This is a genomic window from Oceanisphaera arctica (genome assembly GCF_002936955.1).
In the GTDB taxonomy this organism is placed as follows: Bacteria; Pseudomonadota; Gammaproteobacteria; order Enterobacterales; family Aeromonadaceae; genus Oceanimonas; species Oceanimonas arctica.
Genome location: NZ_MPZM01000013.1, coordinates 1 through 57671, shown reverse-complemented (window position 1 = coordinate 57671; position 57671 = coordinate 1). Strand labels below are relative to the sequence as shown.

General features: G+C 57.8%; 50 protein-coding genes, 1 pseudogene and 2 riboswitches (1 of these 53 running past the window's edge). Of the genes and pseudogenes, 26 read left to right on the top strand and 25 right to left on the bottom strand.

The genetic code is table 11. The features are described 5' to 3' along the window. On the top strand, nt 1-76 hold the 3' end of the coding sequence (purT, locus tag UN63_RS08075; RefSeq protein WP_373294577.1) for a formate-dependent phosphoribosylglycinamide formyltransferase. 1100 nt of this gene lie to the left of the window's left edge; the window shows 76 of its 1176 coding nt (coding positions 1101-1176); its start codon lies off the left edge, out of view; its stop codon occupies nt 74-76. Nucleotides 77-182: 106 nt separating this feature from the next. Here purT and UN63_RS08070 read toward each other — a convergent pair whose 3' ends face one another. The 6 genes from UN63_RS08070 to UN63_RS08045 all read right to left on the bottom strand — a co-directional run bounded on the left by UN63_RS08070 (nt 183) and on the right by UN63_RS08045 (nt 11949). Further along, nucleotides 183-2369, bottom strand: coding sequence for a putative bifunctional diguanylate cyclase/phosphodiesterase (locus UN63_RS08070; protein WP_104486266.1), 2187 nt, complete (start codon nt 2367-2369; stop codon nt 183-185). A 78-nt stretch (nt 2370-2447) separates the two neighbouring features. Then, on the bottom strand, nt 2448-3020 hold the full coding sequence (locus UN63_RS08065) for a chemotaxis protein CheB (protein ID WP_104486265.1): 573 nt from the start codon (nt 3018-3020) through the stop codon (nt 2448-2450). Beyond that, nucleotides 3017-5209, bottom strand: a complete 2193-nt coding sequence (locus tag UN63_RS08060; RefSeq protein WP_104486264.1) for a putative bifunctional diguanylate cyclase/phosphodiesterase — start codon at nt 5207-5209, stop codon at nt 3017-3019. The genes UN63_RS08065 and UN63_RS08060 overlap by 4 nt, the downstream gene beginning before the upstream one ends. Beyond that, nucleotides 5209-7287, bottom strand: a complete 2079-nt coding sequence (locus tag UN63_RS08055; RefSeq protein WP_104486263.1) for a response regulator — start codon at nt 7285-7287, stop codon at nt 5209-5211. The genes UN63_RS08060 and UN63_RS08055 overlap by 1 nt, the downstream gene beginning before the upstream one ends. Further along, nucleotides 7277-8131, bottom strand: a complete 855-nt coding sequence (locus tag UN63_RS08050; protein WP_104486262.1) for a CheR family methyltransferase — start codon at nt 8129-8131, stop codon at nt 7277-7279. Before UN63_RS08050 ends, UN63_RS08055 begins: the two co-directional genes overlap by 11 nt. Beyond that, entirely contained in the window at nt 8128-11949 is a 3822-nt protein-coding gene (locus UN63_RS08045; RefSeq protein WP_181068208.1) for a response regulator, read from the bottom strand. The genes UN63_RS08050 and UN63_RS08045 overlap by 4 nt, the downstream gene beginning before the upstream one ends. Nucleotides 11950-12083: 134 nt before the next feature. Continuing rightward, nucleotides 12084-12168: riboswitch (cyclic di-GMP riboswitch) on the bottom strand. 206 nt (nt 12169-12374) lie between these two features. On the opposite strand from UN63_RS08045, the pseudogene UN63_RS17290 reads away from it, so the two are divergent. Next, nucleotides 12375-12581, top strand: a pseudogene (locus UN63_RS17290) (IS1595 family transposase); the annotation flags it as partial. 34 nt (nt 12582-12615) lie between these two features. Here the strand turns inward: UN63_RS17290 and UN63_RS08040 are convergent. The 16 genes from UN63_RS08040 to UN63_RS07965 form a co-directional block, all read right to left on the bottom strand. Then, complete coding sequence (locus tag UN63_RS08040) at nt 12616-13557, bottom strand: Flp family type IVb pilin (RefSeq protein ID WP_104486260.1); 942 nt, start codon at nt 13555-13557, stop codon at nt 12616-12618. 189 nt (nt 13558-13746) lie between these two features. Beyond that, the gene (gene fis, locus UN63_RS08035; protein WP_104486259.1) at nt 13747-14046 is read right to left on the bottom strand and encodes a DNA-binding transcriptional regulator Fis; all 300 of its coding nucleotides are present in this window, start codon (nt 14044-14046) and stop codon (nt 13747-13749) included. A 26-nt stretch (nt 14047-14072) separates the two neighbouring features. Beyond that, nucleotides 14073-15038, bottom strand: coding sequence for a tRNA dihydrouridine synthase DusB (gene dusB, locus UN63_RS08030; protein ID WP_104486258.1), 966 nt, complete (start codon nt 15036-15038; stop codon nt 14073-14075). Between the two features lie 363 nt (nt 15039-15401). After that, on the bottom strand, nt 15402-16277 hold the full coding sequence (gene prmA / locus UN63_RS08025; protein WP_104486257.1) for a 50S ribosomal protein L11 methyltransferase: 876 nt from the start codon (nt 16275-16277) through the stop codon (nt 15402-15404). A gap of 518 nt (nt 16278-16795) precedes the next feature. After that, nucleotides 16796-18250, bottom strand: coding sequence for a sodium/pantothenate symporter (panF, locus tag UN63_RS08020; protein ID WP_104486256.1), 1455 nt, complete (start codon nt 18248-18250; stop codon nt 16796-16798). Further along, nucleotides 18247-18522 (bottom strand): YhdT family protein, encoded by a 276-nt coding sequence (locus UN63_RS08015; RefSeq protein WP_104486255.1) that lies wholly within the window; start codon nt 18520-18522, stop codon nt 18247-18249. The genes panF and UN63_RS08015 overlap by 4 nt, the downstream gene beginning before the upstream one ends. A gap of 119 nt (nt 18523-18641) precedes the next feature. Then, a complete protein-coding gene (locus UN63_RS08010) occupies nt 18642-19007 on the bottom strand; it encodes a RidA family protein (protein WP_104486254.1) in 366 nt (121 codons plus the stop codon). A 113-nt stretch (nt 19008-19120) separates the two neighbouring features. Next, entirely contained in the window at nt 19121-20461 is a 1341-nt protein-coding gene (gene accC, locus UN63_RS08005; protein WP_104486253.1) for an acetyl-CoA carboxylase biotin carboxylase subunit, read from the bottom strand. A 9-nt stretch (nt 20462-20470) separates the two neighbouring features. Then, nucleotides 20471-20932, bottom strand: a complete 462-nt coding sequence (accB, locus tag UN63_RS08000; RefSeq protein WP_104486252.1) for an acetyl-CoA carboxylase biotin carboxyl carrier protein — start codon at nt 20930-20932, stop codon at nt 20471-20473. A gap of 36 nt (nt 20933-20968) precedes the next feature. Beyond that, a complete protein-coding gene (gene aroQ, locus UN63_RS07995; protein WP_104486251.1) occupies nt 20969-21418 on the bottom strand; it encodes a type II 3-dehydroquinate dehydratase in 450 nt (149 codons plus the stop codon). 378 nt (nt 21419-21796) lie between these two features. Continuing rightward, the gene (gene acs, locus UN63_RS07990; protein WP_104486250.1) at nt 21797-23746 is read right to left on the bottom strand and encodes an acetate--CoA ligase; all 1950 of its coding nucleotides are present in this window, start codon (nt 23744-23746) and stop codon (nt 21797-21799) included. A 178-nt stretch (nt 23747-23924) separates the two neighbouring features. Next, on the bottom strand, nt 23925-24359 hold the full coding sequence (locus UN63_RS07985; RefSeq protein ID WP_244905169.1) for a YqaA family protein: 435 nt from the start codon (nt 24357-24359) through the stop codon (nt 23925-23927). A 4-nt stretch (nt 24360-24363) separates the two neighbouring features. Then, nucleotides 24364-25053 (bottom strand): gamma-glutamyl-gamma-aminobutyrate hydrolase family protein, encoded by a 690-nt coding sequence (locus UN63_RS07980; RefSeq protein WP_104486248.1) that lies wholly within the window; start codon nt 25051-25053, stop codon nt 24364-24366. After that, entirely contained in the window at nt 25041-26009 is a 969-nt protein-coding gene (locus UN63_RS07975; RefSeq protein ID WP_104486247.1) for an amidoligase family protein, read from the bottom strand. Before UN63_RS07975 ends, UN63_RS07980 begins: the two co-directional genes overlap by 13 nt. Nucleotides 26010-26041: 32 nt before the next feature. Further along, nucleotides 26042-26395, bottom strand: coding sequence for a DUF2956 domain-containing protein (locus UN63_RS07970; RefSeq protein WP_104486246.1), 354 nt, complete (start codon nt 26393-26395; stop codon nt 26042-26044). Continuing rightward, complete coding sequence (locus tag UN63_RS07965; protein ID WP_104486245.1) at nt 26395-27015, bottom strand: molecular chaperone TorD family protein; 621 nt, start codon at nt 27013-27015, stop codon at nt 26395-26397. Before UN63_RS07965 ends, UN63_RS07970 begins: the two co-directional genes overlap by 1 nt. A 273-nt stretch (nt 27016-27288) precedes the next feature. On the opposite strand from UN63_RS07965, the gene glyA reads away from it, so the two are divergent. From glyA to UN63_RS07900, 13 genes are all read left to right on the top strand, one after another. Continuing rightward, on the top strand, nt 27289-28542 hold the full coding sequence (gene glyA, locus UN63_RS07960; protein WP_104486244.1) for a serine hydroxymethyltransferase: 1254 nt from the start codon (nt 27289-27291) through the stop codon (nt 28540-28542). A gap of 213 nt (nt 28543-28755) precedes the next feature. Then, nucleotides 28756-29205: a transcriptional regulator NrdR gene (nrdR, locus tag UN63_RS07955; RefSeq protein WP_104486243.1), complete on the top strand. Its 450-nt coding sequence runs from the start codon at nt 28756-28758 to the stop codon at nt 29203-29205. Then, nucleotides 29206-30321 (top strand): bifunctional diaminohydroxyphosphoribosylaminopyrimidine deaminase/5-amino-6-(5-phosphoribosylamino)uracil reductase RibD, encoded by a 1116-nt coding sequence (gene ribD / locus UN63_RS07950; protein WP_104486242.1) that lies wholly within the window; start codon nt 29206-29208, stop codon nt 30319-30321. It abuts the gene before it with no gap. Next, a complete protein-coding gene (locus tag UN63_RS07945; RefSeq protein ID WP_104486241.1) occupies nt 30321-30974 on the top strand; it encodes a riboflavin synthase in 654 nt (217 codons plus the stop codon). Before ribD ends, UN63_RS07945 begins: the two co-directional genes overlap by 1 nt. A gap of 30 nt (nt 30975-31004) precedes the next feature. Further along, nucleotides 31005-32114: a bifunctional 3,4-dihydroxy-2-butanone-4-phosphate synthase/GTP cyclohydrolase II gene (ribBA, locus tag UN63_RS07940; RefSeq protein ID WP_104486240.1), complete on the top strand. Its 1110-nt coding sequence runs from the start codon at nt 31005-31007 to the stop codon at nt 32112-32114. Between the two features lie 224 nt (nt 32115-32338). Next, entirely contained in the window at nt 32339-34342 is a 2004-nt protein-coding gene (gene siaA, locus UN63_RS07935) for a biofilm regulation protein phosphatase SiaA (protein WP_104486239.1), read from the top strand. A 10-nt stretch (nt 34343-34352) separates the two neighbouring features. Beyond that, nucleotides 34353-34895 (top strand): biofilm regulation protein kinase SiaB, encoded by a 543-nt coding sequence (gene siaB / locus UN63_RS07930; RefSeq protein ID WP_104486238.1) that lies wholly within the window; start codon nt 34353-34355, stop codon nt 34893-34895. 20 nt (nt 34896-34915) lie between these two features. After that, on the top strand, nt 34916-35293 hold the full coding sequence (siaC, locus tag UN63_RS07925) for a biofilm regulation phosphoprotein SiaC (RefSeq protein WP_104486291.1): 378 nt from the start codon (nt 34916-34918) through the stop codon (nt 35291-35293). Further along, nucleotides 35286-36068, top strand: a complete 783-nt coding sequence (gene siaD / locus UN63_RS07920) for a biofilm regulation diguanylate cyclase SiaD (RefSeq protein ID WP_104486237.1) — start codon at nt 35286-35288, stop codon at nt 36066-36068. Before siaC ends, siaD begins: the two co-directional genes overlap by 8 nt. 58 nt (nt 36069-36126) lie before the next feature. Next, nucleotides 36127-36684: a HutD/Ves family protein gene (locus tag UN63_RS07915; RefSeq protein WP_104486236.1), complete on the top strand. Its 558-nt coding sequence runs from the start codon at nt 36127-36129 to the stop codon at nt 36682-36684. 1 nt (nt 36685) lies between these two features. Further along, on the top strand, nt 36686-37354 hold the full coding sequence (locus tag UN63_RS07910) for an alpha/beta hydrolase (RefSeq protein ID WP_104486235.1): 669 nt from the start codon (nt 36686-36688) through the stop codon (nt 37352-37354). A gap of 54 nt (nt 37355-37408) precedes the next feature. Beyond that, a complete protein-coding gene (locus tag UN63_RS07905) occupies nt 37409-37756 on the top strand; it encodes a HopJ type III effector protein (RefSeq protein WP_104486234.1) in 348 nt (115 codons plus the stop codon). Between the two features lie 44 nt (nt 37757-37800). Then, nucleotides 37801-38715 carry a DUF808 domain-containing protein gene (locus tag UN63_RS07900; RefSeq protein WP_104486233.1) on the top strand — a complete coding sequence of 305 codons (915 nt, stop codon included), beginning with the start codon at nt 37801-37803 and terminating at the stop codon, nt 38713-38715. Nucleotides 38716-39290: 575 nt separating this feature from the next. Here the strand turns inward: UN63_RS07900 and UN63_RS07895 are convergent. Together UN63_RS07895 and UN63_RS07890 are read right to left on the bottom strand one after the other, a co-directional pair. Continuing rightward, the gene (locus UN63_RS07895) at nt 39291-40193 is read right to left on the bottom strand and encodes a DMT family transporter (RefSeq protein ID WP_104486232.1); all 903 of its coding nucleotides are present in this window, start codon (nt 40191-40193) and stop codon (nt 39291-39293) included. Nucleotides 40194-40380: 187 nt separating this feature from the next. Then, nucleotides 40381-43452, bottom strand: a complete 3072-nt coding sequence (locus tag UN63_RS07890) for an EAL domain-containing protein (RefSeq protein ID WP_104486231.1) — start codon at nt 43450-43452, stop codon at nt 40381-40383. A 10-nt stretch (nt 43453-43462) separates the two neighbouring features. Beyond that, a riboswitch (cyclic di-GMP riboswitch) is annotated at nt 43463-43549 on the bottom strand. Nucleotides 43550-43859: 310 nt separating this feature from the next. On the opposite strand from UN63_RS07890, the gene UN63_RS07885 reads away from it, so the two are divergent. The 5 genes from UN63_RS07885 to UN63_RS07865 all read left to right on the top strand — a co-directional run bounded on the left by UN63_RS07885 (nt 43860) and on the right by UN63_RS07865 (nt 47334). Further along, nucleotides 43860-44840, top strand: coding sequence for a mechanosensitive ion channel family protein (locus UN63_RS07885; RefSeq protein WP_104486230.1), 981 nt, complete (start codon nt 43860-43862; stop codon nt 44838-44840). Between the two features lie 109 nt (nt 44841-44949). Then, nucleotides 44950-45417, top strand: coding sequence for a 6,7-dimethyl-8-ribityllumazine synthase (ribH, locus tag UN63_RS07880; RefSeq protein ID WP_071471517.1), 468 nt, complete (start codon nt 44950-44952; stop codon nt 45415-45417). 13 nt (nt 45418-45430) lie between these two features. After that, nucleotides 45431-45841, top strand: a complete 411-nt coding sequence (gene nusB / locus UN63_RS07875; RefSeq protein WP_104486229.1) for a transcription antitermination factor NusB — start codon at nt 45431-45433, stop codon at nt 45839-45841. A 47-nt stretch (nt 45842-45888) separates the two neighbouring features. Continuing rightward, the gene (gene thiL / locus UN63_RS07870) at nt 45889-46854 is read left to right on the top strand and encodes a thiamine-phosphate kinase (RefSeq protein ID WP_104486228.1); all 966 of its coding nucleotides are present in this window, start codon (nt 45889-45891) and stop codon (nt 46852-46854) included. Continuing rightward, nucleotides 46855-47334, top strand: a complete 480-nt coding sequence (locus UN63_RS07865; RefSeq protein ID WP_104486227.1) for a phosphatidylglycerophosphatase A family protein — start codon at nt 46855-46857, stop codon at nt 47332-47334. It abuts the gene before it with no gap. Nucleotides 47335-47653: 319 nt separating this feature from the next. On the opposite strand, the gene UN63_RS17075 is transcribed toward UN63_RS07865, so the two are convergent. Next, a complete protein-coding gene (locus tag UN63_RS17075) occupies nt 47654-47827 on the bottom strand; it encodes a hypothetical protein (protein WP_181068207.1) in 174 nt (57 codons plus the stop codon). Nucleotides 47828-48238: 411 nt separating this feature from the next. On the opposite strand from UN63_RS17075, the gene UN63_RS07860 reads away from it, so the two are divergent. From UN63_RS07860 to fusA, 6 genes are all read left to right on the top strand, one after another. Then, nucleotides 48239-49978, top strand: coding sequence for a dipeptide ABC transporter ATP-binding protein (locus UN63_RS07860; RefSeq protein ID WP_104486290.1), 1740 nt, complete (start codon nt 48239-48241; stop codon nt 49976-49978). A gap of 20 nt (nt 49979-49998) precedes the next feature. Continuing rightward, on the top strand, nt 49999-51552 hold the full coding sequence (locus UN63_RS07855; RefSeq protein ID WP_104486226.1) for an ABC transporter substrate-binding protein: 1554 nt from the start codon (nt 49999-50001) through the stop codon (nt 51550-51552). Nucleotides 51553-51628: 76 nt separating this feature from the next. After that, entirely contained in the window at nt 51629-52603 is a 975-nt protein-coding gene (locus UN63_RS07850; protein ID WP_104486225.1) for an ABC transporter permease, read from the top strand. A 5-nt stretch (nt 52604-52608) separates the two neighbouring features. Further along, complete coding sequence (locus UN63_RS07845) at nt 52609-53544, top strand: ABC transporter permease (protein ID WP_219821093.1); 936 nt, start codon at nt 52609-52611, stop codon at nt 53542-53544. Nucleotides 53545-53716: 172 nt separating this feature from the next. Next, entirely contained in the window at nt 53717-54991 is a 1275-nt protein-coding gene (locus UN63_RS07840) for a hypothetical protein (protein ID WP_229793532.1), read from the top strand. 428 nt (nt 54992-55419) lie between these two features. Continuing rightward, nucleotides 55420-57513, top strand: coding sequence for an elongation factor G (gene fusA / locus UN63_RS07835; RefSeq protein WP_104486222.1), 2094 nt, complete (start codon nt 55420-55422; stop codon nt 57511-57513). Nucleotides 57514-57671 lie beyond the last annotated feature (158 nt).

The window sequence follows — 57671 nt, the reverse complement described above, 5'->3', positions numbered from 1 at the left end:
GGCCCTGGCCGACAGCATCGACGCGGCCAAAGCCAAGGCCAGCCACAGCGCCGCTCAGGTCAAGGTCGAGTTCTAAGTCTCATCCTTCAAGGCGCTCACTCCCAGTGGGCGCCTCTGTTCTCTTCAGGTTGCAACGGCCCGATACCGCCAGGACCAGCAGCGAGCAAACAACGGTAATCCGGTTACTTCGAGGCCCGATCTTTTGTCAAGTCACAGATGAGCGGTGTGACCGGCGGTTCCAGGCCCGGCAAACAGCCGTGTCTGGCTGTGCGCAGCAGCGCTTCAATCTGCTCGGCCGACTTGGGTTTACTGATGAAGTAGCCCTGAATGGAATGGCAATGCAGCTTGCGCAGGAAGGTCAGCTGAGCCTCGGTTTCCACCCCCTCGGCCACCACCCTCAGGTTGAGGTTTTTCGACAGCGTTACTATGGCCTGCAGTATGGCTTCGTGACTGGGATCACCGCCAATGTCGTTGACGAATGAACGATCGATTTTCAACACATCCAGTGGCAGTATTTTCAGATAACTGAGCGATGAATAGCCGGTGCCGAAATCATCCAGCGAGACCTGAATACCCAGTTGATTAATGGTACGCAACACGCTGACAGCCACTTCGGGATCTTTCATCACGGCGCTCTCGGTGATTTCCAGCTCCAGTTGTGACGGCTTGAGCCCGGTTTCCTTGAGTATGCTGTCCAGGGTACTCAGCAGCGATTTGTTCTCCAGCTGTCGTACCGACAGGTTGACCGACATGGAGACCTCTTCGGCCAGCAGACCGGACTGGTGCCAATGGTGGAGCTGGTGACAGGCCTGGCGCAGCACCCACTCACCGATGGGCACAATCAGCCCGGTTTCTTCGGCAATGGCGATAAATTGCCCCGGTAACACCAGCGGCTGTCCTTCCGGCTGCCAACGCAGCAGAGCCTCCAGACCGATAATCCGGCCACTGGCGATATCGACCTGGGGCTGATAGGTCAGGAAAAATTCATTCCGATCCAGCGCATGGCGCAGCCGGTTTTCCAGATCCAGGGTCTGGGTGACCTTGTGTTGCATCTCACTGGTGAAAAACTGGAAATTGTTGCGCCCACAAGCCTTGGCCTGGTACATGGCCATGTCGGCACATTTCAGTAATGCATGGGCGTTATCGGCGGAGTTCGGATAGAGGGCAATACCGATACTGGTGCCGATAAAGACCTCGTGCCCCTTGATCATGAAGGGCTCGGCCAGGACATCAATCAGTTTCTGGGCCACGACCGCCGGTCCTCGGGAGTGGTCGACCTCTTCCAGAATGACCGTAAATTCGTCGCCTCCCAGGCGGCTGATGGTGTCCCCATCCCGGATGCGGGATTGCAGCCGCTGGGCAGCCAGTTTCAGCAGTTGATCCCCGGCTTCATGGCCCAGGGTATCGTTTACCTGTTTGAAGCGATCCAGATCCAGGAACAGCAGGGCGAGGGTGTGCTGGTGACGATCGGTACGGGAGAGCGCCTGATGCAGCAGCTTGAGGAACATGTCCCGGTTGGCCAGGCCGGTCAGCGGATCATACTGAGCCAGATAGGCCAGCTGTTGCTCGCTCTGCTTGCGCTCGCTGATATCCTGAAACACCAGCACCATGCCCGGACAATCGGAGCCCTGATCATTGATTGGGTTGGCGGTGAACTCGACCGGAAAGCGATCGCCGTCCCGTCGGCTGAACCATTGCTGATCATCCTGAATACTGCGCCTGGCCAGGCAGGCCAGGTGAAGCTCACTGTTCTCGAAGGGCAATATGGCTTCTTCCACCCCCCTAATTGCCGAAAACTGGATGCCAAGCAACTCATCATGCTGATAGCCGAGCAGTCGCCTGGCCGCCGGATTGGCGAAGGTGACTCGCCCCTGTATGTCCAGACTGAGGATCCCCTCGGCCGTGGATTTCAGTAACAGTTCCTGATGACCGCGCAATTGTTTCAACTCCAGCAGACTGTGCTCCAGGAGTGTCTTGTGCTTGGACAGTTCGAGGAAGAAGCGCACCTTGCTCAGCAGGATCTGGGGCTGCACCGGTTTGAACAGGTAATCGACGGCACCCACGTCATAGCCCTTGAATTCAAAGGCTTCTTCCTTGTCGGCTGCCGTCACGAAAATGATGGGGATATGCTGGCTGTTCTTGTGGCCTCGGACCAACTCTGCTGTTTCGAAGCCATCCATTTCCGGCATCATCACATCCAGCAGGATCAGGGCGAACTGATGGCGTAACAGCAGGGAGAGGGCTTCCATGCCCGATAGCGCGTAATGAACCTCTGCATCCACTTCTTCCAGAATCCGGGTCATGGAGCGGATGTTTTCCATTCGGTCATCGACGACCAGAATGGCAGGGCGCTGTGTTTCATTCCGCATGGCGAAACTCTCTTGTCAGGGTTGTCTCAAGCCGGCGTGATGCCGAGGCCGTCATTGGGGAGAACATATTGAACATGATTATTCCGGTGCAAGTTGTGACAGCAGGCGGGCAATATCCTGCAGGCCAAGTATCTGATCTGCCTGTGTTGTCTTTAATGCCGCCCTGGGCATAAAGTCGGCCATGGCGGTATCCGGATCCTGGACTATTGCCAGTCCGCCAGCCGCTTTCAGGCGGGCCAGTCCGGTACTGCCATCGGAATTGGCGCCGGTCAGGATAATACCGGCGAGCCGGTCGGCATAGACATCGGCGGCACTCTCGAACAGTACATCAATCGAAGGGCGGGAATAGCTGACCCTGGCATCGACCGACAGGCTGAAGTGCCCCTGCTGTTCCAGCAACAGATGGTATCCGGCAGGGGCCAGATAAACATGACCGCCCTGCAGCGGTTGTTTGTCTTCGGCCTCTGTCACCGGCAGGGCACAGTGCTGGCCGAGGTAGCGGTCCAGATGACCAACAACACCTTCCAGTCGGTGCAGTACGACGATGACCGGCAGGGCAAAATCGGCCGGCAGTTGCCCGAGCAGAATCGGCAAGGCCTGTATGGCCCCGGCCGAACCACCGATGACCACGGCATCACAGGGGCGGTTCATTTATTTGTCAGCTGGCTTTGCAGCAGCCTGGTCATCATAGGGCTGCCGAGCGGGGGATGGATAAAGAAGCCCTGAACACAGTCACAGCCATGATCCTGCAGGAATGCCGCCTGCTCCCGGGTTTCAACCCCTTCGGCTATCAGGTCAAAGCCCAGGGTATGGGCCATGCTGATAATGGTTTTGACCACGGCGTCATTCTTGGCATCCTGTCCTATCTTGTTGACGAAGGGCTGGGCCAGCTTCAGGCTGTCGATCGGCAGACAATGGATTTGATTGAAGGAGGAGTAGCCGGTACCGAAGTCGTCCAGCGCGATGTGCACGCCCAACGCCCTTAGTTGCTCAAGCCTTTGGGTAATGGCCCCCTGCTCGTCCCTCAGGGCGTTTTCGGTCAGCTCCAGGCTGACACGGTGCTCGGGCAGGCCATGTCTGGCCAGTATCGCCTGTATCTTGGCCACAGCGTCAGGCTGGGTCAGCTGCCGACGGGAAATATTAAGCGCCAGGATGACCCGTTCCTCGAGCAGACCAGCCTGGCACCAGCTCTGGAATTGTCGGCAGGCCTGATCAAATATCCATTCACCCAGTTCGGTCATGATCCCCATGCGTTCCGCCAGAGGAATAAACCGGGTAGGGTTGATCATGCCCATTTTAGGGTGTTGCCAGCGCAACAGCACCTCGATACCGACCATTTTACCGTTGGTCAGATTAACCTGGGGCTGGTAGTGCAGTGATAATTGCTGTTCTTTCAGACTGAGGGCATGGCGCAAGTCCTGCTCGAGCCGCATCCGCTCCATGGCGGCTCTGTGCATGTCGGGGGCGTAAAACTGATAGTTATTGCGCCCCTGAGCCTTGGCCTGGTAAAGGGCGGTATCGGCGGCCTTGATAAGCTCTTCTGCATCGTCACTGCAGGCCGGATAGGTGGCAATGCCGATACTGGGGCTGATAAACACCTGATAGCGGTCCAGCTGGTGCGGGGGGGCCAGGGTACTCAGGATCTTCTGGGCCACCACGGCGGCGTCCTGTGGCTGGCTGATGTCATCCAGCACGATGGCAAATTCATCCCCGCCCAGACGAGCCACCAGGTCACTGCGTCTCAGGTTGTGTTTCAGGCGTTGGGCCACGCTTTTCAGCAGGCGAGCATCACCATCAACGGGGGCCACCTCGGTCTGCGGTGTCACTACGCTGTACTGGATGCGCTGGGCCACGCTCTGCAGCAGTTTATCGCCGGTATCATGGCCCAGGGTATCGTTGATATCCTTGAAGTGATCCAGATCCAGCAGCAGTACCGCCATATTGCCTTTGCGTCGCCGGGCCCGGGCAATCGACAGGCTGAGGAAGTCCTGAAACAGGGAGCGGTTGGCCAGGCCGGTCAGGGGATCATACTGGGCAAGCTCCAGCAGCTTCTGCTCGGTCTTTTTACGCAGGGTGATGTCCTGAAAGATGATAACGCCGCCGATAAAGCTGCCGGTTTCATCCTTCAATGGTGCACTGGTGTACTCGGTGGGAATGGCCTGCTGTTCCTGACTCCAGAGCAGGGTATCGTGCACCCGATAGGGCTCGCCGCCCTGATAGGCCATATAGACGGGCGACTGCTCCCAGGGAGGCGTTTCCTGCTGCTGGTCGTATAACAGTTGATGCAGGTGGCAGCCACGCAGCTGCTGCTCGGTATAGCCCAGGATCTGGGCGGCGGCGGCATTGGCAAACTGAATATGCCCCGATGGCATTATGCCCAGTATGCCTTCACCGGCACAGCTCAATAACAGCTGATATTGCCGTTTCATGGCCGCCAGTTCATGCTGATAGCCATCCAGCGCCAGAAAGACCCGGATCTTGCTGAGCAGAATATCGCTGTCGACCGGCTTGATCAGGTAATCGACCGCGCCCGACTCGTACCCCTGAAAAATATACTGGCTGTCGGTGTTCAGGGCGGTCATGAAAATAATGGGGATCTGCCGGGTTTCTTCATCCTGCCGGATCAGGCCGGCGGTTTCGAAGCCGTCCATTTCCGGCATCTGTACATCCATCAGGATCAGGGCAAAGTCGTGATGCAGGGTGACAGCCAGAGCCTCATTGCCCGATTGCGCCAGGAAGACCTCTACCTCACAGTCCTTCAGCAGACTCTCCATGGCATAGAGGTTTTCCGCCTTGTCGTCGACCACCAGGATCTTGGAACGGTAGGGTTTGATGAGCATTATACCTCCCTGCTTGCCTGTTGTTGCTCTAGTTGTTGCTCGAGCTGTTCAAGCAGCCATGCCTGCAGCAGGCTAATGTCCAGCGGCTTGACCAGACAGGGTACCGCCTCTTGCTGCAGCCAGGCTTCGGCCTGCTTTTGCTCCGCCGAGGCCAGCAGTACCAGGGCCGGAATCGGTGCATATTGACTGTCTTGCAGGGCGGTGAACAGCTGACGTGCCTGATGGTGCGGCGGCATCAAGGCCATGATCAGAACATCAATCCGGGCTTCCGGTGTCAGCCGGGCCAGGGCTGTGGGGTAGCTGTCTGCCTTGATGACGCGGAATCCATGCTGCCTGAATTGTGCCGTCAGGGTAAAGCTGTTGCGCATATCGCTGTCTACCAGCAACAGGGTTTTGCCCCGGGCCAGTTCGGCCAGCCGGGGTGAAGGTTCAGCCTGCCGGCTGGGGGAAGCCGGCTGTGGCTCGGGAAGTTTAACCGACTCGGTGTGAGGCCGGGTGGTCAGGGTATCAAGCCGGATCCTGCTGGATGAGGGCTTCAGCGGCAGCAGCAGGGTAAAGTGGCTGCCCTGTCCTGGCTGGCTCTGCAGGGTAATGTGAGCGCCGAGCAGACGAGCCAGTTCTCGGCAGATGGCCAGCCCCAGGCCGGTACCTTCATAATGGCGGTTAATGGCCACATCTACCTGCTGAAAGGCCTCAAAAATTTCTGCCTGCTTGGCATCGGCGATGCCGATACCAGTATCCGAGACGGTAAAGGCAATTACCTCGTTTTCTTCCTGACTGACGGTCAGTACGACTTCGCCCTCATGGGTGAACTTGAGCGCGTTGGACAGCAGATTTTTCAGGATTTGCTGAAGTCGCTGGCGATCGGTATGTAGGACCTCGGGCATATCGATATTCTGGGTGATAGTGAAGACGAGCTGCTTTTCTGCGGCGAGGGGAGTAAATTGGCTTTGCAGATGCCTGAGCATATCGGCAATGGAGACGGCCTCCCAGTGCATGGCCATCTTGCCGGCTTCGACCTTCGACAGATCCAGAATATCGTTGATCAGCCGCAGCAGATCCTTCCCTTCCTGCTGAATGACGCCGGCAGCCTTGATCTGATCGCTGTTCAGGTTGCCTTCACTGTTGGCGGCCAGTTGTTTGGCCAGGATCAGCAGACTGTGCAAGGGCGTACGCAGTTCGTGGCTGATATTGGCGAGGAAGGCGGACTTGTACTTGCTGGCCAGCTCCAGCGCCTCCCGCTCCTTGCGCTCGCTGATATCCAGAAACACCAGTACTACACCGGCAAAGTCCCCATTTCTGCCATGCAGGGGGCTGAGGGTGTATTCGACCGGAAACAGGTGCCCGCCTGCATGGCGAAGCCAGTGCTGATCACAGGTACTGCTGCTGGCTTCTCTGCTGTGCAGGGAGAAGGTGTCGGTGAGCCATTGAGCATCGGCCGCCTGATGTTCGGTCAACAGTAAAAAGTCGGTCAGGTTAGTGCCGGCCAGTTGGCTGACATCCAGACCCAGCAGGCGGGCGGCCGCGGGGTTGGCAAAGCCGATGTGCCCGCTCAGATCCAGACTCAGTATGCCTTCACCGACCGAACGCAGCAGTAATTCATTGTTATCCCGCAGCTGGTGGACTTCTCGCAGGCTCTGCTGCAGCTGTTGCTGCTGACGCGCCAGTTGCAGGAATACCTGGACCTTGCTGAGCAGAATATGGGGTTGCAGGGGCTTGAACAGGTAGTCGACGGCGCCGAGATCATAGCCTTTTCCCTCGAAGGACTGATCCTTGTCGGCGGCGGTCACGAAGATAATGGGTACATGCCGGCTGGTCGGATTGTCATGGATCAGGCTGGCAGTCTCGAAGCCGTCCATTTCCGGCATCATCACATCCAGCAGGATCACGGCGAAGTCATGGCGCAGCGTCTGGGCCAGGGCTTCATGCCCGGAACGGGCGGTGATGATCTCCGCCTGCAGACCAGCCAGAATCCGCTGCAGGGAATGCAGGTTTTCGGGCCTGTCATCCACGGCGAGGATCTTGGGTAATGTTGCTGCCTGCCCGGCAGATATGGTCAAGAGGGACTTAAGGGTCAATACGGGAACTCCGCGAGCGAACTCGCTTGAAAATGCGTTGTGCGTAATCCTGGTTTTCGAAGCAGTTCTGTACCGCCGAAAACTTCAGCGACTCCTTGTTGCCGAGGCACAGGAAGCCACGGGGGCTGAGGCTGTCATGCAGCAGGGTCAGGACCCTGTCCTGCAACTGCTGATCGAAATAGATCAGCACATTGCGGCAAATCACCATCTGCATTTCGCCAAAGACGCCATCATTGGCCAGGTTGTGGTTGGCGAAGGTGACATTCGCCTTGAGCGAGTCGTGTATCTTGGCCGCCCCGTATTTGGCATGGTAATAATCGGAGAAAGACTGGCGGCCACCGGCCCGGATATAATTTTCGCTGTATTGCTGCATCTGCTTGAGGGAGTAGATTCCCTCCCGGGCGATGGCCAGAGAATGATTGTTGTAATCGGTGGCGTAGATTTGCGTCCGTTCGTAGAGGCCTTCTTCCTTGAGCAGTATGGCCAGGGAGTAGACTTCTTCGCCGGTGGCACAGCCGGCATGCCAGATCTTGATAAAGGGATAGGTCTTCAATACCGGGATCACCTGGGATCTCAGTGTCGCAAAGAAGTCGGGATCCCGGAACATGTCGGTCACGGTCACCGACATGAATTTCAGAAAGTCGTCGAAAAACCCCTTGTCGTGCAGTATCGGCGGGATCAGGTCGGCTACCCGGCTGACGCCGGCTTGCTGCATGCACTGTGCTATCCGACGTTTGAGCGAGGCCTGAGCATAGTGACGGAAATCGTAGCCGTAGCGACGAAAAATGGCTTCCAGCAACAGCTCCAGCTCTATTTTTTCCAGTTCCTTCTTTGATTCCATCATTTGAACAGCCACACTCGCATCATCGAAATCAGCCTGTCGACATCGACCGGCTTGGTGCAATAGTCATTGGCGCCGGCCTCTATGCTCTTGGCCTTGTCTTCGGGCATGGCCTTGGCGGTCAGAGAAATGATCGGCAGAGATTTGAACCGTGCCTGCTGACGGATCCTGCGGATGGCCTCATAGCCGTCCATCACCGGCATCATGATATCCATCAGCACCAGCTCGATATCCTGCTCTTCTTCCAGTTTCTGCAGGGCCAGCTCCCCGTTGTCGGCCATGCTGACTTCCAGGCCATGTTCACGCAGCACCTTGGACAGGGCGTAGGTGTTGCGCAGGTCATCGTCGACCAGCAGGATCTTGCGGCCCAGCAGCAACTGCTCCGGGCTGTGCAGCATCTGGATGATATTGCGCTGATTGAGCGGCAGGGAAGACTCCACGCTGTGCAGGAACAGGGTGGTTTCATCGAGCAGGCGTTCCGGGGAGCTGACGCCCTTGATCACGATACTGCTGGTGTATTCACTCAGCTCCTTGTATTCCTCGGTTGTCAGTTCCCGGCCTGTGTAGACCACGATGGGCGGCAGGGCGATTTCTTTATTCTGGCTGAGTTGGTTGAGTAGCTCGAAGCCGCTGATGTCGGGCAGGGTCAGATCCAGGATCACACAATCGAAGCCGCCGGTCGCCAGCTTGTCATAGGCTTCCCGGCCGGTGCTGACCGCGCAGATCTCCACATCCTTGTTGGCAATCAGCCGGGTAATCGCCAGACGGTTATGACTGTCGTCCTCCACCAGCAATACCTGTTTGATCGACGCCTGCAACAGGGACTCCATCTTGCCGAACAGGGCCTGGATTTCTTCTCCCGACACCGGTTTGGTCAGGAAACCCACGGCACCCATCTGCAGTACCTCGTTGTTTTTATCTTCGGCCGACAGTATATGCACCGGGATATGACGGGTCTTGATGTTCTGCTTGAGCTGCTCCAGCACCTGACGGCCCCCGATATCGGGCAGACCCAGGTCCAGGAGAATGGCACTGGGCTGGTATTCTTCTGCCAGTTGCAGGCCGGCGCTGCCGGTCAGGGAGGCCAGGCACTGATAGCCCTTCTTGCGGGAAAGATCGATCAGTATCTTGGCAAAGGCAGGATCGTCTTCGATGATCAGCACCGACTTGTCTCCCGGAGACAGACTATCCCGATCGTCGGATGGCTGCGCCTGGGGTGTCTGGTTGACGGGGGCTGCGGCTGGCGGTGACGCTCTCTTCTGCTCTGAGGCCATGGGCTGAGCCGGTATGACGGTGGTGACCTGAGGGGTTTTTTCCCTGGCTGGCGAAGAAGTACTGGCAAAGCGCTCGAAGGGTACATAAGGCTTGTCCTGCTCGCCGGCAGGCAGGGGTTGTGGCTGCACCGACTGGCCATCCAGCGGCAGATACAGGGTAAAGGTGCTGCCCTGGCCTTCTTCACTCTGCAGCTGAATTTCTCCGCCCAGCAGTCTGACCAGCTCCCGGGAAATGGTCAATCCCAGTCCGGTGCCTCCATAGACCCGGCTGGTGGAGCCATCTCCCTGCTGGAAGGCTTCAAACACCCCCTGCTGTTTATCGGCCGCAATGCCGATGCCGGTGTCGATCACCGCAAAGGCGAGTACCTGTCCCGGTTTCAGGGCCGGATTATTGAATTGAACCGCTGGCTCGGGTTTGTGTACCTTCAGGCGCACCGAACCTTGCGGGGTAAACTTGAGGCCGTTGGACAGCAGGTTGCGCATCACCTGCTCGACGCGCAGCAGATCGCTGGAGATGCTGGCGGGGAGCCCGGAGGCTTTTTCCAGGACAAGCTCGATGCCCTTGTCGGCGGCGACGGGGCTGAACTGGGCGCGCAGGTTATCGAGCAGGGTATCGAGGGGCATCTGCTCGAAGTGAATGTCCAGTTTTCCGGCCTCCACCTTGGACAGATCCAGAATGTCGTTGATCAGGCCGAGCAGGGACTTGCCGCCCTGATAAATCACCCTGGCATCTTCCTGCTGTTCTTCGGTCAGGTTGCCCTGGCGGTTATGGGACAGCGACTGGGAAAGGATGAGCAGGCTGTTGAGCGGGGTGCGCAATTCATGGGACATATTGGCCAGGAATTCGGACTTGTACTGGCTGGCTCTGGACAGGTTACGCGCCTGAACTTCCACCGCCTGCTTGGCCAGCTCGATATCGCGATTCTTTTCTTCGGTTTCGATTCGCTTGCGCTCCAGCTCCTCGGTGCGTTCTTCCAGCTCGCTATTCAGCTGTTGCAGCTCTTCACCCTTGCTGCGCAGGGAAGCTTCCGACTTGACCAGCATCTCGGCATGTTCTTCCAGCTCTTCATTGGCGGCTTTCAGTTCTTCCTGCTGGGTCTGCAGCTCTTCCGACTGTTGCTTGGACTCTTCCAGCAGCTGAACCAGCTGTTGCTGAGTGCGGGTTACATGGATACTGATGGCGATGCTGTGGGTTACCTGCTCGAGAAACTCCAGTTCAATCTCGGAATAACGGCGGTTCACACCCAGCGCCAGCACGGCCTCGACCCTGTTTTCATGGATCAGCGGCAGCACAATGACGTCTCCCGGCTGAGACTCGCCCATGCCGCTATTGATGGTTAACAGCTGTTGCTGTTCGTCAGGCATCTGGCTGTAGAGAATGCTCTGTTGTTCCAGGGCGGCCTGTCCGATCAGCCCTTCGCCGAAGCGGAATTCGTTATCGCTGCTGTTGCGCTTTTTGTAGGCATAGCTGGTGATCAGCTGCAGCCGTTCTCCTTCCGCCAGATAGCAGACCCCGACCTGGGCCTTGAGATAATTGGCCAGGTAGGTCATCACCAGCTGGGTCAGGGAGATCAGCTCATGTTCGCTGCGCATCTTGTAATGCAGTTCGGCCAGCCCCGATTTCAGCCAGTCCTGTTCCTTGCGGTCGGTGGCCAGGTGTTTCAGGCTGTCGGACATCTTGTTGACGGATATTGCCAGCTGATCTTTTTCACCCAGTACCTGTACCTTTTTGGAGAAGTCTTCTGCCGCCGTGGCGGTGGCGACGGCTTCCACATGGCGCAGACGCTGTATCATCTGATTGAAGGTATGAGCGAGGGAGCCGGTTTCATCATTCGAGTCTATTTCGACATCGACACCGAGATCGCCCTGTTCAAGCTTTCTGCCTGCCTTGACCAGGCGCTTCATGCGCCGGGTGATCCCCATGGTCGCAAACAGCGACAACCCGACTCCCGATACGATGAGGATCAGGGCGCTGATGATAAATCCCGTGCTGGCCGATTCGGTGGTGTCTTTGACCTGCTGCAGCTGTTCTTGCAACTGTCGCTTTTCTGCCTCTTCCAGAATGGCCAGTTTGGTTTTTATTTGTCCCAACAGGGAGTTGTTCAGACGCAGGCTGTTAATCAGGATCTGCTGCGTCATTTCCTTGTTTCGTTGCACTGGCATGGCTTCGCGCAGGGCGATATTGGGCTCGACCTCATGGGTAATCCAGTCATAGGTCAGTTCCCTTATTTCGGCCAGACGAGTCAGTTTTTCCGGCTGTTCGAACCAGAGCTGTTGCAACAACTCCAGTTCCTGAGAGAGATTTTTACGGCCCTCGTAAAAGGTGTCATAAAACATCTTGTCGCCGGTACTTAAAAAACCCTGGGCATTGATGACCAGGGAGCGGGTCAGCCCGTGCACTGTCAGGGTATGATGCAGGCCTGCGTTGTGGTCACCCAGCTTTGCATTGGCCTTGAGGATGGCGTTGGTGCTGTACATGACGCTTGCGACCACCACCACGCCGATCAGCACCCGTACCAGGTTGACCATTAAGAAATGTGAGGCCATCGATCCCTTGTGCAATGTCATATAATGCTACCTGCGTGCGTTCAGAATGTAGAGGTGTTTGGTCACGACAAGAGGCTGCAGAAGGGGGAAAAGAGGCGATAAAACGATGGGAATATCCGGACGTCCTCAGGCTCTTCTGTAGCTCTGCTGCCATAGAGCGAACTCATTAGGCCAGAAACTTTGCGTCACCATCTTTCAACGGCTTTGCCTTTTATTGAACCTGCGTACTAAATGGGCAAGTTGTGCGCGTAAATTGTCCCACAGGGCAGGGGAACATGACAAGCTAATAGACACCGCTTGCACTCATCATTTTCTGCTTTTGACTGGTAGGGGTTTTGTTCGAGACCCGGTTTGGTTTGTATTGGCCTGGCATGCTGTGAATAGCCTGATTGGCAAGGGGATCAGTGGGTAAACTAAAGATCCGCATGAATACAACAATTGGGAATGTGAAAAATGATATCGGGGAAGCTTACCATGCAATCTTCCACAAACATCTTCCTCGGTATCTGACCGAGTTCTGCTACCGCTTTAACCGGCGCTTCGACTTGGAAAGGGTGTTACCGCGATTTTGCTTTGTTGCGATAAGAACCCCTCCGATGCCGATGAGACCTCTAAAACTGGCTCATCGGTAATCTTGTAGGGTTCATGTCGTGGCTGTAAGGGGCTTTATTCAGGCAGGGAGCGTCTTTTCTTTCGGCTGCGATACAGCCACCATGCCAGGAGCAAGACCGGCAGTAAAAGCAGCCAGAGAGTGGCGGGAGAGCCGGAGGCCTGCCCTGTAATACCAGCCTGGGCTGTCTTCTCGGAGTCATTACCGCCAGTACTGCTCTCGGCGACTGCCGTACTATGGCGGCGATTTGTTCCCTCCGGCACCACTGATGTATTGGCCAGGGCATCGTCAGCTACAGAGCCGTTGCCCAAATAGCCGGAGCTATCCTCCGATACCAAATAGCCGGAGCTATCCTCCGATACCAAATAGCCGGAGCTATCCTCCGATAAAAGTGCGCCGGAAGCGCCGTTGCTTGCATCCGCATCGTTGCTACCGGGGGGTGAACCGCCAGTTGATGCAGCGGCACCATTAGAGCCAGAGCTGTTACTGTCAGCCGTGTCGAAGCCGGCGGTCGGGGGATTACCGTCGCCCGTGCCGGAGCCGGTGGTCGGAGTATTATCGCCGCCCGTGCTGGAGCCGGTGGTCGGGGTATTACTGCCAGCTAAGTCGGAGCCATTGGCCGGGTTATTGCCGCCGCCGGTGCCAGAGTCGGTGGTCGGAGTATTGCTGCCACCCGTGCCGGAGCCGGTGGTCGGATTGCTGCCGCCGCTCGTGCCGGAGCCAGCGGCCGGGTCGCCGCCGCCGGAACCGCTGCCACTCCCCCCGGCTACTGTCCCATCCCCGGAGGCGCCTGGGTCGTCACCGCTGCCGTCACCGCTGCCGTTATCACTGCCGTTATCATGGATCTGCTGAATAGTTACCGCCAGATCCATCAGGGTCTCGCCCACAGTCTTTCCCAGGCCGGAAAAGCTGGCAGCCACCAGCAGGGTTATCAGAGCACCGGCGATAGCATATTCAACCGTGGTAATACCGGATTGTCTGCGCTTGCCCTTGACCATGGGGTTCGTCCTTGTTTTGTTATCCCGCAATCATCAGTCTAGGTCGGATTGCCGAAAAAAAGGACAGGGGAGAGGCTCGAAGGGAAAAGGTCGGGCTTGCGGGAGAAATGAGCCGCAAATGGTACCCGTCAGGAAAACAAAAAAGGCGCTAACCCATACAGGTTAACGCCTTTAAATTCAATGTGTTAACTAGTTCATGCCGTACTTTTTGAGCTTCTTGCGCAGGGTGCCGCGGTTGATGCCCATCATGTTGGCAGCGCGGGTCTGGTTGCCGCGGGTGTACTGCATGATCACGTCCAGCATGGGGGCTTCGACTTCGGCGAGGACCAACTCATACAACTCGGTTACTTCCTGTCCATTAAGCTGGGACAGGTAATTGCGCAGGGCCTGATCGACCGAGTTGCGCAGCGGGCGCTGAGTGGGCTGCTCGGAAGTCGGAGATTTAGTGGTAGTAACCAGTGCATCAGAAGTCGTAGTTTGTTCGAACATAATTCAGTCGGCTCTTCTTTTGTTCGTTAAGCTATATTCGCGAAATACTGCTCCAACGAGTCGAGCTGGTGCCCAGCCTCGTCGAGAGCGTTGAAATCACTGCGAAAGTCACGGCCCGCATCACTGCCTTGCAGATACCACCCCACATGTTTCCGGGCAATCCTTACGCCCATTACCTCACCATAAAACGCGTGTAGTGCGGCAACATGTTCCCGGATCATCGCCCGCTCCTGGTCCTTGGGAAGCGGTGCGGGAGTAGTACCCTGTTCAAGATAGTGGCGGATTTCTCTAAAAATCCACGGCCGTCCCTGTGCAGCCCGGCCAATCATGATGGCATCGGCGCCGGTATAATCCAGTACAAAACGCGCCTTTTCCGGGCTGTCGATATCCCCGTTGGCTATCACGGGAATAGAGACGGCTTGTTTTACTGCTCTGATGGTGTCGTATTCCGCCTCACCCCTGTACATGCAGGCCCGCGTGCGGCCATGCACGGCGAGAGCCCGGATACCGTTATCTTCGGCGATACGCGCAATGTGCACGCCGTTACGGTTGTCCGGATCCCAGCCGGTACGAATTTTCAGGGTGACCGGAACCGTTACTGCATTCACCACGGCGCTGACAATTTCTTGCACCAGCTCCGGGAATTGCAGCAGGGCAGACCCCGCCATCTTCTTGTTTACCTTCTTTGCCGGGCAGCCCATGTTGATGTCGATAATCTGCGCGCCCTGGTCCACATTGAACCGGGCCGCCTCGGCCATCAACACCGGATCTGCCCCTGCAATCTGGACGGATCGGATACCCGTTTCCCCTTCATGATCCATACGTCGAAGGGACTTTTCGGACTGCCACACCCTGGGGTTGGACGACATCATTTCCGACACTGCCATTCCGGCTCCCATGCGCAGGCACAGGGTACGGAAGGGCCTGTCGGTTACTCCGGCCATCGGTGCCACCAGCAGGGGTGTAGACAATTTGTAAGGACCAATTTCCATGAGGATACGGCTATCTCGGCTCAGGGTCGCGTATCTTACGCATTTTTTAAGAGGCTGAAAAGGTCACAAATTGAGCGGCGCATAATTTTTTATAAGTCAATACGCTGGTGCATTTTTTATGCAGTTTCAGGGCGTTTCAGCGGGCTTTATGGCGTTGTTTGCGCCGGCCCGCTCTGGTATGGAGCCCGTTCAAATTGTGATTTTCAGCGGTTTTATCCGGGTATCGGCCAAATGTTCCCATTTGGTACCATTTCGTACTGCGCAGGTTTATACGTCATGTCTGGCCTGCCGGTGCCCTTGATCCTGTGCTGTACGGGAATGAAAAAGGCTCCCGCAGGAGCCTTGTCGATAAGCGGTTGCTGCTTATCGCTTGATACCGCTGAGCCGGGCCCAGTCTTCGCGCAGCTCGGGGCTGTCCATGTTAAACCACTGCTCGTAGACCTGATTCAGGCCCTCGGCCTGACTTTCGAGGATGCCGGACAGCGCCAGCTTGCCGCCGGGCTTGACCAGATTGCTTATCAGCGGTGACAGTTCCTTGAGTGGGCCGGCCAGTATGTTGGCGACCACCACATCGGCCTTGAGGCCGTCGGGCTGATCCTGGGGCAGGTAAACGCTCAGCCGGTCGGACACGCCGTTGCGTTCGGCGTTGTCGCGGCTGGCCAGCAGCGCCTGGGGATCGATGTCGATGCCGATCACCTCTTTGGCACCGAGCTTGAGTGCCGCCAGCGCCAGAATGCCGGAGCCACAGCCGAAGTCGATCACGGTTTTATCGTTCAGATCCTGGCCGTCGAGCCATTCCAGACACAGGGCCGTGGTGGGGTGGGTGCCGGTGCCGAAGGCCAGGCCCGGATCCAGCATCACGTTGACCGCGGTGGGGTCCGGCACATCGCGCCAGCTGGGGCAAATCCACAGCCGCTGGCCGAAGCGCATGGGATGGAAGCTGTCCATCCACTCGCGCACCCAGTCCTTGTCTTCCAGCTGTTCTACCTTGTAGGTCAGATCCTTGCGATAGAACTTTTTCAGAAAGTCGATAACGGGGGCCGGATCGGTTTCGGCATCAAACATGCCCACCACTACGGTGTCGTCCCACAGCAGGGTTTCGCCGGGCAGGGGTTCGAATACCGGTTTGTCTTCGGCGTCCATGTAGGTCACCGCCTGAGCACCGCGTCCCAGCAGCATGTTGCTGACCTTGTCGGCGGTTTTTTCGGTGGCGTTAATGCGAATTTGTATCCAGGGCATGGCGAGGCTTCATCAAACGGTAAAGTGGAGATTCTAACATCGACCTGGTCCGCTGTCCTGTTGGCGGGCAGACCAGAGCTTGTATGTCAGTCATAAATAATACAGCACAGTTTCTGGCTAAGGGTCACATATCGGCCAAAGGGCCCGCTCCGCCGACTCGCTGTATGACATGACACTCACTTTTCAACCTGCTGCGAACATTCACTGGATATTCGGTCAGGCTGATACAGCTCGTCATGGCGAGACAAGCTCGCCCCATCTACGCTCTCCGTTTCATCCCTGAAACGGAAGGTCGGCTGAGCAGATCCCTTTGTCCTCCTTGATGTGGCAGAGTCGCCTGTAGGCGCTGTCTGCCGGCAACTCGGAGCTGAGGAAGAGGCAACAGAGACGACCTCCCACGACCGTGAAATGCCATGGATGGCATTTCCGAGCCCCCAAGGATGGGGTCATGGCGTGTCGTGGGCGGCGGCTGTGTTGCCTCCGGAGCACCGACCAGCGTCTGTATCCGTAGCCTGAAGTTAGTCGCGACCGAACAGCTGGCGCACCTCGGCGGTGGGTGGCGCAGTCAACAGCGAGCCGAACACATAGGCCAGACCCGACAGGGTCAGGCTGGGCACGATGGCGTGCAAGCCCAAAGGCTTGATACCGAAGGTGGTCAGCAGGCCGTAGCAGAGGGCGCCGGTTACCATGGAGGCCAGGGCCCCGGTGGCGTTACCCCGCCACCAGTACAGGCCCAGCACGAGTGGCCAGAAGAAGATGGCCTGCAGGGCGCCAAAGGCCAGCAGATTGAGCCAGATGATCATGTCCGGCGGGCTCAGGGCCGCCCACAGCACGACAAGCCCCAGCACCAGAGTGACCAGTCGGCTGGCGCGCTTGATGGCGGTGGGCGAGGGCGGCGTGCGGCTCAGGTAGTTGAGGTACAGGTCTTTTACCAGGGTGGCGGAGGCCTGAATCAACTGGGAGTCGATGGTCGACATGATGGCGGCCATGGGCCCGGCCAGAAAGAGCCCGGCGACGATGGGCGGCAGCACCGTCAGCATCAGGGTTGGCATTACCTTGTCGGGTACCGAGAGCTCGGGCAACAGCACCCGGCCCAGGGCACCGGCGAAGTGCATGCCGAACATCAGCAGGGCGCCGACCAGGGTACCGATGATAATGCCTCTGTGCATGGCCTTGCTGTCTTTATAGGCCAGGCAGCGTACTGCCGAATGGGGCAGGCCGATGACGCCAAAGCAGACCAGCACCCAGAACGACAGCATGAAGCTGGTGCTCAGGAAGCCGTCCGGCCCGCGGGGTTGTACTAGCTCGGGATCAATCTCGGCCAGGGCGGTGAACATGGCGCTGGCGCCACCACCCGCATGCAATACGCCGACCAGCAGCACTATGGTCCCCAGCAGCATCAGTACGCCCTGAATCGCATCTGTGACCACCACGGCCCTAAAGCCGCCAATCAGGGTGTAGAGCAGCACTGTGGTGGCAAAGATGATGAGGCCCCCCTGATAGGGCAGGCCGGTCACGGTTTCCAGCAGCCGGGCGCCGCCGATAAACTGCACTACCATGGTGGCGACAAAGGCGGCGAGCAGGCCTAATGCCGCCAGTATCACCACCAGCGGACTGCGATAGCGGGCATAGAGCATGTCGTTGATGGTGAGCGCATTGACCCGACGGGCGATATGGGCGAACTGTTTGCCCAGCACCCCCAGGGTCAACCAGACGGTCGGCACCTGTATCATGGCCAGCAGCACCCAGCCCAGTCCCATTCGGTAGGCGGCACCGGGCCCGCCGATGAAGGAGGAGGCGGAGGCATAGGTGGCCACCATGGTCATGGCCAGCACAAAGCCGCCCATGGAACGGTTGCCGAGAAAATAGTCCTGCACGAAGCTGCCTTGCTGTGGGCGGCGGCTCAGCCAGAAGCCCAGCCCGATCATGACGGTCAGGTAGCACGCCAGCGGGATCATCAGTTCAAGGTTCATGGCTGTTCTCCCGGCCTGGGGCTGTTCTTCTTATCCGGCTCGGGGCTGTCTAAAGCTACGTTTTTAAAGCAGTAGCGCACCATCAGCACGCAGAGCACGATAAACAGCAAGGGGTTGAACAGGCAGCTCAGCACAAACCACAACGGCCAGCCGCCCAGCATCAGCGTGGGCGGCACAGTGTAGGCGCTCAGCCACCAGCCACCCAGATACAGCACCGCCAACGCCACGCTCAAGGTGGCTTCCCGGCGGGCGATGGATACGATATTGGTCATCTTTGATTTCCCGGAAGAAGGGGCCGGAGGATAACAGCGGGGACTGACCGGAATCAATGTGCAATGCCCCTTCGGTGGCGGCAAGAGCGGATACCTGACTCTTGCCGCCGCTTGTTTCGTCAGGAGGCGTAATCATCACCGGCGGCGGCCACGAAGGCCAGCTCGACCAGATAGCGGGGGTTGGCCAGCTCCGCCTTGACGCAGGCGCGGCTGGGGGCCGTGCCGGATTCGAACCAGGCGTCCCACACCGCATTGAAGGCGGGCAGGTTGGCGAAGTCGGTGAGATAAATGGTGACCGACAGCAGGCGGCCCTTGTCGCTGTTGATTTTGGCCAGCGCCTGCTCGGCCTGGGCGAAGATCTGGGTGGTCTGGCCCTGGATGTCGGCGTCGAGGTCGGACTCGGGTACTTCGACGAAATGGGCGATGCCGTTGAATACGGTAATGTCGGACCAGCGTTGGCAGGGGTTGATGCGATGGATTGTCATACGGTCTCTCTTCAGGTGGGCTTTGAGGCGCTATTCTAACGGCAAAGAACGGTGAGAGGAAAAAACAAAAACGGCGCCCGAAGGCGCCGTTTTCAATCAGCAGTAGCGGTGTCTTACAGACCCAGCTTCTTCTCGAGATAATGAATATTGGTGCCGCCGTTGCGGAAATTTTCATCACTCATGATTGCTTTATGCAGCGGTACATTGGTCTTGATGCCTTCGATGACCAGCTCGTTCAGCGCGTGCGTCATGCGGGCGATCGCGATGTCGCGATTTTCGCCGTAGCAGATTAGCTTGCCGATCATGGAGTCGTAGTAGGGCGGGACCTTGTAGCCGGCATAAATGTGCGAATCCCAGCGTACACCCAGACCACCCGGAGAATGGAACAGGGTGATTTTGCCCGGGCTCGGCACGAAGGTCTGCGGATCTTCGGCGTTGATCCGGCACTCGATGGCATGGCCATGAACCGTCACCTGATCCTGGGTGATGGACAGCGGTTGACCGGCGGCGATGCGCAGCTGTTCCTTGATCAGGTCCACTCCGGTGACCATTTCGGTGATCGTATGTTCCACCTGAATACGGGTGTTCATTTCGATGAAATAGAACTCGCCGTTTTCGTAGAGAAATTCGAAAGTACCGGCACCGCGATAACTGATATCGATACAGGCGCGGCAGCAGCGTTCACCGATAAACTTGCGCATTTCGGCGGTAATGCCCGGCGCCGGAGCTTCTTCCACTACCTTCTGGTGGCGACGCTGCATGGAACAGTCCCGCTCGCCCAGGTGAATGGCCTTGCCCTGGCCATCTGCGAGGATCTGAACTTCGACATGACGCGGGTTTTCCAGGAATTTCTCCATGTAAACCATGTCGTTGTTGAAGGCGGCACCGGCCTCGGCCTTGGTCATGGCGATGGAGTTTTCCAGTTCGCTTTCGTTGCGAACCACGCGCATACCGCGACCGCCGCCACCACCGGCGGCCTTGATGATCACCGGGTAACCGATGCGCTTGGCAATGGCGGCGTTCTTCTTGGCGTCGTTGCCTATGGGGCCGTCGGAACCGGGTACGCAAGGTACGCCGGCCTTCTTCATGGCGGCAATGGCCGACACTTTATCGCCCATCAGGCGAATGGTATCACCGGTGGGACCAATGAAGATGAAACCCGATTTTTCAACCTGGTCGGCAAAGTCGGCATTTTCTGCCAGAAAGCCGTAACCGGGGTGAATCGCCACCGCATCGGTCACTTCGGCAGCGGCGATGATGGAGGGAATGTTCAGGTATGACTGATGGGACTGATTGCCACCAATACAGATGGACTCGTCTGCCAGCAGTACATGCTTGAGCTCACGGTCGGCGGTGGAGTGCACCGCAACCGTTTTGATCCCGAGCTCTTTGCAGGCGCGCAGGATCCGCAGGGCAATTTCACCGCGGTTGGCGATGACTACTTTATCCAGCATGAGAATTCCTTATTCGATGATGAACAGCGGCTCGTCGAACTCGACCGGCTGGCCGTTGTCGATCAGGATGGCCTTGATCACGCCGGACTTGTCGGCTTCGATCTGGTTCATCATCTTCATGGCTTCAACGATGCACAGGGTGTCACCGACATTGACGGTCTGGCCCACTTCGGCAAAGTTCTTGGCGCCGGGGCTGGAGGCACGGTAGAAGGTACCGACCATGGGGGAACGCATCACATGACCACTGATGGCAGGAGCGGCGGCTTCTGCAGCAGCTGGTGCCAGCGCGGCAGCCATGGGGGCGGCCGGTGCCGGAGCGGCTTGAATCTGCTGGTATTGGGGCTGCATAGCCTGGCCGGGGTTACCGTAACGGCTGATGCGAACGGACTCTTCACCTTCGGAAATTTCCAGCTCGGCGATGCCGGATTCTTCTACCAGTTCGATCAGTTTTTTGATTTTACGAATATCCATGAGCGTTCTCTTGTTATGTTAGTACTGTGCTGAGGGTTAACGACGGGTCAGATGACGTGCCGCCGCTTCCAGGGCAAATTCGTAACCATCGGCGCCAAAGCCACAGATCACACCTGTCGCCTTGTCGGCCAGGTAAGAATGATGGCGGAAAGGTTCACGGGCATGCACATTCGACAGATGCACCTCGATAAAGGGGATATTAACCCCCAGCAGGGCATCACGAATGGCGACGCTGGTGTGCGTGAAGGCGGCGGGATTGATGATGATAAAATCCTGCTTGCCATAGGCTTGGTGGATGGCGTCGATCAGTTGATGTTCCGCATTGGATTGCAGGTGACTGAGTTCGATATCGCGTTCGGCTGCCTGTTCGGTCAGACGAGCTACGATGTCGTTCAGGCTGTTCTGGCCATAGATGCCGGGTTCGCGCTGACCCAATAGATTTAGGTTGGGTCCGTTCAGCAACAGAATTCGGTATTTATCGGTCATTGTGCAGCAATCCTCGGCAATCTTGCGGTGTTCTCATCGAGCAACATGGAGACTAGCCGTTTTTACCCATTTCTGGCAAATAAAATCGTACGGCTCGACCCAGACCGGTCAATTATAGTGATTTCGTGAAAATTGGCAGCAATTTACTGGTCTAATCACTGATTGCAGGTTAAAGCCCGGTAACAGACTGCTGATGCCGACAAGGAGCGCCGTCGGGAGCAGGGTGCCAAGACGCCATGTAGCGCGCTTTGGCGGTTTGTACGACATCCAGTGCGACATTTTCGGTCATTAACATGCTTCTACACTAAGAGGGCAGAGCAGACGGCCTAAACAAAAACGCCGCCCGAAGGCGGCGTTTTATCTGTCTGGCTGCCTCGATCAGGCGACGCGGCTGCGTTCCTCGATCAGACGGTCGACTACGGCCGGATCGGCCAGGGTGGAGGTATCGCCCAGAGAGCCTGTGTCGCCGGTGGCAATCTTGCGTAGTATGCGACGCATGATCTTGCCGGAGCGGGTCTTGGGCAGACCTTCGGCCCAGTGGATGATGTCCGGGGTGGCAATGGGGCCGATTTCCTTGCGTACCCAGTCTTTCACCTCTTTATGCAGCTCGGCGGAGGGGACTTCGCCGGAGTTGAGGGTGACGTAGGCGTAGATGCCCTGGCCTTTGATGTCGTGCGGCACGCCAACCACCGCCGCTTCGGCTATTTTTGGATGCGCCACCAGGGCCGATTCGATCTCGGCGGTGCCCATACGGTGACCGGACACGTTCAGCACATCGTCCACCCGGCCGGTGATCCAGTAATAACCGTCTTCGTCACGACGGGCGCCGTCACCACTGAAATAGGTGCCGGGGAAGGTGGAAAAATAGGTCTGCTCGAAGCGGTCGTGATCACCGAAGATGGTGCGCATCTGACCCGGCCAGGAGTCCAGGATCACCAGGTTGCCGTCGGTCACGCCGTCCAGCACTGTGCCTTCACCGTCCACCAGCGCCGGCTGCACACCGAAGAAGGGGCGGGTGGCGGAGCCTGCTTTAAGCAGGGTGGCGCCGGGCAGCGGGCAGATAAGAATGCCGCCGGTCTCGGTCTGCCACCAGGTATCGACGATGGGGCAGCGCTCGTCACCGATCACCCGGTAGTACCATTCCCAGGCTTCCGGGTTGATGGGCTCGCCTACCGAGCCCAGCACGCGCAGGCTGGCGCGGCTGGTGCCTTCCACTGCCTCGTCACCCTTGGCCATGAAGGCGCGGATGGCGGTGGGCGCGGTATAAAGAATATTGACCTGATGCTTGTCGACGATCTGCGCCATGCGGTTGGTCTTGGGGTAGTTGGGCACGCCCTCAAACATCAGGGTGGTGGCACCGTTGGCCAGCGGTCCATAAAGAATGTAAGTGTGGCCGGTGACCCAGCCGACGTCGGCGGTACACCAGTGCACATCACCCTCGTGGTAGTCGAAAATGTATTTGAAGGTCATGGCCGCATACACCAGGTAACCGCCGGTGGTGTGCAACACGCCCTTGGGAGTGCCGGTAGAGCCGGAGGTATAGAGGATGAACAGCGGATCTTCGGCGTTCATCTCGGTGGGCGGGCACTCGGCGCTGACCTTGGCCGTGGCTTCGTGCCACCAGATATCACGGTTTTCAAACCAGGCCACGTCACCACCGGTGCGGCGATAGACGATGACTTTGCAGTCCTGGCTGACGCCGGGTTTGGCCAGGGCGGCGTCTACATTGGCCTTGAGGGCGACGGTACGGCCACCACGCAGGCCTTCGTCGGCGGTGATTACCAGTTTGGCCTCGGAGTCGATGACGCGGCTGGCCAGGGCGTCGGGAGAGAAACCACCGAATACCACCGAATGCACTGCGCCGATGCGGGCACAGGCCAGCATGGCCACGGCGGCTTCTACCACCATGGGCATATAGATGCTGACCACGTCGCCTTTTTTCACGCCCTGGGCTTTCAATACGTTGGCAAAGCGGCACACCTGCTCGTGCAGTTCGCGATAGGTGACTTTTTTGTCGTCGTCCGGGCTGTCGCCTTCCCAGATGATGGCGACCTCGTCGGCCTTGGTGGCCAGGTGCCGGTCGATGCAGTTGGCGGACAGATTAAGAGTACCGTCTTCAAACCATTTGATGCTGATGTGGCCGGGATCGTAAGAGGTGTTCTTCACCTTTGTATAGGGTTTGATCCAGTCTACCTGCTTGCCCTGTTCACCCCAGAACTTGTCCGGGTTTTCGATGGACTCCTGATACATGCGCTGATAACCCGCATCGTCTATCAGGGCATGTTCGGCAAACTGTGCCATGACGGGATGAACCTTGACTTCACTCATTATTCCGCTCCTTGGGGTATATCCAATAACCATTGTGTAACAAGGTGACGCAGATGGTCGCCATGCTCAATTAGACTTTCGGCTAGCCAGGTTACATTTCTAGCATAATCCGGGTGGGCATGTTACCGGTTTGTATCGCAGTGTAACGGCGGATAATCGAGATTCATCCGTGTTTTAGCTACAGCAAAAACCGCTCGGCGAAATAGATGACGATGAGATAGCGTACTGACTTGCCGATAAATACCAGCAGGATGAAAGGCAGCAGGCGGACTTTCATGATGCCGGCGATAAAGGTGAGGGCGTCGCCCCCTACCGGCGCCCAGGCCAGCAGCAGCGACCAGACGCCGAAACGCTGAAACCCGCGTTGGGCGCGTTCCAATTGCTTGTCCTTGATGGGAAACCAGCGTTTGTGTTTGTAATGCAGCAGGTATTTACCCAGCCACCAGTTCACCACAGAGCCCAGGGTGTTGCCGACGCTGGCCAGGGCCCACAGCAGCACCACCGCATCGGGCTGGCGGGTCAGCACTGCCGCCAGCACCACCTCGGAATAAAAGGGCGCTATGGTGGCGGCGAGCAGGCTGCTGGCAAAGACAATCAGATAATCAAGCATCATGTACTCAAGGATAAAGCCGCTCGGGGCGGGCGGCTTGGGCGAGCCGGACCAGAGTGCGGAAGATGGCGCGCTGGTGGTCGAGATAGGGCAGGTATTCCGGATGCCACTGCACCCCCAGCATATAGTGCTCGCCCCGATTCTCGATGGCCTGCACGAAGCCGTCCAGATCCCGGGCCGCCACCGTCAGGCCGACACCCAGCCGGTCCACCGCCTGATGATGCAGGCTGTTGATGCGCCAGCGAGGCCGGCGAATGATGCCATGCAGCCGGCCCTGGCCATAGCCGATGGCGGTCTTGCGTGGCAAGGGGGTACGGCGGTTGGAGGTGTGACGACGCAGCGGCCGGATATCCGAATGCAGGGAGCCACCCAGCACCACGTTAATCAGCTGGGCGCCGCGGCAGATGCCGAGCAGCGGCAATTGAGTGTCCAGCGCATGCTCGATCAGCTCTATTTCGAAGGCGTCTCGCTCGGGATCGGCGGGTGCCCGGCCGGTGTCTTCGCCATAGAGGGCGGCGTCGATATCGTCGCCGCCGCCGATGATCAACCCCTGCAGCTTGTCCCGCTTGTGAGGTTGAAAGGTGGAGGGCGTCAGCCGCTGCGCCCGGCCACCGGCTATAAAAATGGCCAGCCGGGTGGCCCACCAGGCCCAGGGCAGCCGACTATCGGGGCCGGTCACACCGATCAGCGGAGCCATGGCGTGACCTTGCTCTTCCAGGGATCGAGAAAATCCGGCGTCAGGCTGTCCAGGTGGGCGGCATAGTGTCGGCACAGCTGATCCAGCCGACGTTCATCGTTGGCCAGCATTTCCACCTGCAACCAGCCGGACCAGGCGTGCTGCAGCGACCAGTACGGATTGTCGATATCGGAGTTGGGCAGCCGGTAGTGCAGTGTCGGCCGTTTGTTGACCTTGTCGTCCTGCACCACCTCTTTCACCCGGGCCTCGTTGTGCCAGGCCAGGATGGGCAGCAGATCCAGTGAGCGGTTGCGGCTGGGGTTGGCGGCCAGGTAGTCTTCGCTGAATTGTCGCAAGTCGGGCCAGTAGTCGAGGTCGATCACCTTGCGGCTGTAATCTTTGGCAAAGCCGCGGATATAGGGCGACAGCTTGCGGGCTGCGACTATGTCTTCCCGCTGCTCCAGCCAGTCATGCAGACACAGATAGGCCTTGAAGTAGCGCAGCAGGGTGAGGTTGTCGGTGTCCGGTAGCTCCGGATTCAGGTGCAGACCAAAGGCATAATGCAGGGCATGACGGGTGCCCTTGGCACCGTTGGCACGCAGCCGTTCAAACAGCGGCGTTAATTGATCTAGTCGGGAAAGCGGCAACGGCGGACTCACCAATTCCAGCGGCACCAGCTGAAAGGCCAGGGTGCCCAGCAGTTCGGTGGCGGCCAGCTCCAGTTCACCCGGCGGTTGCCGAAGCTGAACCCGGGCCAGCCGTTTGAGGTAGTCGAAGTCCAGCTCGGCCCGAAAGGTGCCGAGCGGGGTATCGATTTCAATTTCGTATTCAGAGCAATGGCGCAGGCTGCCCTCCAGTTGCTCGGCCACCAGCTCGGCCAGCCGGGGCAGGGACAGGCCGTTGAGTTCCAGCTCTACGCCGAGACGCCGTTCCTGGCCGGAGACCGTGTGCCTGTGTTCGGGTAAGCGGTATGCCATTGATTGCTCCTGTCGGTTAACAGACCCTAGCATCAGCCCGGCTGTTGCCACCACCAATAAAGTGCGAAGCCGGCCCAGCTCAGGGCAAGCAGCCACCAGGGTAGCCAGGACGAGGCGGTGGTCGGCTCCGGCCCGGGTTCCGGCTCAAAGGTCTCGTCGTTATCATCGTGCTGCTGACGAAGCTGCTGTTTTTTGGCCTTGTCGGCGGCGCGAGCGCGGGCCTTGTGCTGCTTCTTGTATTCTTCTATGCCTTTCTGGATGCCCTGATTGATCAGTCGGGTCTGCTCCTTGGTCTGCCCCGGACGCTGGGTCGCCTTGGCGATGCGTTCGGCCTCTTCCTGAATCTGGGGCGAGGGGGCGGCTTTCCGGTTCTTGTTGTAAGCCATTATTGGGCCACATTATTAAGATAATGAATATCCATGCTGAACATGGCAAGCAGCAGGCCGGCGGCGGCGGCATAGAAGCCAAAAGAGTCTTTTTGTTCGCAGGCGCTAGCGAAGGGTGGCAGCCAGTCGATCAGCAGCTGGTTGGCCAGCTCCCGCTGCTGGTCCAGCAGGGCGATACGGTCTGTCTCGTTGTCGGCGTCGGCACCGGCCAGGGCGAGGGTGGCCATCATCTCCAGCTGGTTACAGGCGTTGAGCGGGTCGTCGTCCTCCAGCCGGGTGCCGTGCTGATGCAGCAGTATGCTCATCAGCATCATGGCCTCGTCTTCTGGCTGGGCCAGGGACGCCGTATCGAGCAGCGAGTCATCGCCAAACAGCCTTTGGTAATGTTCGCTCAACTCGCTCTCGGGCTGATCCAGTTCCAGCACCCTGCCTGCCTGCCGGCGAAAGGCCTCGGTGGCGTCTTGCAATGGGTCCAGGGTCGCCAGACTGTCCAGGAAGGCATGCATGTCATAGCCCCCGAACTCGCGTATTTCCTCGTCGACCAGCGGGGCCGCAAACAGGGCGGTAAACCAGTGATAAAGCTCGGCTCGACGGTGCGAGGTCACCATGAAATCTTGCATATTATCCTCAACGACGGATTGGGTGCGGCTCGGCCTTTGGGCCGAAGTTCCGGCTAAAGACCTCTATTCTATCGGGTTTAACGGCCAGATCTACCCTGGCTGTCGGTGAATTGATGGGTCTTAAAGTGTTGCTTAATCTTCAACTTTTTGTAAAATTTTCAACTTAAAGATAAATAAATGTTGTTAACTGGCGTTCCGGGGCTAGGCCGAACCCGGCCTTAAGGGTAAACTCGGTACTTCAGTGAACACCCCCATGTGAGTCAGGAGAGACGGATGTTAAAGCGTGAAATGAATATCGCCGATTATGATCCTCAGCTGTGGCAGGCCATCTGTGATGAAACCCAGCGTCAGGAAGAGCATATCGAACTGATTGCTTCCGAGAACTACACCAGCCCGCGCGTGATGCAGGCTCAGGGTTCCCAGCTGACCAACAAGTATGCCGAAGGCTACCCGGGCAAGCGTTTCTATGGCGGCTGTGAATATGTCGACATCGCCGAAGAACTGGCCATCGAGCGTGCCAAGCAGCTGTTCGGTGCTACCTATGCCAACGTGCAGCCGCACTCCGGCTCCCAGGCCAACTCCGCCGTCTTCATGGCGCTGGTCAAGCCCGGTGATACCGTCATGGGCATGAACCTGGCCCACGGTGGTCACCTGACTCACGGCTCTCCCGCCAACTTCTCCGGCAAGATGTACAACATAGTGCCTTACGGCATCAACGAAGCCGGCGTGATCGATTACGAAGAAATGGAGCGTCTGGCGGTTGAGCACAAGCCGAAGATGATCATCGGTGGTTTCTCCGCCTTCTCCGGCATCGTCGACTGGGCGCGCATGCGTGAAATCGCCGATAAGGTCGGTGCCTGGTTCATGGTGGACATGGCCCACGTTGCCGGTCTGATTGCAGCCGGTCACTACCCGAGCCCCATCGCCCACGCCCACGTGGTCACTACCACTACCCACAAGACCCTGGCCGGCCCCCGTGGCGGTCTGGTGCTGTCTGCCGCCAACAACGAAGAGCTGGAGAAGAAGCTGAACTCAGCCGTCTTCCCCGGTGGTCAGGGCGGTCCCCTGATGCACGTTATCGCCGCCAAGGCCGTTGCCTTCAAGGAAGCGCTGGAGCCCGAGTTCAAGGAATACCAGGGCCGCGTGCTGAAAAACGCCCAGGCCATGGCCGATGCCTTTCAGCAGCGCGGCTACAAGGTGGTTTCCGGTGGTACTTACAACCACCTGTTCCTGCTCGACCTGATCGACAAGGGCATCACCGGTAAAGAAGCCGACGCCGCCCTGGGCCGTGCCTTCATCACCGTGAACAAGAACGCCGTGCCGAACGACCCGCGCTCTCCGTTCGTGACCTCCGGTATTCGTATCGGTACCCCGGCGGTGACCCGTCGTGGTTTCAATGAAGCCGACGTACGCGAACTGGCGGGCTGGATCTGTGATGTGCTGGACGACATCAACGACGAAGCGACCATCGCCCGCGTGAAAGAGCAGGTGCTGGACATCTGCCGTCGTCACCCGGTTTATGCGTAACACGTATCGGGATTAGGGATTAGGGATTAGGGATTAGGGATTAGGGATCGGGGACTTGTGTTCCCGGTCCCTTTTTTTATCCCTATTCCCCATTCCCCATTCCCCATTCCCTATTCCCCAATCCCGATATTCACGCTTACAACTGTGTTTCATTCTGGCAATCTGTAGCCTGCTTATTTACACTAACAGCCGAATTTAGCCCACGGAGGCGCTATGCACTGTCCCTTCTGTCTCGCAACCGAAACCAAGGTCATCGACTCTCGTCTGGTCGGGGAAGGATTGCAGGTGCGCCGCCGGCGGGAATGCAACGCCTGCAAAGAGCGCTTCACCACCTTCGAGAGCGCCGAGCTGGTGATGCCGCGGGTGATCAAGACCACCGGTATTCGCGAGCCCTTCAACGAAGACAAGCTGGAAGCCGGCATGCAGCGGGCACTGGAAAAACGCCCGGTCAGTACCGAGTCTATCGAGCAGGCGGTTAGCCGCATCATGTCTCAGCTGCGCGCCACCGGTGAGCGGGAAGTCAAATCCGAACATATCGGCAACCTGGTGATGGAAGAGCTGAAGCAGCTCGACAAGGTCGCCTATATCCGTTTTGCCTCCGTTTATCGCTGTTTTGAAGACTTGCGCCAATTCGGCGAAGAAATAGCCCGACTGGAGCAATGAGTGTTTAATTCCGACGATGCGCGCTGGATGGCCAGGGCGCTTGAACTGGCTCGGCTTGGGCGTTTTACCACCAGCCCCAACCCCTCGGTGGGCTGTGTCATAGTGCATAACGGCACCCTGGTGGGCGAAGGCTATCACCAGCAGGCCGGCGGCCCCCACGCCGAGGTCTTTGCCCTGCGTCAGGCAGGCGAGGCAGCCAAGGGCGCAACCGCCTATGTGACGCTCGAACCCTGCTCCCATCATGGTCGTACGCCCCCCTGTGCCCAGGGACTGATCGACGCCGGTGTGGCCAGAGTAGTGGCAGCCTCGGTGGACCCGAACCCCCGGGTGGCAGGGCGTGGCCTGGCCATGCTGACTGATGCCGGCATCAAAGCCGACGCTGGCTTAATGAGTGAGGCGGCCGAGGCCGTCAATACCGGCTTCATGCATCGTATGCGCACCGGTCTGCCGTTTGTTACCGTCAAGCTGGCCGCCAGCCTGGACGGTCGCACCGCCCTGGCCAACGGCGAGAGCAAGTGGATTACCGGCCCCGCCGCCCGCCGCGACGTGCAACGCCACCGCGCCCTGAGTTGCGCCATCCTCTCTGGTGCCGATACGGTACTGGCCGACGATGCCAGCCTCAATGTGCGCTGGGGTGAGCTGCCCGAGTCGGTACAAACAGAATATGAACAAAGCCGGCTGCGCCAGCCGCTGCGGGTCATTATCGACACCCGCAATCGGCTGCATCCGGGTCTGAAACTGTTCGGCCTGCCCGGCACGATATTGTTGCTGCGCGGCCGGGCAAGCGGCGATTTCGGCGAACAGGTGGAAGAATGCGTGCTGCCGCTGGCAGACAATGGCCGGCTCGACCTGCCGCTGTTGCTGGCCGAGCTGGGTCGTCGCCAGATAAACCATCTGTGGGTCGAGGCGGGGGCTCGCCTCTGTGGCGCCCTGATGAGAGCGGCGCTGGTCGACGAACTGGTGCTGTATCAGGCGCCCAAGCTGATGGGCGAAGCCGCCCGCGGCTTGTTCGACTTGCCTGAGCTGACCGCCATGGACCAGATACCGCAACTGGAGTGGCGCGACTGCCGTCGGGTCGGCACCGATCTTAAATTGACTGCAAGGGTAAAAAACTGATGTTTACCGGAATAGTGGAAGCCACAGGCGTACTGGCCGATATTTGCCGCCAGGGTAATGAGTCGGTGATCCGCATTCTCTGCCCCCGGCTGGACTTGTCGGACGTGAAGCTTGGCGACTCCATTGCCACCAACGGCGTCTGCCTGACCGTGACCGAGCTGGGCGCGGATTACTACTGTGCGGATGTGTCCGGCGAAACCATAGATCGCACCGGCTTTGCCAGCTATCGCAGCGGGCAGGCGGTCAATCTGGAAAAAGCCCTGCTGGCCACCGGCCGGCTGGGCGGACATATGGTGTCCGGCCATGTGGACGGGGTGGGGCATATCCGCCGCCGCACCCAACTCGGTAAAAGCATCGAGCTGTGGGTCGAGGCGCCAGCCGAATTGGCTCGTTATATCGCCGAAAAGGGCTCCATTACCGTGGACGGCATCAGCCTCACGGTGAACGATGTGGACGGCGCGGCCTTTAAACTGACCCTGGTGCCCCATACATTACAGGAAACCACCCTCGACGACTGGCGGCCCGGCCGCCAGGTAAATCTTGAGGTGGATATTATTGCCCGCTATCTTGAACGCCTGCTGACCGCTGCGTCCGAGCCTCAACAGGGCGGACTGACGCTGGCGACCCTGGCCGCCAGCGGTTTTGTGAAATAGCGGTCTCGTTAGATAACAAGGGAGAACCCCATGGCTTTAAGCAGTACCCAGGAAATCATCGACGATATCCGTCAGGGCAAAATGGTCATTCTGATGGATGACGAAGACCGGGAAAACGAAGGTGACTTGATCATGGCCTCCGCGCATGTGCGCCCGGAAGACATCAACTTCATGGCCAAGTATGGCCGGGGGTTGATTTGCCTGACCCTGACCGAAGCCCGTTGCCGCCAGCTGGATATTCCCCAGATGGTCAGCCGCAACACAGAGCAGTTCTCCACCGCCTTCACCGTGTCGATCGAAGCCGCAGAAGGGGTAACCACCGGTATTTCCGCCGCCGATCGCGCCCATACGGTGCAGACCGCCGTGGCCAAGGAAGCCAAACCGTCCGATCTGGTGCAGCCGGGGCATATTTTCCCGCTCAAGGCCCAAAACGGTGGCGTGCTGACCCGCGCCGGCCATACCGAAGCGGGTTGTGATCTGGCCCGACTGGCGGGTCTTGAGGCTTCGTCGGTGATCGTCGAGATCCTCAACGAAGACGGCACCATGGCCCGTCGTCCGGATTTGGAAGTCTTTGCCGAACAGCACGGCATCAAGCTCGGCACCATCGCCGATCTGATCGAATATCGTAACCAGAACGAAACCACCATCGAGCAGGTGGCGCGCTGCAACCTGCCCACCGAATACGGCGATTTCGAGCTGGTGACCTTTCGCGACACCATCGACAACCAGGTGCATTTCGCGCTGAGAAAGGGCGAAATCAAGCCCGAGGTACCGGCGTTGGTACGGGTGCACATTCACGACATGTTCACCGATGTGCTGATGACCGATCGTCACTCGTCGCGCACCTGGCCTCTGGGCAAGTCGATGGCGCGCATCGCCGATGAAGGCGGCGTGCTGGTGATCCTCGGCCGGGAAGAAACGCCGGATCACCTGCTGTCGCTGGTGCGCCAGTTCGAGGCGGTGGATCGCGGCGAGCGGCCGGAAGGCGCCAAGCGCCAGGGTACTTCCCGCCGGGTCGGCGTCGGCTCGCAGATACTGCAGGCCATGGGTGTCGGCAAGATGAAGCTGCTCAGCTCACCCAAGCGCTACCATGCGTTGTCCGGCTTCGGCCTGGAAGTGGTCGACTACATCATCGACTGATCACCGTGTATAGACTGCCGCCCCCGGCGGCAGTTTTCCTGTCGTATTATACCCTCTGTTTCTATTCCTCCTTTCTTCAGATCCATAACGTTACCTTATCTCGACAATAAACAATCAGGCACAGCTTGCAGGCTTTTTCCGGATATTGGATTGAGTTTTGATGTTGTTGCGTCAACAATAACGGCTTCGAGTAAGTAAGAGCGATATAAGGATAAAAGGCGCTGATGGCCATTTGGGGCAGGGGACTGCGAGCTAAATCAATATGGGCGCTGTTGATCGCCTGCCTGTTGGCCTTTATTCCGGCCGGCGGCATTGGCTGGCATCTGATGTCCGGGGTGCAGGAGCACTTTGGTAAAGCGTATGCCCGTAATTTTACGCAGCTTAACCGGCAGAATATTCTGGTGCCCTTGTCTCGGGATCTGGCACTGGCCCGGCGTTTTGCCGACTCGGTATTGATGCAGCAATGGTTGCAGAATGAAGACGAGGAGCAAGACAAGGCGTTGCTGTTTCGCGAGAGCGAAGGCTTTATAGAAGACTTCAGCAGTCATTCTTTTTTTGTGACCAGTGCCGAGTCGGGCGCCTATTATTATCGTGATTCCGATACCCCTTTCAGCGGCGAGCCGAAATATTACCTCTCTCTCGACAATCCTGACGATCGCTGGTTTTTCAATGTGCTGGCCAGTGGCGACAAGCTCAACATCAACGTCAACCGGGATACCCGCCTGAGAACCACGCGGGTGTGGCTGAACGTGTTGATTGAAGATCAGGGCCAGGTGCTTGGGCTGGCCGGTACCGGTATCGACCTGACCGGCTTTATTGATGCTTTTATTGCGACCGACGAGATAGGCGTAACGCCGATGATCATCGATGAGCAAGGCGCTTTTCAGGCCCATCCCAATATAGATGATATCGCCATTGGCTCTGCCACAGGGGCCGATTTCGAGCAACATACCTTGCTGGCACGGTTGCCTGGCACGGAGAAATTGCGATTACAAGAGCTGATGGCGCAAGTCAGGGCGACGCCCGGGCAGGTAAGCGTCGATTGGTTTACCCTCGCCGATCATCGCCAGCTGTTGGCGCTCAGCTTTATTCCCGAGCTTGGCTGGTATGTGGTGACCGCCGTTGATCCCGGTGCGGCCCATGTGCTGGAAGGAGCCTGGCTCAATAGCGCCCTGCTGGCGTTAGTGTTGATGCTGGCGGCGTTGTTGTTAGCGCTGGCCTATGCGGTAGAAAGGCTATTGTTGTCTCCCCTGAGTCGGTTACAGGGCTCGGCCACCGCCATCGCACGGGGGAATTACGACGTGTCTCTGCCGCCATCGTCAGGCGATGAAATCGGTGATCTCAGTGCCGCCTTCGGTGTGATGGCCAACAAGGTAAGAGCTCATACCGAAGAGCTGGAACAAAAGGTGCGCAGTCGCACCCATGAGCTGCAAGAGGCTAATCAGAAAATGCGCCTGGCGCATCAGCAGATTAACGACTCCATCGATTATGCCAGCCTGATCCAGCGGGCCATCTTGCCGGATCAGCAGATGACCCAGGTGCTGGGTGAACATCACTTCGTGCTCTGGCATCCGCGGGACGTGGTCGGCGGCGACTTCTATATCTTTCATCCCGGTGAGCGAGGGCGGTTTCTGGTGGGCGTGGTGGATTGCGCCGGTCATGGGGTAGCGGGCGCGCTGATGACCATGCTGGCGCGGGCGGCGCTGGATCATGCCATCCGCGAGCAGGGGATAGACTCACCGGCGGCGATACTGCAGCTGACCGACAAAATTCTGAGGGGCATGTTGCAGGACTGCGAGTTACCCCGCGGACTGGCGACCAGCATGGACGTGGGCCTGGCCAGTATAATACCGGAGCGGCAGCAGCTGATTTTTTCCGGTGCCAAGATGTCGCTTTATCACAGCGACGGTGAATACGTGGAAGAGCTCAAGGGCAACCGACGAACCCTGATGGATCGCCGAGATGCACATTTTGAAGATAGTGCTATCAACCTGCAGCACGACCATATTTATTACCTGGCCACGGACGGATACCTCGATCAGGCCGGAGGTAAAAAAGGGTTTGGTCTGGGCAGTAGCCACTTTCGTGAACTATTGAAAACCCATGCCAGACTGCCTTTGAACGAGCAAGCCAAGGCGCTCGGACAGGCATTGGATGACTATCGAGGTGCGCATCCGCAGAGGGATGACATGACCCTGCTCGCGTTTAAAGTTGATACGCTTAAATAAGGATATTGCAATGCTATCCATTGATCTGCTGTCGATCAGAGAACAGTTTAATCAGAATCAGATACTGCTCTGCTTCAACGGGCCTATATCCCGTAGTCTGATTGAAGAAATAGGCAATGCCCTGAAAAACTATCTGCAGGCGGAAAAAGCGCTGCCCGCTGCGGCCATGGATGTGTTCGGAGTCTATATCGAGCTGACCCAGAATATTCGCCACTATGCCGTGGGCATGGGATACAGCGATACTGAAGGCTCGGCTACCGTGTTGGTGGCACGTAGCGATGAAGGTCATTATCTGGTGCTGGCCGGTAATCAGGTGGAGCTGACCGACGGTCAGGCACTGTGTCACCGCATCGAGCAGCTGTCCGGCATGGACAAGGCCGAGTTGAAGGCGGCCTATAAAGCCCAGTTGCGCCAGCCTCGCTCGAATAACAACAGTTCCGGTGCCGGGCTGGGCCTGATCGATGTGGCACGCAAGTCATCTCGGCCGATGACGGCCAAGCTGGCAGAGACCGGTGATGGCCGGGGTTTTTTCAGTCTGTTGGCGGTAATATGAATATAAAAGCGGAAGTGGCCATGAAATCATTAAACATTACGGGTAGCCAGTCTACTCCCACCATTCTCTGCAATCCGGACAGTGGCGTGATGACAATGCAGGGTGACTCCTACCCGGAAAACTCGTTCGAGTTTTTTGGGGAAGTCATCGAATGGGTCGAACAGTTTCTGCAACACTCGGTGACTCCGCTGCAACTGGATCTGCGCCTGATTTACATGAACACCAGCAGCGTCAAGGCGATGATGGACATCTTCGATCTGCTGGAAGCGGCTTTTGCGCAAAAGCGTGCCGTCAGCGTGCGCTGGTACTATGACCCGGACAACGAGCGGGTAGTGGAGCTGGCCGAGGAGTTCAAGGAAGACTGTTCTTTCCCCTTCGATATTCTGCCTCATGACTAATCAACTGACCGATAAGGAGCTGGATCAGCTGCTGGCGGATCCCGAACACAGGGATAACCCGCTGCTTCCGGCCCTTCAAATGCTGCTGGCGCGAGACAGAGAGCAGCGTGGCCGACTGGAGCGATTGCTGCGCATTTCCGACTGCAGCTACGACATGGCGCGCTCCCAGACTCATGACCTGCTGAATAAGTACGACAGGCAATTGCGGCGACTGGAAAAAATTACCCGCATCTCCGACCGTTACCAGCGCAGCATGCTGGAACTGAATGAACAGCTTAAACAGGCGGCGTTGCGAGACCCGCTGACCGGGCTGGCCAATCGACGCTTGTTGATGGAACGACTGAGCGAAGAGCTGGAGCGGTATCGCCGAGGGCGAGAGCCGTTCAGCCTGGTGATGCTGGATGCGGATAATTTCAAACGTATCAACGATGCCTTTGGCCATGATACGGGGGACAGGGCGTTGTGCATGATGGCCGATGCTATTTCTCGTCAACTGCGAGGCTACGATCTCTGTGCCCGCTGGGGCGGTGAGGAATTCATGCTGCTGTTGCCGGAAACCGGACTGGAGCTGGCCACCCATATAGTGGATCGAGTCATGCAGGCGGTACGGGCGTTGCGACTGGAGAAGGATGAGCAGGTTCAGCTCAGTATCAGTGCAGGACTGGCCATCTATCGGCCCGATGAAAGCGTCGAACTCACCATCAACCGTGCCGACGCTGCGCTTATCCAGGCCAAACAGAATGGGCGAAATCGGTTGCAGGTAGCCCCGACCTAAGATCAACAGACCCTAAGATCCCTTCTTTTTATCACCCTCGACTCGGAGCAACAAAGCGATGGCAATACGACTGGGACCGGCCGATTTTATCGACATGCCCTGGAAAAACGGCGGCGGCGTCACCCGGGAGCTGTATCGGCTGCCCGGCGAGCAGGGCACCGATTTCGGCCTGCGGGTGTCGATGGCCCGGGTGGGGCAAAGCGGCCCCTTCTCTTTCTTTCCCGGCATCGATCGCATTCTGATGCTGGTGGACGGCGCCGGCTTCGAGCTGAACATGAACGGCTCGACACAAACGCTGGATACTCCCTTCGTGCCGTTGGCCTTTTCCGGCGAAGAGGCGGTGGAGTGCACATTGCTGGGCGGCGAATGTCTGGACTTCAATATCATGACCGACCGGCGCTGGGGCCGGGCCGGGCTGCAGGTACATGAGCTGGCGCCGGGGCAGATTTATCGTTGTCACAGCCTGACCCCGAGGCTCTTGTATCGTCACTCTACGGGGCTGAATGCCGAGCCCGAGTTGTGGGTACTGGCACCCGGCGACAGCCTGGATCTGGCCGCCGACGAGCAGGGTGCCACCCTGGTCGATATCACCCTTTACCCTTTGAACGGAGTCTGAGATGACGACACTGAATTTTATTGTGAAAGAGACCGGGCCCACCCCGGACGCCTGTGTGATCTGGCTGCATGGTCTGGGCGCCGACGGCCATGACTTTGAGCCCATAGTGCCTGAGCTGGACTTGCCCGAAGGCAGCGCCATTCGTTTTATTTTTCCCCATGCGCCCCGGATACCGGTGACCATCAACGGCGGCCTGCCGATGCCCGCCTGGTACGACATTCTGGCCATGAGCCTGGAACGGGAAGTGGATGAGCTGCAGTTGCGGGCCTCGGCCCTGGCGATACAGGCGCTGATTGAACAGCAGATAGCCCAGGGCATCGACAGTCGCCGCATCGTGCTGGCCGGTTTTTCCCAGGGCGGCGCCGTGGCCTATGAGGCGGCGTTAAGTTACCACGAGCCGCTGGCCGGCCTGATTGCCATGTCGACCTATCTCGCCACCGCCGACAGCCTGGAGCGCCATGACGCCAACCAGTACCTGCCGGTGCAGATACTGCACGGCAGCCGCGACGGCGTAGTGCCGGAGCTGCTGGGCGAACGGGCCTGTCTGCAGTTGCAGCAATGGGGCTTTGTGCCCGAATACCACAGCTACCCGATGGAGCACAGCGTCTGCGCCGCCGAAATTGCCGATATCTCCCGTTTCCTGCACCGTTGCCTGCAGTTGCAGGACTGATGGCCGAAATGCGCTCCCCGAGTTAATTTTAAAACATACTATCAAGGAAAGAAGATGAACCTGAACGAACTGCAGCAGCAACTGCACAACCACCCCGAGACCATCGCATTTGCCGACACCATGGCGGTAATCGAGGGCCTTTACGACTTTACCCCCACCGCCTTTACCAACGGTGAGGTACACAATGAAGCCGGGCAGAACAACGGCTCCTGCAAGCTGTTCGCCTTTGCCAGACTGCAGGGCTTCAACCAGCAGCAGACCCTGGCATGCTTCGGCGCCTTCTATCGGGACGATGTGCTGGGCAACCCGGCGGGACAGGATCATCAGAATATCCGTAACTTCATTAATAATGGCTGGGATGGCATCGAGTTTGCCGGTCAGCCGTTAACGCCCAAAGCCTGATTAACGCCCGATCAACTCTCGATCACCACAGAAAGGATACTGCCATGGCCGGTGCCAGTTTGTTGAGCCTGCTTGATGATATCGCCACCTTGCTGGACGACGTGTCGCTGATGACCAAGGTGGCGGCCAAGAAAACCGCGGGCGTGCTGGGGGACGATCTGGCGCTCAACGCCCAGCAGGTTTCCGGGGTGCGGGCCGAGCGAGAAATTCCTGTGGTGTGGGCGGTGGCCAAGGGGTCTATGCGCAACAAGCTGATTCTGGTGCCGGCGGCGCTGTTGATCAGCGCCCTGGCACCCTGGGCCATTATTCCCTTACTGATGCTGGGCGGCGCCTTTCTCTGCTTCGAGGGCGTGGAAAAGCTGGTGCACTCTTTTCAGCACAAGGCGAGTAACGAACACCGTCATCTGGCCGGGATCCAGCAAGCGGAAAAGCCCGAGTCGGTGGATCTGGTGACGCTGGAGCGGGACAAGATAAAGGGTGCAATCCGCACCGATTTTATTCTGTCGGCCGAAATCATCGTCATCACCCTGGGCACTGTGGCTGGCGCCGGTTTCGGCCAGCAGGTGGCCGTGCTGGCGGGCATCGCCGTGCTGATGACCGTCGGCGTTTACGGCCTGGTGGCGGGCATCGTCAAACTGGACGATCTCGGCCTCTACCTGAGCAAGAAAACCGGCCTGGCGCAGATTTTGGGCCAGGCCTTGCTGTCGGCCTGCCCCTATCTGATGAAAGGCTTGTCGGTGGTGGGCACCGCCGCCATGTTTCTGGTGGGCGGCGGCATTCTGGTGCACGGCATACCCGGAGCCGAGACTCTGATCCATGACTGGAGCCAGGGGCTGCCGTTATTGGGCGGCGGGCTTAACTGGCTGGCACCGATGCTGTTGAACGGCATCGTCGGCATTCTGGCAGGGAGTCTGGTACTGCTGCTGGTGAACGGCGTCTGCCGGTTGAAGGGCACCTGATTCTGGCGACTTGAGGCTGAACTGCTGCCCGGTAAAAAGCGACACAAGTCCCATTAAACAAATGATCTATTTTATTTCTGTGTAAAGGTCGGACAAAGGGCCCGCTCCGACGACTCGCTTCAAGCACATCCATGTGACGCTCTGCACATGACGTCCCTGTCACGTGATGGTCGGCGGAGCAGATCCCTCTATCCTCCCTGACGCCAGGGAGTTGCCTGTTGGCGTCGTCTACAGGCAACTCGGTGCCCAAGAAGAGGCAACAGAGATCGACTACCACGACCGTGAAATGCCATGGCCGAAAAATGCTCCTGCAATTTCGGCATTCCCGCCATCCCTGGCGGTCAGACAGCATTTCCGAACCCTCAGGGGGCGAGCTTGTCTCGCCGTGACGAACGGTTGCCGCCTGACCGAACATCCAGTGAATGTTCGCAGTAGGCTGCAACGGTGAGTGTCATTTACCAGTGGCGTGTCGTGGGAGGCGGCTGTGTTGCCTCTGAGCTTGGGTTTAAAAATGATCAGATGTTTATTCAAGTTGGTATCAATCAGATATTTTATCTGATTGATACCAACTTCGCTTATCTCTTACCACCCACATTCAGTGCCTGGCGGCTGCGATACCAGGCCAGCAGGTTGCGACTGCGATAGCTGAGCAACGCCAGCAGGATCAGCATACAACCGAACACTTTCTCTATCGGCATCGGCTCGTGATACCAGAACACGCTGATCAGCACTGTCCATATCGGCTCCAGCATCATGATCAGGGCGGCATTGGCCACGTTGCTGTATTTTTGCCCGGTACTCTGGCAGACAAAACGCAGCGAGGTGGCCAGCAGGACGCTGGCGGCAAACCAGCCCCAGATCTCGGGCTCGATGACATCGGGCCAGTGTTCGAACAGACCGGAATAAACAAGATGCATGACGCCGGTGACCGCCAGCTGAATACAGGTGAGCGCCATGGGATCTATGCGTCGGGCAAAACGGCTGTTCAGATTGAAATACATTGCCAGCGACAGGGATGCCAGCAGGAACAACAGCTGGCTGAGCGACAAGCTCAGGCCCGAGCCCATGGTCAGCAGAAACAGGCCGGTGATGGCGATGGGCAAAGCCAGCCAGAATTGCCGGCTCGGTCGCTCCCTGAAGATCAGCCAGGCCAGGGGCGGCACCATCAGCATCGACAGACTCATGATAAAGGCGCCTTCTCCTATGCCCTCGCTGTGGGAAATGGCCTGAATCCAGAAGATCAGGTTCAGGGTCATCACCAGGCCGATGGCGGCGGCCTTGAGCAGCAGCCCGGCAGAAGTCTGGCGCAACTGGCGATAGCAGAACGGCAGCAGCAGCAGGGCCGCCAGCAGAAAGCGCCAGCCCACAAAACCGGCGGGGGGCAGGCCGGCGATCGCCTCCTTGGAAAACAGCCAGCCGGCAGACGCCAGCAGAGTCGCGCTTAATATAAACAGATCGCCGCGCCGTTCTGGCAGCATAAATAGCCCTCGTCATGTTCTGGTACAAAGCGGATAAGACAGGCCGGTATACAAGATGAAGTGCGCGGTTCCATAGCAGGAATGATGGACACGGCCGGCAGCAGCCCTACTTTATGCTATTTCACTTTATTTGCACACAGAGCCGTCTGGTCCTGTGATGCTGCCGACACTAATAGGCTGGTCCGGGTTATCCGCTGACTACTTGCAGAGGCTGTTCCGTTATTGTCAGCCTGCCATGGGTGGCTTCAAGCAAAGCAAGCAGCTCATCCAGCGGCATGGGGCGTGCGTACAAGTAGCCCTGGGCGTGACGTACGTCTTCACCCAGCAACCAGTCACGCTGCTGAGAAGTCTCGACTCCCTCGGCAACCACCGCCAGCTTCATGCTGTCGGCAATCGCCAGTGTGGCTCGTACCAGAGCCGCTCCCTCCGGATGCTCGGTAACATCGTGAATAAAGCTGCGGTCTATCTTAAGGCCATGAACCGGCAGCCGCTTGAGGTAACTGAGCGACGAATAACCGGTGCCGAAGTCATCAAGCAGCACCCGCACGTCCATTAACTGCAGGGAGCGCAGTTCCCGGCTGACAAAGGCGAGATCGTCGATGAAGCTCTGTTCGGTGATCTCCAGTACCAGCTGCTGAGCCGGCAGGCCTGTGCTGTTCAGCACCTGACCCACCAAAGCACTCATATCCTGCAGCCGCCACTGGCGGGCCGAGACGTTGACCGCCACGTAGCCGAGGTGAGGGAAGCGCCGGCGTACATCGGCAATATCGCGGCATGCCTGCCATAGCACCCACTCACCCAGCTCTCGGATCAGCCCGTTTTGTTCGGCGAAGGGAATAAAGGTGGCGGGAGAGATAAATCCTCGCTCGGGATGCTGCCAGCGCAGCAAAGCCTCGACGCCGCATATGGTGCCACTGGCCAGATCCACCACCGGCTGATAATGCAGGGTGAACTGCTGCAAATGCAGTGCCGCCCTTAGATCCCTTTCGAGCATCGCCCGGGACTGGGCCTGCTCTTCCATCTCGAGGGCGAAGTAGCAATATTGAGAACGACCTCGCTTTTTGGCGCGATACATGGCGGTATCGGCCCGTTTCAGCAGCGCCTCCGGGCTGTCCGCATCCCCGGGGTAGAGGGCGATGCCCAGGCTGCCGGAGATATGTACCTTATGGGCATTCAGTTGAAAGGGCATATTGAGTTGTGCCAACACCTGCTCGCAGACGCGGTTGGAGTCACTTCCCTGAGTCAGATTGGTCAGTATCAGCACGAACTCGTCACCACTCAGGCGAGCCACCGTATCGGTCTGGCGCACGCAGGCTTGCAGCCGTTCGGTCACCGACTTGAGCAGCAAATCTCCATGATCGTGGCCTAATGAGTCGTTGACGGCCTTGAACTTGTCCAGATCGATAAATACCACCGCCATCTGCGTGTCGTGGCGCCGAGTGCCGGCCATCTCCTGTTCCAGCCGGTCTTGCAACAGATTACGGTTGGGTAGCCCGGTGAGACTATCGTAGCTGGCCTGCCGCTCTATGATGGCTTCGGCGGCCTTGCTCTCGCTGATATCATTGAGGATGGCGATATAGTTAATGATACGCCCGCCCTGGTCGCGAACCGCATCAATGGTGAGCCGCTGAGCGTAGACTGTGCCGTCGCGATTCCGGTTCCAGACCTCTCCCTCCCAGAAGCCCTGTCCTCGTACCGATTGCCACAGTTTTCCGTAGAAGGCTTTGTTGTGCACCCCGGATTGGAGCAGGGCCGGAGTATGGCCGAGGCATTCTTCCGGTGGATAGCCGGTGATGCGGGTGAAGGCGGTGTTGACCATTAAAATGACCGAGTTTGGATCTGTGATCATGATGCCTTCGGAGCTGCCCATAAATACCTGCTTGAACAGCTTGGCCTCCTGGTAGAGCTTGCTGTCGGTGATGTCGCGGCCCAGCACGACCATGCCTTTGTATTCACCGCTGTCGGTATCGAACAGGGGGGTCTTGATCATATCCAGCCAGCGATTGCCCTGACCGAAGTCGACTTCTATTTCAAACCGGGTTTGAATGCCACTGGCCTTGATGTCAGGGTCTTTGCTTGAGCTTTCTTGCAGGGCGAGGGCAAGGCTGTTGCCAGCACTATGACGATGGTTATGATTGGCGACCTCTTCGTTGGTCTTACCGATCACCTCGTTTTTATCCAACCCAATCAGATGCAAGCCATTGTGATTGATCCGGCGCCAGCGGCCTTGTGCATCCTTGAAACACACCAGATCCGGAATGGCCTCGACCAGTTCATCGAGTTGTTGCTCGTTTTCCCGTACCAGCCGGTGGCTGTTTTCCAGGTTTTCAAGCCCCTGGTTGATTGCCTGGGCCAGCTCTGACAGCTCGTCCTTGCCGATGACAGTGACGCGCTGGCCGGTGATATCCGTTTGACCGATGTTTCTCAGCTCCTTTATCAGTACCAGCAGGCGCCTGAACAACAACGTTTCCTGCAGCAGCAGGCCGATAACCAGCAATATCAAGCCGGAAATGGTTGCCGCAACGAGGAACAGCCCGACGCTCTGCCGGCCGCTGGCGAGGATCTCGGTCTCGTTCTGCAAAGTCAGGCTCAGCGTCGGCTGGCCCAGGGCATCCTCGAGGGGGATGCTTGAGCGGATGAGATCCCGGGAAGGCCATGAAACAGAGGTCTGCTTGTTCGTTTCCGCCGTCACTTGTACCTTGCTGCCGACAGCGGCGTTTATCTTGTCCAGTTCGGCCGTGTCGATAAGTCGCGCCAACAGCAGTCGTTTATGTCCGTTCAGGGTCGGCATGTGGTTGCTGGTGACCAGCCAGGGCTGGTGCTTGACCATGAGCAGCCCCTGAACGCCATCAGGCAGTTGTTGAAGGGTTGGCCGCCATGTCTCGATGCCGGCCCCCTGCCGTTCATTTAAAAAGGAGGTTTGTGCCAGCTCGATATCTCCCGACTGGTCGTCGATGATGGCGATCAGGTCGATGTCGGGATTCCTGGCAATGTATTGGGGGAGGATTGAGGTCGCAGCCCGAGCCAACAGTTGACTATTGGTTGCCAGTATGTGTTTCAAGGTGGCGGACACCAGACTCAGATCTTCGGCTTCATGGGCCAACAGTGCTTTGACCTGCTCAGTCTGGAGTTGAATTTTTCTGTGTTCGATTTGCTCGAAACTGGCAAGCAGGATCAGGCGGGCGATCAGGTAGAGGCCCAGCAGGCAGCTCAGCACGGTCAATGAAATGACCAGCAGGGTTTTGTTACGAAGATTCATTCTGTATCCATCAGGTGGCCCCACTACCCTAGGTCGTTCGACCCTTAGGCTGGAAGCTTTGCGTCCTTGTCTTTCGACGAGTTTGCCGTTTATTCAAATGGGGGCTCTGGCTATCAAGCCTTGAAGCAAGAGTCTGTTAAAAAAAACAATGGGCGAATCTATAGATGATGTAGGCAATCAAGTTGATCTGGTTCAATATTACCATAATACCAGTTAGATTCACATGGGGCTCACTTACATTTTCATCGCTTGCCAAATCCATCCTATCCCCGTATCAGCCATGAGTCTTGTCGCCGTATTCTGTGGCGAAGTAGTTTGCTGGTACATAAGCTTTTAATATCAATGCCAACGTCCGGCCATGATATGCCCCGTTGGGGGACTACCAGGCTGGCAAACAGGAGAGCAGCATGGCAGAACATACCGAGTCGGGGAAAGCTCAGTCGCAGGATGTGCCGCAACAAATCGATGTTGACCCTGGGGTGATACTGGAACGCCTCGACAGCTGGGTGGATGGCGGCATTCGCCTGCTGCCGAACATCTTGCTGGCCCTGGTGGTGCTGGTGGCGTTTTATGGTATCGGCGTGTTGACTCGTCGCCTGATCCTGCGCCAGAGCCACAGTCGGGGGCGGGAAAACCTGGGTGAGGTGCTGGGCGGCTTCGTAAAGTGGGCCTTGGTACTGCTGGGCTTTCTGCTGGCCGCCACCATCGTCATCCCCAGCCTGAAACCGGGCGATCTGATTGCCGGCCTGGGGGTCAGCTCGGTGGCCATCGGTTTTGCCTTCAAGGACATATTGCAAAACTGGCTGGCGGGCCTGTTGATCCTGTTGCGGCAGCCCTTCAACGTCAAGGACCAGATCGAGGTTAACGGCCATGAAGGTACGGTCGAGCGCATCGAAACCCGGGCCACCATCATCAAGACCCACGACGGCCGTCGCATCGTGATCCCCAACAGCGATATCTATACCAATGCGGTGCTGGTGAAAACCGCCTACGAGTATCGGCGCAGTCAGTACGACATCGGCATCGGTTATGAAGATGACATCGACCAGGCTTGTGAGCTGCTAAAAGACGCCGTAACCAGGTTGGAAGGGGTGGAGTCGGAGCCGGAGGTGCAGGCGCTGCCCTGGGATCTGGCGGCCAGCTGGGTAACCATCCGCGTGCGCTGGTGGACTGGCAGCCAGCAGAGCGACGTGACCCGGATACGGGCGGCGGTAGTCAGAACCATCAAGCTGACGCTGGAGCAGGCCGATGTCGATATGCCGGGCGAAACCCGGTTATGTCTGTTCCATGATCAAACCGGGTCTGCCGAGGGTGACCGCAAGGTGCCACCCGCAGACCAGTTACCCGCAGAGAAGCCATCCGCAGACGTGCAGCCAAAAGCGGAGTAGGGGAGGCTTCTCGAGCCGGCGCCTTTGTCAACTTACTCCCGGTGTTTGGGCTTTTGTCACCCTCTGGTTGTGCTAGAATGTGCGCACTTTTGTCCAAACAGGGATTTCCATGAAGGTAATCGAAGGGCTGATGGCCACTCCCGAGGCCAAGGTGGCGATCGTCGTCGCCCGTTTCAACAGCTTTATCAACGACAGCCTGGTGGCCGGAGCACTGGATGTGCTCAAGCGTCAGGGTCAGGTAAAAGATGACAACATCACTCTGGTACGAGTACCGGGTGCCATCGAAATGCCGCTGGTGTGCAAAAAGCTCGCCAAGAGCGGTAACTATGATGCCATCGTTGCCCTGGGCTGCGTGATCCGCGGTGGTACCTACCACTTCGACTTGGTCGCCAATGAAAACAGCAAAGGCATGGCCAGCGTGATGATGGACTTTGAAGTGCCGATTGCCTTCGGAGTGCTGACCACCGAAAACATAGAACAAGCCATCGAGCGCGCTGGCACCAAGGCGGGTAACAAGGGCGCGGAAGCTGCCCTCAGCGCACTTGAAATGATTAACGTCCTGCAAGCGCTGGACTAAGAGGAGTACTGCATTGAAACCGTCTGAACGCCGTAAGGCCCGCCGTCTCGCTACCCAGGCCATCTACCAATGGCAAATGACCAAGGATAACGTGGCCGATATTGCCCAGCAGTTTGCGCTGGAACAGGACACCAAAGGGGTGGATCTGGATTATTTCCGCGATCTGCTGTTTGGGGTCTCGGTTCATGTCAAAGAGCTGGATGCGGTGTTTTCACCTTATCTGTCGCGCCCGCTGGCCGAGCTGGATGTGGTGGACAAGGCGGTGCTGCGGTTGGCCACCTATGAGCTGACCCGGCGTGAAGATGTGCCTTATCGGGTGGTGATCAACGAGGCGATCGAACTGGCCAAGGCCTTTGCCGCCGATGAAAGCCACCGGTTCGTCAACGGCGTGCTCGATAAAGTCATCAAGCAGTTAAAAAAATAACAATTAAGCACGGGAAAAAAGCCAGCGGTCGCTGGCTTTTCATTTATATGAATGAATTCGAAATAATAAAACACTATTTTACCGTCGCCAGTCACCGCAAGGATGTGCTGATGGGCCCGGGGGATGACTGTGCCCTGTTACAGGTGCCACCCCATTCTCTGCTGGCGGTCAGCACCGACACCCTGGTGAGCGGGGTGCACTTTTTTGCCGATATGGACCCCATGGCCCTGGGCCACAAGGCGCTGGCGGTGAATCTCTCGGATCTGGCGGCCATGGGCGCCGACCCCTGCTGGGTGTCGCTGGCCCTGACACTGCCCGAGGTCGACGAAAGCTGGATAAAGGGCTTTTGCGCCGGCTTCTTCGAGCTGGCGGAATATTACAACGTGGCGCTGGTTGGCGGCGACATGACCCGAGGTCCACTGTCCATTACCGTGACCGTGCACGGGACTCTGCCGGAAGGCAAGGGGCTGCGGCGCAACGGTGCTCGTGTGGGAGATGGCATCTATGTCACCGGTACCCTGGGCGATGCGGCGCTGGGCCTGCAACAGGTACAGGGCAAGGTGACTGTACCCGAACAGTACAAGGACTTTGTACGCACCAAGTTCGAGCACCCTCATCCGCGCATTCTGGCGGGACAGGCACTGCGCGACATTGCCACCAGTGCCCTGGATCTGTCCGACGGCCTGGCCGGAGATCTGGCCCATGTGGCCCGCGCCTCCGGCATGCGCGCCCAGCTGGAGTTGGAACAACTGCCGCTCAGTGCCGCCATGCTGGCCACGGTGTCGCGGGAGCAGGCCTGGGAGCTGGCATTGACCGGCGGGGACGATTACGAGTTGTGCTTTACCGTACCCGAGTTGTACCGGGGGCAGCTCGAAACCGCCCTGGCACACTGTGGCGTCAAGTTTACCCGTGTCGGGCGTATGCTTGCCGGTGAGCCGGGCGTCGAGCTGACATCTAAGGGACGCCCTTATCAGCTGGCATCACAAAGCTGGGATCATTTTCGGAGTGTCTGAATGAGAAAGCCTGAGCTGGCGGCGCTGAAGCTGTCCAATCCGTTGCATCTGCTGGCCCTGGGGTTTGGCACCGGTCTTAGTCCGGTCATGCCGGGTACCATGGGTACCTTGGCGGCCATTCCGCTCTATCTGCTGATACAGGGGCTGTCGGCTCCCTGGTATCTGTTGATCCTGGTGCTGGGCTTTGTGGCCGGCATCTGGATTTGCAACGCAGCTACCAGCGCCATCGGCCGTCACGACCACGGTGCCATCGTCTGGGACGAGATCATCGGGTTTGGCATCACCATGTTCGCGGCCCCGGCCGGTGCCTGGTGGATACTGGCGGGCTTCGTGCTGTTCCGGTTCTTCGATATCGTCAAACCCTGGCCCATTCGCTGGTTCGATCGGCGGATACACGGCGGTTTCGGCATCATGTTCGACGATGTTATCGCCGGGCTGTTCGCCCTGGGCTGCCTGCAAGGGCTGGCGGTACTGCTCTAATCAATGGCCGCGTAGCTTTCTGGCTGCGCGGCACTCTTCCTTTCTGCCAAACCTTCAAATCTCGCTTAGGCCAACAGACCTTATACCAATCCCAGTAATGATCTGGTCATATTAGGGCCTCAGATCAGAGGCAACACAGCCGCCTCCCTCGACACGCTACGGGGAATGACACTCATTGTTTCAGCCTGCTGCGAACATTCACTGGATGTTCGGTCAGTCAGAAACAATTCTTCCCGGCGAGACAAGCTCGCCCCATGTAAGCTCGGACATGCCATCTGACCGCCAGGGAGGGCGGGAATGCCGGAACGGCAGGAGCATTTTACGGCCCTGGCATGTCACGGTCGTGGCAGTCGATCTCTGTTTCCTCTTCAGGAATACCGAGTTGCCCACAGATGGCGCCTACAGGCAACGCCGGAGCTTCAAGGAGGACGAAGGGATCTGCTTCGTCGACCATCACATGACAGGTCAACAAAGGCTCCTGCAATGCTGACACTCCCGCCCTCCATGGCGGTCGGATGTCATGTGCTGAGCGTCACAGGGAGGTGCTTGAGCGATTCGGTGGAGCAGTCCCTTCGTTCGACCTTTACAGGGCAGCTAAACAGATCGGTTACTTAATCAGATTGGTATTAGAGTCAAAAGCCTACTTTTTATCGTCAGTCTTTTGGCTTCTATGATACCTCTAGTCATAAATACCATCGATAGTTTTATACTCGAAACATCTTGCTAATTTTGTGAGTTACATCCCTATAACCGCGGTTTGTTTTGGTGTGAAGACAGGCTTACAATGGCGCTTTAATGTTGCTTTTTTGTTGCCGTCTGTCCATGCTCGGCAATAATACACCGGCTACTATTGAGACCTGGTCGGTTGAAGGATGCGCAAGCGAGGGCCCGGTTAAGGATGAACATGTCCCTGTTAGAAGTAAGACACCTGCGAATTGAATATCCGTCCCGTCATGGCGTTATGGCCGCGGTGGACGATCTTTCCTTCAGTATCGAAAAAGGCGAAATCCTCGGCGTGGTCGGGGAGTCTGGCGCCGGCAAGTCGACCATCGGCAATGCGGTTATCGATCTGCTGAGCCCGCCCGGCAGCATTGCCAGTGGTGAGGTTTACCTGGACGGCGAGAAGATCTCCAGCCTGAACCCGACCGAGATGAGTGCTATCCGCGGCAGTCGCATCGGCTTTATTTTTCAGGATCCCATGACCTCGCTCAATCCGCTGTTTACGGTGGAATATCAGATGGTCGAGACCCTGCTGGCCAATACCGACATCAGTCGAGATGCGGCGCGCAAAAAGTCTATTTCGCTGCTCGACGCCGTGGGCATTCCCCAGCCCGAGCTGCGTATCAAGCAGTACCCACATCAGTTTTCCGGCGGTATGCGCCAGCGGGTGGTGATTGCCATCGCCTTGTCCTGCGACCCTGAACTGATTATTGCCGACGAGCCGACCACGGCGCTGGACGTGTCGATTCAGGACCAGATACTGACCCTGATCCGTAACCTGTGCAAAGAGCGCAACGTGGGCTGCATGCTGGTGACCCACGACATGGGCGTGGTGTCCAACGTCACCGACCGGGTGGCGGTGATGTATCGCGGCCGCCTGATGGAAATCGGCCCCACCGCCCGGGTGCTGGGCACGCCGGAGCACGACTACACCAGAAGCCTGATCTCCGCCGTGCCCCGTTCCGACGTCAAGCTGCGGCGCTTTCCGCTGGTGTCCTACATCGAAGACGCCAAAGAAAAGGCCAGCCTGGATCTCAAACACCATTGGCTGGGCCAGAGCCAGGATCAGCGTGATTACGAAGGGCCCTTGTTGCGGGTCGAGCACTGCAATCTGCGCTTCGTGACCAAGGATTCGTTTTTTCCTTCCCGCCGCCAGTATCTGCAGGCCACCAACGATGTGAGCTTCGAGATCCATGAAGGAGAAACCTTCGGTCTGGTAGGGGAGTCGGGCTCCGGCAAGTCCACCATAGCGCGGGCTATTACCGGGCTTTATCCGCCCGATACCGGCAAGATCTGGTTCGAGGGCATAGAGCTCACGGCCATCAAGAGCGAGAAGGAGCGTCGCCCCCTGCGCCGGCAGATGCAGATGGTGTTTCAGAACCCTTATTCATCGCTCAATCCGCGCATGCGGGTGGTGGACATTATTGCCGAGCCGATCCGTTTTCACCATCTGGCGCAGAACGAGTCACAGATCCGCGGCATCGTCGACGACCTGCTCGATTACGTCGGCCTGGGTCGGGCGGCGGGGCTGAAGTTTCCTCACGAGTTTTCCGGCGGTCAGCGCCAGCGCATTTCCATCGCCCGCGCCCTGGCCACCAGGCCCCGGCTGCTGATTTGCGACGAGCCTACTTCGGCGCTGGATGTGTCGGTACAGGCGCAAATATTGAATTTGCTCAAGGATTTGCAGGATGAGCTGAAGCTGACCATGCTGTTCATCAGCCACGATCTGCCGGTGATCCGGCAGATGTGTGATCGCATAGGGGTGATGAAGAAAGGCACCCTTGTGGAGGTGGCGCCCACCGAGCAACTGTTTACCGATGCGGCAGATCCCTACAGCCGCTCACTGATTGCATTGATGCCCGAGTTCAAGGGCATGTCACGGGAAGGCCTGGACATTTCCAATGCCCAAGCGGGCCAATATTAATCATGTCAACGGAGTGTTTCATGAAATCAGGACTCAACAAAGTAACGGCGGCGCTGCTGGCGGCCGGTCTGGCATTCAGCGTACAGGCGGCGGATATCACCATCGCCTATGACGCGGATCCGGTGTCGATGGACCCGCACGAGCAGCTGTCCGGTGCGACCATGGAAATGTCTCACCTGCTGTTCGATCCCTTGGTGCGCTGGACCAAGGACTTTCAGTTTGAGCCGCGGCTGGCAGAAAAATGGGAGCGCATCGATGAAAACACAATGCGTTTTCATCTGCGCCAGGGCGTCAAGTTTCACAGCGGCAACGAGCTTACCGCCGATGACGTAGTCTGGACCTTCAAACGCCTGAAGGAGTCTCCCGACTTCAAGGCCATTTTCGAACCCTTCAGCGCCGCGACCAAGGTCGATGACCACACGGTGGATCTGGTGACCAAGGGGCCCTTCCCGCTGGTGCTGAACACCCTGACCTATTTGTTCCCGATGGACTCCAAGTTCTACAGCGGCAGCACCGACGACGGCAAGAACAAGGGCGAGGTGGTCAAGCACGGCAGCTCCTTCGCCTCTACCCATACCTCAGGCACCGGCCCCTTCAAGCTCAAATTTCGCCAGCAGGGTGTGAAGGTGGAATACGAGCGTAATGCCGATTACTGGGATACCAAATCGCCCGGTAACGTACAGAACATGACCCTGGTGCCAATCAAGGAAGACGCCACCCGAGTGGCGGCGCTGCTGGCCGGTGACGTGGACTTCATCAAGCCGGTGTCGCCCAACGATCACGCCCGGGTCGAGTCTGCCAATGGCGTCAAGCTGGTGACAGAGGCGGGTACCCGCATCATCACCTTCCAGCTGAACCAGGATCGCTTTGAACCCTTCAAGGATGTGCGTGTGCGCCAGGCGGTGAACTATGCCATCAACCAGGATGGCATCGTCAAGCGCATCATGCGTGGCTTTGGCACCACCGCGGGCCAGCAGCCGCCTGCCGGTTATGTGGGCCACAACCCCGAGCTGACACCGCGTTTCGATCTGGACAAGGCCAAGCAGCTGATGGCGGAAGCCGGTTACAAGGATGGCTTCAAGATCAGCATGATCGCGCCCAACAACCGCTACGTGAACGACTACCGTATTGCCGAGGCGGTCAAGGCGATGCTGGCACGCATCAACATAGATGTGGATCTCAAGACCATGCCGGTGGCCCAGTACTGGCCGGAGTTCGACAAGTGCGCCGCCGACATGCTGATGATTGGCTGGCACTCGGACACCGAAGACACAGCCAACTTCTCCGAGTTTCTGACCATGACCCGTAACGAAGAAACTGGTCGTGGCCAGTACAACTGCGGCCACTACGCCAACCCGGAGCTGGACGCGCTTATCGAGTCCGCCAACCTGGAAACCGATGGCGACAAGCGCGAAGTGATGCTGCAACGGGCCGAGAAAATCCTGTATGACGATGCCGCCTTCGTGCCGCTGCACTGGCAGAACCTGGCCTGGGGCGCGCGCAACAACGTAGAAGCCGAGCTGGTGGTCAACGCCATGGACTTCCCGTACCTCGGTGATCTGGTCGTCAAATAAAATCAGGGACTAGGGAATAGGGAGTCGCCCAATTCCCTAATCCCCATTCCCCATTCCCGCAGTTGGAATTTAAAAGATGCTAACGTTTTTGCTGAAACGGCTGTTCCAGGTTCTGATCGTGATGTTCGTCATCAGCCTGGTGGCGTTTTCGATTCAGGACAATCTGGGCGACCCCCTGCGCGAGCTGGTCGGCCAGTCGGTATCGGAAGAGGTACGCCAGGAGATGCGTACCGAGATGGGTCTGAACGATCCCTTCATGGTCAAGTACGGCCGTTTTATCGGCAATGCGCTGCAGGGTGACTTTGGCACATCGTACTTTTACAAGCAGCCGACCCTGGAGGTGATTTTCGAGAAATTACCGGCCACACTGGAACTGGTGTTTTGTGCCAGCATCCTCATTATTGCTCTCAGCATACCGCTGGGGGTCTATTCCGCCATCAAGCCCCGTGCGTTTTTGTCCCGGGCCGTGATGGGGGTGAGCATTATCGGGATTTCGGTGCCGGTGTTCCTCACCGCGATTCTGCTGATGTATGTGTTTTCCATCGAACTCGGCTGGCTGCCCGCCTATGGCCGCGGTACGCTGACCAGCCCGCTGGGCTGGGAGTCGGGGCTATTCAACTGGCAGGGCTTTCGCAACCTGATACTGCCGAGTGTGGCGCTGTCGTCCATCATGCTGCCCTTGTTCATCCGGCTGGTGCGCTCTGAAATGCTGGAGCAGCTGAGCGCGGAATACGTCAAGTTTGCCTGGGCCAAGGGCCTGGACAAATACCGCATCTGGTTTATCCATGCGCTGAAAAATACCCTGTTGCCGTTGATCACCGTAGGCGGGGTGCAAATCGGCACCATGGTGGCCTACACCATTCTGACCGAGACCGTGTTTCAGTGGCCGGGCATCGGCCTGCTGTTTCTCGACGCCATCAACCGGGTAGATACGCCGCTGATCACCACCTACGTGATTTTTGTCGGCTTCATCTTTGTGGTGACCAACACCATCGTCGATTTGATCTACGGTCTGATCAACCCGACCGTTAACCTGGCTGCGAAGGGATAAGCACCATGACTACAGACGTTAACCCGAGCCGTTGGGCCCGTTTCAAACAGTCGGATTTTCTGTACCATTTTCGGCGTGACAAGGTGGCCATGGTCAGCTTTGCGGTGTTTGTGTCCTTGCTGGCTGCCGCCTTGCTGTCGCCGATTATCGCGCCGCACAACCCTTACGATCTGGCGACCATCGACATTCTGGACTCGGAGCTGCCGCCAAGCTGGCAGGAAATGGGCGACGAACGCTTTGTGCTGGGCACCGATGTGCAGGGCCGGGATATTCTGAGCACTATTCTCTATGGCTCGCGGGTGTCGCTGATCATCGGCCTGGGCGCGGTGGCGCTGCAGCTGGTGATCGGTATCGTGGTCGGCCTGTCTGCCGGTTACTTCGGTGGCCGCATAGATAACCTCTTGATGCGGATAGCCGATGTGCAGCTGTCGTTCTCGACCATGATGGTGGCCATAATTGTGTCGGCGGTGTTTCAGGCCACCCTGGGCGCGGACTTTTACGCCGAATATGCGGTGCTGATGCTGGTGGTGATCATCGGCCTGGCCGAATGGCCCCAGTATGCGCGCACCATTCGCGCCACCGTGCTGGCGGAGAAGAAGAAGGAATACGTGGAGGCGGCCAAGGTGATGGGCTTCAAGTCCATGCGCATCATGTTCCGCCACATACTGCCCAACTGCCTGTCGCCTATTCTGGTGATCTCCACGGTGCAGGTGGCCAACGCCATCATGAGCGAAGCGGCGCTGTCGTTCCTGGGGCTGGGCATGCCGGTAGACAAACCCTCGCTGGGTTCCTTGATCAGCATGGGCTTCAGCTACATCTTCTCCGGCTCCTGGTGGATTACCGCCTTCCCCGGTATTTATCTGGTGATACTGGTGCTGGTGATCAACCTGCTCGGTGACTGGCTGCGGGATGTGTTCAACCCCAAGATTTACAAGGGTTAAGACATAACCCGGCCTGACAAAACGCCATGGTTAACGCCATGGCGTTTTTTTAGTGCCTGCAGGTTATGATTGCGGTTTCCCGGTACTCAACACGGAGTTTCTTCCCTTGCTCGCCACCCTGTACTCACTTTCACCTCTAACTTCGCGCCGACGGCTGGCCGGAATACTGATCATGACGGCCATGGCGCTGGTGGCGGCGGAGTTGCTGGGGCTGCCGGTCAGTCGTAACTGGGCCGGGGCGGGGTACTGGGGGGCGGCCCTGTTGTTGTGGCCGGGGTTGGCCCGGCGCAATCGCATTCAGGCACTGCTGTTGCTGCTGGTGGGGGCCGGTTGTCTGGCATTGAGCCATTGGCAGGGCGCCGAGGTGGATGTTGAACGGCTGTTGGTCGGTAACAGCAGTCTGCTTTCCATGCTGGTGGCGGTGAGTTTTCTCGGGCTGGTGAGCCGCCCCGGTGGTGAGGACGATGCCTCTTTGCCCCGCGGGCGCCGGGCGGTGGCCTCTACCCTGGGGGCGGTTCATCTGTTCGGCTCCGTGATTAACCTGTCGTCGGTATTCATCATCGGCGATCGTCTGGCCCGGCGGGGCAGCCTGAGCCGGGAACAGTCAATCGTACTTATTCGTGGCTTTACCGCAGCCGCCTTCTGGTCGCCCTTTTTCGCCGCCATGGCGGTGGCGCTGAGCGTGGCGCCCGATGCCCGCTTGAGTATGCTCTGGCTGGTCAGCATGCCGCTGGCGCTGCTGGCCATGGGCCTGACCTTCTGGCAGTTGTACCGGCAGAAGGGCGGGGAGGAGACCGCCCCTGTCGGCGACTTCGTCGGTTATCCGCTGCATCTGGGCGGGGTCTGGCTACCAGGCCTGCTGGCGGCGGGGGTGCTGTTGTCGCATCAGCTGTGGCCGTCACTGTCCATTTTGTCGGTGATCACCCTGCTGTCGCCCTTGCTCAGCCTGCTGGTATTGGCGGCGGGAAGACGCTCGCCGGTGGCGGGGCTGGGGCAGCTGGTAAATGGCAGATTGCCGCAGATGGGTAACGAACTGGCTCTCTTTCTTGCCGCCGGGGTGCTGGCATACGGGCTGGAAAGCCTGCTGTCGAGCTGGGGGGGGACCCTGCCACTTGGCGGCTTTGGCGCCACAGAGGCCAGTCTGACCTATCTGGCGACTGTGTTGTTGTCCTTGCTGGGTATTCACCCCATTATCTGTATCGCGCTGGCGGGCTCCGTACTGGCACCGATTGAGCCGAATCATACCCTGCTGGCGCTGGTGTTTTTGTCGTCCTGGGCGGTGGGAACGCCCACCGGGCCCCTGTCCGGCATCAACCTGGCGTTTCAGGGCCGCTACGGGGTGGACTCTTTCCGGATCATGCGTTGGAACCTGAGCTATCTGGGTCTGATGTCGGCATTGGTCGTGGTGGCCATCTGGATACTGGCCGCCCTGCTCGGGGTGGATTAAGCGTGATGCTGGTATAACATTCGGGTGTTGGAATCGATGGCGCCATCTAGTGGCGTCTTTTGCAGGAGAAAACCGTGAAATTTATCTGGCTAAAGGTGTTGCTGACCGTATTAATCTTTGCCGGCCTGTTCGCCTGGGTCTACTACAAGGTTGCGAGCGGCAGCATGTAACATACGTTGCGTGAAACGCAGCCGACCCAAGGGGATCTATGTATACTAGGTGCAGCAACCGCCGGGCATCGGATCAGAGGCGATAAGTGTTGTTAATGAGCGCTCGACTTGTTCAAAAAACATTCGATTTTGTCGCTGTGGCTATTTGCGCCCGGCAAGGTTCTACTGCATAATACGCGCCTAAAAATCTGATGTGCGGTGTGTCGGTATTCTTCACATACTCCGTCTACTTCTTCAATCAACCATAAAAGTTGCATCATGTCCGAATTATCAAAATATAGAAATATTGGTATCTTCGCTCACGTTGACGCGGGTAAAACCACGACCACCGAGCGTATCCTGAAGCTGACCGGTCGAATCCACAAAGCGGGCGAGACCCACGACGGTGAATCGACTACCGACTTCATGGAGCAGGAAGCCGAGCGCGGTATTACCATTCAGTCTGCAGCTGTAAGTTGTTTCTGGAAAGACCACCGCTTCAACGTTATCGACACCCCTGGACACGTTGACTTCACCGTTGAAGTTTACCGTTCACTGAAAGTGCTGGATGGCGGTATCGGTGTATTCTGTGGTTCCGGCGGTGTTGAGCCCCAGTCAGAAACCAACTGGCGCTATGCGAACGACTCTGAAGTTGCGCGTATTATCTTCGTCAACAAGCTGGACCGTATCGGTGCCGACTTCTTGCGCGTTGTTCAGCAGACTCGTGACGTACTGGCGGCTAACCCCATTGTTATGGTGCTGCCCATCGGTATCGAAGACGACTTCAAGGGCGTTGTTGACCTGCTGACCCGCAAAGCCTACGTCTGGGACGAGACTGGTCTGCCAGAAAACTACAGCATCGAAGATGTTCCGGCCGACATGGTTGACATGGTAGAAGAATACCGTGAAATGCTGGTTGAAAGTGCCGTTGAGCAAGACGACGACCTGATGGAATCTTACATGGAAGGTGTTGAACCCTCCATCGAAGACATCAAGCGTTGTATCCGTAAGGGTACTCGTACCATGGCGTTGTTCCCAACTTACTGTGGTTCTGCCTTTAAGAACAAAGGCATGCAGCTGGTACTGGACGCGGTAGTTGATTACCTGCCAAGCCCAGTTGAAGTTGATCCTCAGCCGCTGACTGATGAAGAAGGCGTTGAAACTGGCGAATTCGCTATCGTTGATCCGGCTCTGCCCTTTAAAGCCTTGGCCTTTAAAGTAATGGATGACCGCTTCGGTGCCCTGACCTTCGTACGTATTTATACGGGCCGTCTGAAGAAGGGTGACACCATCCTGAACAGCTTTACCGGTAAAACCGAACGTGTTGGTCGTATGGTTGAAATGCATGCGGATGAGCGTAAAGAACTGGAATCGGCACAAGCCGGTGACATCATCGCCATCATCGGTATGAAGAACGTGCAAACCGGCCACACCCTGTGTGATCCTAAGCACCCTTGTACTCTGGAAGCCATGGTATTCCCAGAGCCAGTTATCTCTATCGCGGTTGCGCCGAAAGACAAGAACGGTTCCGAGAAGATGGGCGTGGCTATCGGTAAGATGATTGCTGAAGATCCAACGTTCCGCGTAGAAACTGACATTGATTCCGGCGAAACCATCCTGAAAGGCATGGGCGAATTGCACCTGGACATCAAGGTCGACATCCTGAAGCGTACCTACGGTGTTGAACTGATCGTTGGTGAGCCACAGGTTGCCTACCGCGAAACCATTACTGCCGAAGTGGAAGACAGCTATACCCACAAGAAGCAGTCTGGTGGTTCCGGTCAGTACGGTAAAATTGACTATAAGATCCGTCCAGGTGAGCAGAACACTGGCTTCTTGTTCAAATCATCCGTTGTGGGTGGTAACGTTCCTAAAGAATTCTGGCCTGCCATCGAGAAAGGCTTTGGCAGCATGATGAACACAGGTACCATCGCTGGTTTCCCTGTGCTGGACGTTGAATTCGAACTGCTCGATGGTGCTTTCCACGCAGTTGACTCCTCGGCCATCGCGTTCGAAATTGCTGCTAAAGGCGCGTTCCGTCAGTCTATCGCCAAAGCCAAGCCACAGTTGCTTGAGCCGGTGATGAAGGTTGACGTGTTCACCCCGGAAGACCATGTTGGTGACGTTATTGGTGACTTGAACCGTCGTCGCGGCATGATCAAAGATCAAATCGCTGGCGTAACCGGTGTGCGCATCAAGGCTGACGTACCCCTGTCCGAAATGTTTGGCTACATTGGTTCACTGCGTACCATGACTTCTGGTCGTGGTCAGTTCTCCATGGAGTTCTCGCACTATTCTGGTTGCCCGGCCAACGTATCTGAAAAAGTTGTTGCTCAGGTTAAAGAACGTAAAGCCGCTGAAGCCAAGAAGTAATTCTGGTTTAAAGACGCTGGTTCTTTGATAAAAACCGCTGCCTCGGCAGCGGTTTTTTTATGGGTGAAGATAATACCAAACAGATTAAATAACTGATCTATTTGGCGTTTCTGTTAAGGTCGGACAAAGGGCCGCTCCACTGACACGCCGTAAACCCA

Bases quoted from the DNA above. Each gene is read 5' to 3' on its own strand.
- UN63_RS07840 (WP_229793532.1), top strand. From the start codon at position 53,717: ATGACGGCCATGGCGCTGGTGGCGGCGGAGTTGCTGGGGCTGCCGGTC.
- UN63_RS07900 (WP_104486233.1), top strand. From the start codon at position 37,801: ATGGCCGGTGCCAGTTTGTTGAGCCTGCTTGATGATATCGCCACCTTG.
- siaA (WP_104486239.1), top strand. From the start codon at position 32,339: ATGGCCATTTGGGGCAGGGGACTGCGAGCTAAATCAATATGGGCGCTG.
- aroQ (WP_104486251.1), bottom strand. From the start codon at position 21,418: ATGACCGATAAATACCGAATTCTGTTGCTGAACGGACCCAACCTAAAT.
- UN63_RS08060 (WP_104486264.1), bottom strand. From the start codon at position 5,209: ATGCTCATCAAACCCTACCGTTCCAAGATCCTGGTGGTCGACGACAAG.
- fis (WP_104486259.1), bottom strand. From the start codon at position 14,046: ATGTTCGAACAAACTACGACTTCTGATGCACTGGTTACTACCACTAAA.
- UN63_RS08045 (WP_181068208.1), bottom strand. From the start codon at position 11,949: ATGGCCTCACATTTCTTAATGGTCAACCTGGTACGGGTGCTGATCGGC.
- UN63_RS07895 (WP_104486232.1), bottom strand. From the start codon at position 40,193: ATGCTGCCAGAACGGCGCGGCGATCTGTTTATATTAAGCGCGACTCTG.
- UN63_RS08050 (WP_104486262.1), bottom strand. From the start codon at position 8,131: ATGATGGAATCAAAGAAGGAACTGGAAAAAATAGAGCTGGAGCTGTTG.
- UN63_RS07985 (WP_244905169.1), bottom strand. From the start codon at position 24,359: ATGATGCTTGATTATCTGATTGTCTTTGCCAGCAGCCTGCTCGCCGCC.
- dusB (WP_104486258.1), bottom strand. From the start codon at position 15,038: ATGGAAATTGGTCCTTACAAATTGTCTACACCCCTGCTGGTGGCACCG.
- ribBA (WP_104486240.1), top strand. From the start codon at position 31,005: ATGGCTTTAAGCAGTACCCAGGAAATCATCGACGATATCCGTCAGGGC.
- UN63_RS08010 (WP_104486254.1), bottom strand. From the start codon at position 19,007: ATGACAATCCATCGCATCAACCCCTGCCAACGCTGGTCCGACATTACC.
- glyA (WP_104486244.1), top strand. From the start codon at position 27,289: ATGTTAAAGCGTGAAATGAATATCGCCGATTATGATCCTCAGCTGTGG.
- accB (WP_104486252.1), bottom strand. From the start codon at position 20,932: ATGGATATTCGTAAAATCAAAAAACTGATCGAACTGGTAGAAGAATCC.
- UN63_RS08015 (WP_104486255.1), bottom strand. From the start codon at position 18,522: ATGACCAATATCGTATCCATCGCCCGCCGGGAAGCCACCTTGAGCGTG.
- UN63_RS08070 (WP_104486266.1), bottom strand. From the start codon at position 2,369: ATGCGGAATGAAACACAGCGCCCTGCCATTCTGGTCGTCGATGACCGA.
- nrdR (WP_104486243.1), top strand. From the start codon at position 28,756: ATGCACTGTCCCTTCTGTCTCGCAACCGAAACCAAGGTCATCGACTCT.
- UN63_RS08065 (WP_104486265.1), bottom strand. From the start codon at position 3,020: ATGAACCGCCCCTGTGATGCCGTGGTCATCGGTGGTTCGGCCGGGGCC.
- prmA (WP_104486257.1), bottom strand. From the start codon at position 16,277: ATGCCCTGGATACAAATTCGCATTAACGCCACCGAAAAAACCGCCGAC.
- UN63_RS07860 (WP_104486290.1), top strand. From the start codon at position 48,239: ATGTCCCTGTTAGAAGTAAGACACCTGCGAATTGAATATCCGTCCCGT.
- accC (WP_104486253.1), bottom strand. From the start codon at position 20,461: ATGCTGGATAAAGTAGTCATCGCCAACCGCGGTGAAATTGCCCTGCGG.
- fusA (WP_104486222.1), top strand. From the start codon at position 55,420: ATGTCCGAATTATCAAAATATAGAAATATTGGTATCTTCGCTCACGTT.
- UN63_RS07975 (WP_104486247.1), bottom strand. From the start codon at position 26,009: ATGGCATACCGCTTACCCGAACACAGGCACACGGTCTCCGGCCAGGAA.
- siaC (WP_104486291.1), top strand. From the start codon at position 34,916: ATGAAATCATTAAACATTACGGGTAGCCAGTCTACTCCCACCATTCTC.
- siaD (WP_104486237.1), top strand. From the start codon at position 35,286: ATGACTAATCAACTGACCGATAAGGAGCTGGATCAGCTGCTGGCGGAT.
- acs (WP_104486250.1), bottom strand. From the start codon at position 23,746: ATGAGTGAAGTCAAGGTTCATCCCGTCATGGCACAGTTTGCCGAACAT.
- UN63_RS07855 (WP_104486226.1), top strand. From the start codon at position 49,999: ATGAAATCAGGACTCAACAAAGTAACGGCGGCGCTGCTGGCGGCCGGT.
- UN63_RS07970 (WP_104486246.1), bottom strand. From the start codon at position 26,395: ATGGCTTACAACAAGAACCGGAAAGCCGCCCCCTCGCCCCAGATTCAG.
- UN63_RS07915 (WP_104486236.1), top strand. From the start codon at position 36,127: ATGGCAATACGACTGGGACCGGCCGATTTTATCGACATGCCCTGGAAA.
- ribH (WP_071471517.1), top strand. From the start codon at position 44,950: ATGAAGGTAATCGAAGGGCTGATGGCCACTCCCGAGGCCAAGGTGGCG.
- UN63_RS07945 (WP_104486241.1), top strand. From the start codon at position 30,321: ATGTTTACCGGAATAGTGGAAGCCACAGGCGTACTGGCCGATATTTGC.
- UN63_RS07905 (WP_104486234.1), top strand. From the start codon at position 37,409: ATGAACCTGAACGAACTGCAGCAGCAACTGCACAACCACCCCGAGACC.
- thiL (WP_104486228.1), top strand. From the start codon at position 45,889: ATGAATGAATTCGAAATAATAAAACACTATTTTACCGTCGCCAGTCAC.
- UN63_RS07850 (WP_104486225.1), top strand. From the start codon at position 51,629: ATGCTAACGTTTTTGCTGAAACGGCTGTTCCAGGTTCTGATCGTGATG.
- UN63_RS07910 (WP_104486235.1), top strand. From the start codon at position 36,686: ATGACGACACTGAATTTTATTGTGAAAGAGACCGGGCCCACCCCGGAC.
- UN63_RS08040 (WP_104486260.1), bottom strand. From the start codon at position 13,557: ATGGTCAAGGGCAAGCGCAGACAATCCGGTATTACCACGGTTGAATAT.
- siaB (WP_104486238.1), top strand. From the start codon at position 34,353: ATGCTATCCATTGATCTGCTGTCGATCAGAGAACAGTTTAATCAGAAT.
- UN63_RS07845 (WP_219821093.1), top strand. From the start codon at position 52,609: ATGACTACAGACGTTAACCCGAGCCGTTGGGCCCGTTTCAAACAGTCG.
- UN63_RS07865 (WP_104486227.1), top strand. From the start codon at position 46,855: ATGAGAAAGCCTGAGCTGGCGGCGCTGAAGCTGTCCAATCCGTTGCAT.
- UN63_RS07885 (WP_104486230.1), top strand. From the start codon at position 43,860: ATGGCAGAACATACCGAGTCGGGGAAAGCTCAGTCGCAGGATGTGCCG.
- panF (WP_104486256.1), bottom strand. From the start codon at position 18,250: ATGAACCTTGAACTGATGATCCCGCTGGCGTGCTACCTGACCGTCATG.
- UN63_RS07980 (WP_104486248.1), bottom strand. From the start codon at position 25,053: ATGGCTCCGCTGATCGGTGTGACCGGCCCCGATAGTCGGCTGCCCTGG.
- UN63_RS07890 (WP_104486231.1), bottom strand. From the start codon at position 43,452: ATGAATCTTCGTAACAAAACCCTGCTGGTCATTTCATTGACCGTGCTG.
- UN63_RS07965 (WP_104486245.1), bottom strand. From the start codon at position 27,015: ATGCAAGATTTCATGGTGACCTCGCACCGTCGAGCCGAGCTTTATCAC.